This window comes from Pelagibius litoralis, assembly GCF_011683915.1.
GTDB lineage: Bacteria > Pseudomonadota > Alphaproteobacteria > Kiloniellales > Kiloniellaceae > Pelagibius > Pelagibius litoralis.
In genome coordinates this window covers 170,847-227,789 of the sequence record NZ_JAAQPH010000007.1, presented here as the reverse complement: position 1 = coordinate 227,789, position 56,943 = coordinate 170,847, and the positions used below count along the sequence as shown (strand labels likewise).

52 protein-coding genes and 1 riboswitch (2 of these 53 running past the window's edge) are annotated in these 56,943 nt (G+C 63.8%); of the genes, 29 read left to right on the top strand and 23 right to left on the bottom strand.

All coding sequences use genetic code 11. The features are described from left to right. The 10 genes from HBA54_RS11510 to HBA54_RS11465 form a co-directional block, all read left to right on the top strand. Window positions 1-531, top strand: the 3' portion of a protein-coding gene (locus HBA54_RS11510) for a Crp/Fnr family transcriptional regulator (protein ID WP_167224560.1). Its footprint begins 132 nt before the window's first position; the window shows 531 of its 663 coding nt (coding positions 133-663); its start codon lies beyond the left edge, outside the window; it ends in the stop codon at window positions 529-531. Window positions 532-666: 135 nt separating this feature from the next. Then, window positions 667-867: a YgaP family membrane protein gene (locus tag HBA54_RS11505; protein ID WP_167224558.1), complete on the top strand. Its 201-nt coding sequence runs from the start codon at window positions 667-669 to the stop codon at window positions 865-867. Window positions 868-917: 50 nt separating this feature from the next. Beyond that, the gene (locus HBA54_RS11500) at window positions 918-1,781 is read left to right on the top strand and encodes an MBL fold metallo-hydrolase (RefSeq protein ID WP_167224556.1); all 864 of its coding nucleotides are present in this window, start codon (window positions 918-920) and stop codon (window positions 1,779-1,781) included. Window positions 1,782-1,827: 46 nt separating this feature from the next. Continuing rightward, on the top strand, window positions 1,828-3,495 hold the full coding sequence (locus HBA54_RS11495) for a bifunctional protein tyrosine phosphatase family protein/NAD(P)/FAD-dependent oxidoreductase (protein WP_167224554.1): 1,668 nt from the start codon (window positions 1,828-1,830) through the stop codon (window positions 3,493-3,495). 42 nt (window positions 3,496-3,537) lie between these two features. Further along, a complete protein-coding gene (locus tag HBA54_RS11490) occupies window positions 3,538-5,298 on the top strand; it encodes a SulP family inorganic anion transporter (protein WP_167224552.1) in 1,761 nt (586 codons plus the stop codon). Window positions 5,299-5,489: 191 nt separating this feature from the next. Next, window positions 5,490-6,635: an efflux RND transporter periplasmic adaptor subunit gene (locus HBA54_RS11485; RefSeq protein WP_167224550.1), complete on the top strand. Its 1,146-nt coding sequence runs from the start codon at window positions 5,490-5,492 to the stop codon at window positions 6,633-6,635. A 62-nt stretch (window positions 6,636-6,697) separates the two neighbouring features. Beyond that, window positions 6,698-9,874, top strand: a complete 3,177-nt coding sequence (locus HBA54_RS11480) for an efflux RND transporter permease subunit (RefSeq protein ID WP_167224548.1) — start codon at window positions 6,698-6,700, stop codon at window positions 9,872-9,874. A 103-nt stretch (window positions 9,875-9,977) separates the two neighbouring features. Further along, the gene (locus HBA54_RS11475; RefSeq protein ID WP_205944580.1) at window positions 9,978-10,508 is read left to right on the top strand and encodes an ATP-dependent zinc protease family protein; all 531 of its coding nucleotides are present in this window, start codon (window positions 9,978-9,980) and stop codon (window positions 10,506-10,508) included. Window positions 10,509-10,567: 59 nt separating this feature from the next. Then, window positions 10,568-11,473 carry a 30S ribosomal protein S6--L-glutamate ligase gene (rimK, locus tag HBA54_RS11470; protein ID WP_167224546.1) on the top strand — a complete coding sequence of 302 codons (906 nt, stop codon included), beginning with the start codon at window positions 10,568-10,570 and terminating at the stop codon, window positions 11,471-11,473. A 3-nt stretch (window positions 11,474-11,476) separates the two neighbouring features. Continuing rightward, the gene (locus HBA54_RS11465) at window positions 11,477-12,523 is read left to right on the top strand and encodes a succinylglutamate desuccinylase/aspartoacylase family protein (protein ID WP_167224544.1); all 1,047 of its coding nucleotides are present in this window, start codon (window positions 11,477-11,479) and stop codon (window positions 12,521-12,523) included. Window positions 12,524-12,541: 18 nt separating this feature from the next. Here HBA54_RS11465 and HBA54_RS11460 read toward each other — a convergent pair whose 3' ends face one another. The 7 genes from HBA54_RS11460 to HBA54_RS11430 all read right to left on the bottom strand — a co-directional run bounded on the left by HBA54_RS11460 (window position 12,542) and on the right by HBA54_RS11430 (window position 19,668). Next, window positions 12,542-13,483: an alpha/beta hydrolase gene (locus tag HBA54_RS11460; protein WP_205944579.1), complete on the bottom strand. Its 942-nt coding sequence runs from the start codon at window positions 13,481-13,483 to the stop codon at window positions 12,542-12,544. Window positions 13,484-13,735: 252 nt separating this feature from the next. Beyond that, window positions 13,736-15,016, bottom strand: coding sequence for an LVIVD repeat-containing protein (locus HBA54_RS11455; protein ID WP_205944578.1), 1,281 nt, complete (start codon window positions 15,014-15,016; stop codon window positions 13,736-13,738). A 3-nt stretch (window positions 15,017-15,019) separates the two neighbouring features. Beyond that, a complete protein-coding gene (locus HBA54_RS11450; RefSeq protein WP_167224542.1) occupies window positions 15,020-16,546 on the bottom strand; it encodes a tripartite tricarboxylate transporter permease in 1,527 nt (508 codons plus the stop codon). A 1-nt stretch (window position 16,547) separates the two neighbouring features. Beyond that, complete coding sequence (locus HBA54_RS11445) at window positions 16,548-17,054, bottom strand: tripartite tricarboxylate transporter TctB family protein (RefSeq protein ID WP_167224540.1); 507 nt, start codon at window positions 17,052-17,054, stop codon at window positions 16,548-16,550. A gap of 67 nt (window positions 17,055-17,121) precedes the next feature. Beyond that, window positions 17,122-18,150, bottom strand: coding sequence for a Bug family tripartite tricarboxylate transporter substrate binding protein (locus HBA54_RS11440; protein ID WP_167224538.1), 1,029 nt, complete (start codon window positions 18,148-18,150; stop codon window positions 17,122-17,124). A gap of 187 nt (window positions 18,151-18,337) precedes the next feature. Further along, entirely contained in the window at window positions 18,338-19,096 is a 759-nt protein-coding gene (locus HBA54_RS11435; protein ID WP_167224536.1) for a sulfite exporter TauE/SafE family protein, read from the bottom strand. 104 nt (window positions 19,097-19,200) lie between these two features. After that, complete coding sequence (locus tag HBA54_RS11430) at window positions 19,201-19,668, bottom strand: 6,7-dimethyl-8-ribityllumazine synthase (RefSeq protein ID WP_322096025.1); 468 nt, start codon at window positions 19,666-19,668, stop codon at window positions 19,201-19,203. Window positions 19,669-19,760: 92 nt separating this feature from the next. Continuing rightward, window positions 19,761-19,922, bottom strand: a riboswitch (FMN riboswitch). Between the two features lie 157 nt (window positions 19,923-20,079). Between HBA54_RS11430 and HBA54_RS11425 the strand changes: the two genes are divergently transcribed. Beyond that, complete coding sequence (locus HBA54_RS11425; RefSeq protein WP_167224532.1) at window positions 20,080-20,901, top strand: phytanoyl-CoA dioxygenase family protein; 822 nt, start codon at window positions 20,080-20,082, stop codon at window positions 20,899-20,901. 43 nt (window positions 20,902-20,944) lie between these two features. Next, window positions 20,945-21,373 carry a PaaI family thioesterase gene (locus HBA54_RS11420; RefSeq protein WP_167224530.1) on the top strand — a complete coding sequence of 143 codons (429 nt, stop codon included), beginning with the start codon at window positions 20,945-20,947 and terminating at the stop codon, window positions 21,371-21,373. Here the strand turns inward: HBA54_RS11420 and HBA54_RS11415 are convergent. Next, window positions 21,370-21,561, bottom strand: coding sequence for a hypothetical protein (locus HBA54_RS11415; protein WP_167224528.1), 192 nt, complete (start codon window positions 21,559-21,561; stop codon window positions 21,370-21,372). The two genes, HBA54_RS11420 and HBA54_RS11415, sit on opposite strands and share 4 nt — an antisense overlap. 35 nt (window positions 21,562-21,596) lie before the next feature. After that, the gene (locus HBA54_RS29660; RefSeq protein ID WP_167224526.1) at window positions 21,597-22,424 is read right to left on the bottom strand and encodes a LytTR family DNA-binding domain-containing protein; all 828 of its coding nucleotides are present in this window, start codon (window positions 22,422-22,424) and stop codon (window positions 21,597-21,599) included. Window positions 22,425-22,721: 297 nt separating this feature from the next. On the opposite strand from HBA54_RS29660, the gene HBA54_RS11405 reads away from it, so the two are divergent. Next, complete coding sequence (locus HBA54_RS11405; protein ID WP_205944577.1) at window positions 22,722-23,624, top strand: dienelactone hydrolase family protein; 903 nt, start codon at window positions 22,722-22,724, stop codon at window positions 23,622-23,624. 53 nt (window positions 23,625-23,677) lie between these two features. Here the strand turns inward: HBA54_RS11405 and HBA54_RS11400 are convergent, their stop codons facing one another. Further along, complete coding sequence (locus HBA54_RS11400; RefSeq protein WP_167224524.1) at window positions 23,678-25,237, bottom strand: MFS transporter; 1,560 nt, start codon at window positions 25,235-25,237, stop codon at window positions 23,678-23,680. A 273-nt stretch (window positions 25,238-25,510) separates the two neighbouring features. Here HBA54_RS11400 and HBA54_RS11395 point away from each other — a divergent pair, with 273 nt between their 5' ends. The 4 genes from HBA54_RS11395 to HBA54_RS11380 all read left to right on the top strand — a co-directional run bounded on the left by HBA54_RS11395 (window position 25,511) and on the right by HBA54_RS11380 (window position 29,347). Then, window positions 25,511-26,803: a multidrug effflux MFS transporter gene (locus tag HBA54_RS11395; protein ID WP_167224522.1), complete on the top strand. Its 1,293-nt coding sequence runs from the start codon at window positions 25,511-25,513 to the stop codon at window positions 26,801-26,803. Between the two features lie 107 nt (window positions 26,804-26,910). Continuing rightward, window positions 26,911-27,597: an orotate phosphoribosyltransferase gene (locus HBA54_RS11390; protein WP_167224520.1), complete on the top strand. Its 687-nt coding sequence runs from the start codon at window positions 26,911-26,913 to the stop codon at window positions 27,595-27,597. 181 nt (window positions 27,598-27,778) lie between these two features. Continuing rightward, window positions 27,779-28,345: a hypothetical protein gene (locus tag HBA54_RS11385; RefSeq protein WP_167224518.1), complete on the top strand. Its 567-nt coding sequence runs from the start codon at window positions 27,779-27,781 to the stop codon at window positions 28,343-28,345. A gap of 150 nt (window positions 28,346-28,495) precedes the next feature. Then, the gene (locus tag HBA54_RS11380; protein WP_167224516.1) at window positions 28,496-29,347 is read left to right on the top strand and encodes a division plane positioning ATPase MipZ; all 852 of its coding nucleotides are present in this window, start codon (window positions 28,496-28,498) and stop codon (window positions 29,345-29,347) included. A gap of 94 nt (window positions 29,348-29,441) precedes the next feature. Here the strand turns inward: HBA54_RS11380 and HBA54_RS11375 are convergent, their stop codons facing one another. The 3 genes from HBA54_RS11375 to HBA54_RS11365 form a co-directional block, all read right to left on the bottom strand. After that, on the bottom strand, window positions 29,442-31,526 hold the full coding sequence (locus tag HBA54_RS11375) for an SPOR domain-containing protein (protein ID WP_167224514.1): 2,085 nt from the start codon (window positions 31,524-31,526) through the stop codon (window positions 29,442-29,444). Window position 31,527: 1 nt separating this feature from the next. Beyond that, window positions 31,528-32,235: an AAA family ATPase gene (locus HBA54_RS11370; RefSeq protein WP_167224512.1), complete on the bottom strand. Its 708-nt coding sequence runs from the start codon at window positions 32,233-32,235 to the stop codon at window positions 31,528-31,530. A 335-nt stretch (window positions 32,236-32,570) separates the two neighbouring features. Further along, on the bottom strand, window positions 32,571-33,848 hold the full coding sequence (locus tag HBA54_RS11365; protein WP_167224510.1) for a CHASE2 domain-containing protein: 1,278 nt from the start codon (window positions 33,846-33,848) through the stop codon (window positions 32,571-32,573). A gap of 545 nt (window positions 33,849-34,393) precedes the next feature. On the opposite strand from HBA54_RS11365, the gene HBA54_RS11360 reads away from it, so the two are divergent. The 4 genes from HBA54_RS11360 to HBA54_RS11345 all read left to right on the top strand — a co-directional run bounded on the left by HBA54_RS11360 (window position 34,394) and on the right by HBA54_RS11345 (window position 37,147). Next, window positions 34,394-34,651, top strand: a complete 258-nt coding sequence (locus HBA54_RS11360; protein ID WP_167224508.1) for a hypothetical protein — start codon at window positions 34,394-34,396, stop codon at window positions 34,649-34,651. Between the two features lie 222 nt (window positions 34,652-34,873). Further along, window positions 34,874-35,383, top strand: a complete 510-nt coding sequence (locus HBA54_RS11355; protein ID WP_322096024.1) for a sigma-70 family RNA polymerase sigma factor — start codon at window positions 34,874-34,876, stop codon at window positions 35,381-35,383. A 59-nt stretch (window positions 35,384-35,442) separates the two neighbouring features. Continuing rightward, on the top strand, window positions 35,443-36,474 hold the full coding sequence (locus HBA54_RS11350) for an anti-sigma factor family protein (RefSeq protein WP_167224504.1): 1,032 nt from the start codon (window positions 35,443-35,445) through the stop codon (window positions 36,472-36,474). 178 nt (window positions 36,475-36,652) lie between these two features. Further along, window positions 36,653-37,147 carry a c-type cytochrome gene (locus HBA54_RS11345; RefSeq protein WP_167224503.1) on the top strand — a complete coding sequence of 165 codons (495 nt, stop codon included), beginning with the start codon at window positions 36,653-36,655 and terminating at the stop codon, window positions 37,145-37,147. A gap of 28 nt (window positions 37,148-37,175) precedes the next feature. On the opposite strand, the gene HBA54_RS11340 is transcribed toward HBA54_RS11345, so the two are convergent. From HBA54_RS11340 to HBA54_RS11330, 3 genes are all read right to left on the bottom strand, one after another. Beyond that, window positions 37,176-37,862 carry a glutathione S-transferase N-terminal domain-containing protein gene (locus HBA54_RS11340; RefSeq protein WP_240932621.1) on the bottom strand — a complete coding sequence of 229 codons (687 nt, stop codon included), beginning with the start codon at window positions 37,860-37,862 and terminating at the stop codon, window positions 37,176-37,178. A 127-nt stretch (window positions 37,863-37,989) separates the two neighbouring features. Further along, window positions 37,990-38,769, bottom strand: a complete 780-nt coding sequence (locus HBA54_RS11335; RefSeq protein WP_167224498.1) for a MerR family transcriptional regulator — start codon at window positions 38,767-38,769, stop codon at window positions 37,990-37,992. A 99-nt stretch (window positions 38,770-38,868) separates the two neighbouring features. After that, complete coding sequence (locus HBA54_RS11330) at window positions 38,869-40,959, bottom strand: S9 family peptidase (RefSeq protein ID WP_322096023.1); 2,091 nt, start codon at window positions 40,957-40,959, stop codon at window positions 38,869-38,871. 559 nt (window positions 40,960-41,518) lie between these two features. Between HBA54_RS11330 and ccoN the strand changes: the two genes are divergently transcribed. The 8 genes from ccoN to ccoS are packed head-to-tail and all read left to right on the top strand — an operon-like array spanning window position 41,519 to window position 49,327. After that, window positions 41,519-43,015 (top strand): cytochrome-c oxidase, cbb3-type subunit I, encoded by a 1,497-nt coding sequence (gene ccoN, locus HBA54_RS11325; protein ID WP_322096029.1) that lies wholly within the window; start codon window positions 41,519-41,521, stop codon window positions 43,013-43,015. A gap of 10 nt (window positions 43,016-43,025) precedes the next feature. Then, window positions 43,026-43,754 carry a cytochrome-c oxidase, cbb3-type subunit II gene (ccoO, locus tag HBA54_RS11320; protein WP_205944575.1) on the top strand — a complete coding sequence of 243 codons (729 nt, stop codon included), beginning with the start codon at window positions 43,026-43,028 and terminating at the stop codon, window positions 43,752-43,754. Window positions 43,755-43,766: 12 nt separating this feature from the next. Next, window positions 43,767-43,916 (top strand): cbb3-type cytochrome c oxidase subunit 3, encoded by a 150-nt coding sequence (locus HBA54_RS11315; protein ID WP_205944574.1) that lies wholly within the window; start codon window positions 43,767-43,769, stop codon window positions 43,914-43,916. 2 nt (window positions 43,917-43,918) lie between these two features. Next, the gene (gene ccoP, locus HBA54_RS11310) at window positions 43,919-44,794 is read left to right on the top strand and encodes a cytochrome-c oxidase, cbb3-type subunit III (RefSeq protein ID WP_167224488.1); all 876 of its coding nucleotides are present in this window, start codon (window positions 43,919-43,921) and stop codon (window positions 44,792-44,794) included. Window positions 44,795-44,809: 15 nt separating this feature from the next. Beyond that, window positions 44,810-46,306, top strand: a complete 1,497-nt coding sequence (gene ccoG / locus HBA54_RS11305) for a cytochrome c oxidase accessory protein CcoG (RefSeq protein ID WP_167224486.1) — start codon at window positions 44,810-44,812, stop codon at window positions 46,304-46,306. Continuing rightward, the gene (locus HBA54_RS11300; protein ID WP_167224484.1) at window positions 46,303-46,839 is read left to right on the top strand and encodes a FixH family protein; all 537 of its coding nucleotides are present in this window, start codon (window positions 46,303-46,305) and stop codon (window positions 46,837-46,839) included. The genes ccoG and HBA54_RS11300 overlap by 4 nt, the downstream gene beginning before the upstream one ends. Beyond that, complete coding sequence (locus HBA54_RS11295) at window positions 46,827-49,145, top strand: heavy metal translocating P-type ATPase (RefSeq protein WP_167224482.1); 2,319 nt, start codon at window positions 46,827-46,829, stop codon at window positions 49,143-49,145. The genes HBA54_RS11300 and HBA54_RS11295 overlap by 13 nt, the downstream gene beginning before the upstream one ends. Then, entirely contained in the window at window positions 49,142-49,327 is a 186-nt protein-coding gene (gene ccoS / locus HBA54_RS11290; protein WP_167224479.1) for a cbb3-type cytochrome oxidase assembly protein CcoS, read from the top strand. Before HBA54_RS11295 ends, ccoS begins: the two co-directional genes overlap by 4 nt. A gap of 144 nt (window positions 49,328-49,471) precedes the next feature. Here ccoS and HBA54_RS11285 read toward each other — a convergent pair whose 3' ends face one another. From HBA54_RS11285 to cobA, 7 genes are all read right to left on the bottom strand, one after another. Continuing rightward, window positions 49,472-50,251, bottom strand: coding sequence for a DUF2189 domain-containing protein (locus HBA54_RS11285; protein ID WP_167224477.1), 780 nt, complete (start codon window positions 50,249-50,251; stop codon window positions 49,472-49,474). A gap of 140 nt (window positions 50,252-50,391) precedes the next feature. After that, the gene (locus HBA54_RS11280) at window positions 50,392-50,913 is read right to left on the bottom strand and encodes an LEA/WHy family protein (protein ID WP_167224475.1); all 522 of its coding nucleotides are present in this window, start codon (window positions 50,911-50,913) and stop codon (window positions 50,392-50,394) included. Next, entirely contained in the window at window positions 50,910-52,931 is a 2,022-nt protein-coding gene (locus HBA54_RS11275) for an AsmA family protein (protein WP_167224473.1), read from the bottom strand. Before HBA54_RS11275 ends, HBA54_RS11280 begins: the two co-directional genes overlap by 4 nt. 49 nt (window positions 52,932-52,980) lie before the next feature. Continuing rightward, the gene (locus HBA54_RS11270; RefSeq protein ID WP_322096022.1) at window positions 52,981-53,742 is read right to left on the bottom strand and encodes a DUF4197 domain-containing protein; all 762 of its coding nucleotides are present in this window, start codon (window positions 53,740-53,742) and stop codon (window positions 52,981-52,983) included. A gap of 37 nt (window positions 53,743-53,779) precedes the next feature. Beyond that, window positions 53,780-54,613 carry a mechanosensitive ion channel family protein gene (locus tag HBA54_RS11265; protein WP_167224471.1) on the bottom strand — a complete coding sequence of 278 codons (834 nt, stop codon included), beginning with the start codon at window positions 54,611-54,613 and terminating at the stop codon, window positions 53,780-53,782. A gap of 344 nt (window positions 54,614-54,957) precedes the next feature. Next, window positions 54,958-56,340 (bottom strand): cobyrinic acid a,c-diamide synthase CobB, encoded by a 1,383-nt coding sequence (locus HBA54_RS11260; protein ID WP_167224469.1) that lies wholly within the window; start codon window positions 56,338-56,340, stop codon window positions 54,958-54,960. Then, window positions 56,337-56,943, bottom strand: the 3' portion of a protein-coding gene (gene cobA / locus HBA54_RS11255) for a uroporphyrinogen-III C-methyltransferase (protein ID WP_240932619.1). The gene runs 221 nt beyond the window's last position; the window shows 607 of its 828 coding nt (coding positions 222-828); its start codon lies off the right edge, out of view; it ends in the stop codon at window positions 56,337-56,339. Before cobA ends, HBA54_RS11260 begins: the two co-directional genes overlap by 4 nt.

Sequence of the window (56,943 nt, the reverse complement as noted above, 5' to 3'; positions counted from 1 at the left end):
GCGGAAAACTTCCTGCTGCTGCTCGACGGCACGGTCCGGGTGCAGCAGGTCTCCTCCGGGGGGCGCGAGATCGTGCTCTACCGTGTCAGCAGCGGCGAAAGCTGCATCATGACCACCGCCTGCCTGCTGTCGCAGGACACCTACAACGCCGAGGGCGTCACCGAGACCCCGGTCCAGGCGGTCGCGGTACCCAGGGCCACCTTCGATGAGATGATGGCGCGCTCGGCCGAATTTCGCCGCTTCGTCTTCGCCGACTACTCCAGCCGCATCACCGACCTGCTGCACGTGGTCGAGGAGGTGGCCTTCGAGCGTATCGACAAGCGCCTGGCCCAGAAACTGGCCGAACTGGCCGACGGTGAAGGGCGGTTGACCCTCACCCATCAGGAACTGGCGGTCGAGCTGGGGACCGCGCGAGAGGTCATCAGCCGCCACCTGAAGGAGTTTCAGCGCCGCGACTGGCTTACCCTGACCCGCGGCCATATCCAGCTGAGCGACCGCGCCGCCCTGGCGCGTCTTGCGGCGGGCGACTGACCGGCCGCCGGTCCCCGCAGAGCGCCCGGCGGGTATTTCTCCCTATGGGTGACTACGTCACATAAGGGTTTTCACCGACTCGCTAGTCTCCGGGCAAGGCAGCGGATTTCCGCGCCCTTCAACAGGAGACAAACAATGAACCGCAATGTTGGAACCTTCGACCGTATCCTGCGCGTCGTTGTCGGCGCGGCGCTGATCGCGCTGGTTTTCGTTGGCCCGCAGACCCCCTGGGGCTGGCTCGGTGTGATTCCCCTGGGCACTGCCTTCATCGGCTTCTGCCCGGCCTATCGTCTGCTGGGGATCTGCACCAGCGCCGGAAAAAACAAAGAGGCCTGAACAGAGGCCCTGCCCACCCGGAAAGCGGGATGCCCAATGAGAGGAAAACAATGAACCCGGAAATCAAGACCTTCTTCGACGAAGCGACCTTTACCGCCACCCACGTGGTTTGGGACCCGGGGACCGGGAAAGCTGCAATCATCGATTCGGTGAAGGATTACGATCCCAAGTCAGGCCGCACCGGAACCGACTCCGCCGATGCGGTGATCGCCTTCGTGACGGCCGGGAACCTGACCGTCGAGTGGATACTGGAAACCCACGTCCATGCCGATCATCTGACCGCCGCCCCCTATCTGAAGGAAAAGCTCGGCGGCAAAATCGCCATCGGCGCGGAGATCGACAAGGTACAGGGCGTCTTCAAAAAGGTCTTTCACGTCGAGGATGGTTTTGCGACCGACGGACGGCAGTTCGACCGCCTGCTGGAGGACGGCGAGAGCTTCTCCATCGGCGGGCTTGAAGCAAAAGTGATGCACACGCCCGGCCATACGCCGGCCTGCGCGACCTATGTCGTCGGCGATGCGGCCTTCGTCGGCGACACGCTGTTCATGCCGGATTTCGGTACGGCGCGCTGCGACTTCCCCGGCGGTGATGCCCGCCAGCTCTATAAGTCGATCCGCAAAATCCTCGCCCTCCCGCCGCAAACCCGCCTCTTCCTCTGTCACGACTACAAGGCGCCGGGCCGCGATCACTATGCCTGGGAAACCACGGTGGCCGCCGAGCGGGCCGAAAACCTTCACGTCCACGACGGCATCAGCGAAGACGAATTCGTCGCGATGCGCAGCGCCCGTGACCAGGAGCTCGACATGCCGATGCTCATCCTGCCGTCGGTGCAGGTCAACATGCGGGCCGGCGACATGCCGCCGCCGGAAGACAACGGCATCAGCTACCTGAAAATCCCCGTCGACGCGCTGTAGGGCACGTCAAGAAAAACAAACCCCGAAAACGGGGCAGGAGGAAATCATGGAAATAAGGAAAGTCGACGGCAGCTTCGGCGTCTCCGCCCAGATCGTGCCAAGCGACCTCGCAGAGATCGCAGAGGCCGGTTACAGAACCGTGATCTGCAACCGCCCGGACGGCGAAGGCAACGACCAGCCGCTGTTTCACGAGATCGAGGAGGCCGCCCTCGCCCTGGGTCTGCAGGCGCTCTACCTGCCCGTCGAAAGCGGCAAGGTCAGCGACGCGGATGCGGAAACCTTCGCCGAGAAGCTCGATGCCGCGCCCAAGCCGGTTTTCGCCTATTGCCGCAGCGGCACCCGTTCGGTCACCCTCTGGTCGCTCGGCCAGGCCGGCAGAAAGCCACTGGCCGAGATCCTGACGGCCACGAAGAACGCCGGCTACGACATGTCCGGCGTGGTCAGGCGCATCGCAAACCAGGGCCGCACGGCGGGCGACGCCATCGACGGCAGGTTCGATGTCGTGGTGGTCGGTGCCGGTTCGGCCGGCATCGCCGTCGCGTCTTCCCTCTTGGCGCGGGCCGCCGACCTGAACATCGCCATCATCGATCCGGCCGACATTCACTATTATCAGCCGGGCTGGACCCTGGTCGGCGCCGGGGTCTTCGGCGCCGACGATACGGTGCGCACCCTCTCCTCCGTGCTGCCCAAGAACGTCCATTGGATCAAGGCCGCCGTTGCCGCCTTCGAACCGGAGCGCAACGTGGTGCTGCTGGAAGGCTGCCGCGCCATCCAGTACGACCGGCTGATCGTCTGTCCCGGCCTGAAACTGGACTGGCATAAGGTCGAGGGGTTGGTCGACACACTCGGCAAGAACGGTGTCACCTCCAACTACCGTTTCGACCTGGCGCCTTATACCTGGCGACTGGTGAAGGACCTGAAGGCGGGAACCGCCCTCTTCACCCAGCCGCCGATGCCGATCAAGTGTGCCGGGGCGCCGCAGAAGGCCATGTACCTCTCGGCCGATCACTGGCACCGCAGCGGCCTGCTCGATCACATCGATATCGCCTTCTACAACGCTGGCGCCGTGCTCTTCGGGGTCAAGGACTACGTCCCGGCCTTGATGGACTATGTGGAGAAGTACGAGGCCGATTTGAAATTCAACCACAACCTCGTCGCCGTCGACGGGCCGGCCAAGCGGGCCTGGTTCGATCAGACCGATACCGAGGGCAAGACGGTGCGCATAGAGCGCGGCTTCGATATGATCCATGTCTGCCCACCACAGTGCGCGCCGGATTTCATCCGCGTCAGCCCCCTGGCCGACCAGGCCGGCTGGGTCGATGTGGATCAGAACACCCTGCGCCACAAAACCTTCGAGAATATCTGGAGCTTGGGTGACGTTATGAATGCACCCAATGCCAAGACGGCGGCGGCGGCCCGCAAGCAGGCGCCTGTGGTCGCCCAGAACGTGCTGGCCGATATGGGCCACGACGTCGCCATCGGCCACTATGACGGCTACGGCTCCTGCCCGCTGACGGTGGAGCGCGGCAAGATCGTGCTGGCCGAGTTCGGCTACGGCGGCAAGCTGCTGCCGAGCTTCCCGGGCTGGCTCATCAACGGCAAGCGGCCGAGCCGACTGGCCTGGCTGCTGAAGGAGAAGATCCTGCCGCCGGTCTACTGGCAGGCCATGCTGCGCGGGCGGGAATGGCTGGCCAAACCGGAAGTCGTCAACTGAGCACGCCAGCGTGAGCATGCCGGGGCGCAGCGGAACCGAACCATGATCGAACGCCTGTTGCCGGGTATCGCCTGGATGCGCCGCTACGACCGCATCGCCTTGCAGGGCGATGCCCTGGCGGCAGTCATCGTCACCATCATGCTGATCCCGCAGAGCCTCGCCTATGCCCTGCTGGCGGGCCTGCCGCCGGAGGTCGGGCTCTACGCCAGCATGGCCCCGCTCGCCGCTTATGCCCTGTTCGGCAGCTCCTCCACCCTCGCCGTCGGGCCGGTTGCCGTGGTCTCGCTGATGACCGCCGCGGCGGTCGGCGACCTGGCCACCGTGGGAACGCCCGAATACCGGGGCGCCGCCATCGCCCTGGCCCTGCTCTCCGGCGTTTTCCTCGTCGCGATGGGACTGCTGCGCCTCGGCTTCCTGGCCAGCCTGCTCAGCCACCCGGTGATTTCCGGCTTCATCACGGCCTCCGGCATCCTCATCGCCGCCAGCCAGTTGAAGCATATCCTGGGCATCGAGGCCGGCGGCCATACCCTGATCGAACTGATCCGCTCGCTCGCCGCGCAGGTCGATTCGATCAACGGCCCGACACTGGCCATCGGCGCCGGTGCGACGGTCTTCCTGTTCTGGGTTCGCCGCTCATTAAAGCCCTTGCTGATGAAAGCGGGCTTTGGCCCACGGCTGGCCGACAGCACCGCCAAGGCCGGACCGGTGGCGGCGGTTATCGCCACCATCCTGCTGGTCGACCTGCTGGCCCTCGGCGAAGCGGGCGTCAAGGTCGTCGGGGATATCCCCCAAGGCCTCCCGCCGGTCGCTCTGCCGCCGCTCGACCCGGCCCTCTGGCGTGAACTGCTGCCCTCGGCAGTGCTGATATCCGTGGTCGGCTTCGTCGAATCGGTTTCCGTCGCCCAGACCCTGGCCGCAAAGCGCCGCGAGCGTATCGATGCGAACCGGGAACTGGTCGGCCTTGGGAGCGCCAACCTCGCCGCCAGCCTCACCGGCGGTTATCCGGTGACCGGCGGCTTCGCCCGCTCCGTCGTGAACTTCGATGCCGGCGCGCGCACGCCGATGGCCGGCGTCATGACAGCGCTCGGCATCGGACTTGCTGCCTTGCTCCTGACACCGCTGTTCCAACAACTCCCCAAGGCGACTCTCGCGGCCACCATCGTGGTGGCGGTCCTGTCGTTGATCGACATTCCGGCGTTGAAACGCACCTGGCAGTATTCCAAGAGCGACTTCGCCGCCATGGCAGCAACCATCGCCATGGTGTTGGGCGCCGGGGTCGAGGCCGGGATCGTCACCGGTGTCGCGCTCTCCATCGTCCTGTTTCTGGTGCATTCCAGCCGGCCCCATATGGCCGTCGTCGGTCAGGTGCCGGGCAGCCATCATTTCCGCAACGTCAAGCGTCACAAAGTGATCACAAGCCCGACCGTCTTAAGCCTGCGTGTCGACGAAAGCCTTTATTTTGCAAACGCCCGCTGGCTTGAGGACAAGCTCTACGACATGGCCGTCGCCGACAAGGCGATCCGCGACGTCGTGCTGATCTGCTCAGCGGTGAACGACATCGACGCCAGTGCCCTGGAAAGCCTTGAAGCTCTCGTCGAGCGGCTTGGCGCCGCCGGCGTAAGCTTCCATCTTTCGGAAGTGAAGGGCCCGGTCATGGACAAACTGAAGCGCGCATCCTTTGCCGGACATCTGACCGGAAAGGTGTTTCTCAGTCACTACGACGCCCTCGCCGCCCTCGATCCCGATACCACGGCCCGGGCCTCCGGCAGGGCCGCGGCCGAAGGCATAATCGCAACACCATAGCCTGCCAACCCGCAGGAAGCGGGCGATTCCGGCATGGTCGGAATTATTAAATAGTTTCCGCAGGGTTGTATATCGCGCTCACGGCTATATCTATGTCGACAACTGGGTCGGATTCGGGGGCTGTCGCCAACGCGATTTCCCACACTCTGGCATTGCCGTCTTACACCAACAACGAATGGCGAGCCAAAGTCATGCTGCGTATTCTATTTCCCTTGGCGGCCGCAGCTTTGCTGGCGGCCTGCGATCAGTCAGATCAAGCGGCCGAAGCCAGTGCCGTGGCGCCACCGCCGCCGGCGGTGACCATTGCCAAACCCCTGGTCAAGCAGATCGTCGAGGACGATGAGTTCGTCGGCCGCTTCGAGGCTGTCGACGAGGTGCAGGTGAGCGCCCGGGTCGGCGGATACCTTGATGAAATCCACTTTGACGACGGCGCCATCGTTGAGCAGGGACAGTTGCTTTTCACCATCGACCAGCGACCTTTCCAAGCCGCTGTGAAGCGGGCCGAAGCAACCTTGAACATAAGTCTGGCGCGTTTCAACTTCGCCCGCAAGGAATTGGCGCGCGCCGAAGAGTTGGTCGGGCGTGGCAACATTTCGCGCAGCGTTGTCGACGAGCGCCGGCAGGAGTACATCACCGCCCAGGCGGATGTCGCCGGCGCCAGGGCAGAGCTGGAGACGGCGACGCTGGACTTGGAATTTACCGAGATTCGCGCGCCTTTCTCCGGGCGCATCGGACGAGACCTCATTTCAGTCGGCAATCTGGTGCGGGCCAACGACACGATCCTGACCACCGTCGTTTCCCTTGACCCGATCTATTTCTACTTCGACATCAACGAACGCTACTACCTGGCCTATGCGCGCGATGCCCGGGCGCGCGGTGCCGCGCTGCAGGAGGGTGGCGGCCAGTTGCCGGTGACCGTACGCCTCGGCGACAACGTTGAAGCGCCGCGCCAGGGCCAGATGGATTTCTCCGAGAACCGGTTGGACCCGAATTCCGGAACCATGCGTGTACGAGCAATTTTTCCAAACGAGGATCTGGTATTGCAGCCCGGCCTCTTTGGGCGGGTCAACGTACCGGGCTCGCTTCCCTATACCGGCGTTCTGATACCTGACGAAGCGATCTCCTCCGATCAGAACAAGCGCATCGTCTATGTCGTGGACGAAGAGGGCGCGGTGTCGTTGAGAGAAGTGCGCCCCGGGCCGAAGATCGACGGCTATCGGGTGATCCGCGATGGGCTCACCGGCGAGGAGCGCATCGTCATCGAAGGCCTGATGCGGATACGCCCCGGCATTGTCGTGGCGCCCGAATTGTCCGACCTCGCAGAAGTGCGCGAGTAATCCCACAACCAAACTGACCAAGTCACGCCGAATAACCGTCCCGGCCGGCTAAGGATTCAGCCATGAATTTCGCCCATTTCTTCGTCGAGCGTCCGATCTTCGCATCGGTGCTTTCGATCATCTTGGTGATCCTGGGCCTTGTCGCCTATACGCAGTTACCGGTTTCGCAATACCCGGAAATCGCGCCCCCTTCCATCGTTGTGCAGGCCAGTTACCCCGGCGCCGACGCCGAAACGGTGGCCGCCACCGTGGCGACGCCTTTGGAGCAGGAAATCAACGGGGTCGAAGGCATGCTCTACATGTCTTCCTACTCGACCTCCGACGGCAGTATGTCGCTGACTGTCACCTTCGAATTGGGAACCAACCTGGACGACGCGCAGGTTCTCGTGCAGAACCGCGTTTCCATCGCCGAGGCGCGCCTGCCCGAGGAAGTCAGGCGCCTCGGCATCTCCACCAGGAAAAGCTCAGCCGACCTGATGATGGTCGTCCACATGCTGTCGCCGGACGAAACCTACGACCAGCTCTACGTCTCGAACTATGCGCGCTCGCGGGTGCGCGACGTCCTGGTGCGCCTGGACGGTGTCGGCAACCTGACCATATTCGGCGAACGGCAGTTTGCCATCCGGGTCTGGATCGACCCGGAGAAGCTGGCGGCCTACAGCCTGACCCCCGGCGATGTCGTCGATTCCCTGCGCGAACAGAACGTCCAGGTCTCCGGCGGCTCGCTCGGCGCGCCACCCAACGAGTCCGACAATGCCTTTCAGTACACCGTCACGACACAGGGCCGCTTCGACGAAGCCAGGCAGTTCGGCAACGTCATCGTCAGGGCAACGGAAGACGGACGCATCGTGCGGGTGCGTGACATCGCACGGGTGGAACTGGGGGCACAGGACTACGTCACAAATTCCTACCTGAACAACAAACCGGCGGTCGCGCTCGGCATCTTCCAGCGGCCAGGCAGCAACGCCCTGGCGACGTCGGAAGAAATCCTCCAGGTGATGAGGGAGGTGAAGGAAGACTTCCCCGAAGGCCTGGACTATCAGGTCGTCTATAATCCGACCGAGTTCATCTCCGCCTCCATCGATGCGGTCTACACCACCATCTTCGAGGCAGTCCTGCTGGTGGTCATCGTCATCCTCGTCTTCCTGCAGTCCTGGCGGACCGCACTGATTCCGATCCTGGCGATTCCGGTTTCCCTGGTCGGCACTTTCGCGGTCATGCTGGTGCTCGGCTACTCGATCAACATGTTGACGCTCTTCGGGCTGGTGCTTGCGATCGGCATCGTGGTCGATGACGCCATTGTCGTCGTTGAGAACGTGGAGCGGAACATCGCCAACGGGATGAGTCCGCGCGAAGCCTCCCACCGCACGATGGACGAGGTGGCCGGCGCGCTTATCGCCACCTCTCTGGTGTTGATCGCCGTCTTCGTGCCGACGGCTTTCGTGCCCGGGATTTCCGGCCAGTTCTATCAGCAGTTCGCGGTCACGATAGCCGTTTCGACCGCGATCTCGTCCGTAAACTCCCTCACTCTTTCACCGGCACTGGCGGCCATTCTGTTGCAGCGCCATGACAGACCCAAGGGTAAAAACCCGCTGGCGCGCGCCGGTAGCTGGATGGCGGCACGTTTCAATCAGGGCTTCGACCGCCTCGCCGACGGCTATGCCGGGCTGGTCCGCTTGATGGTATCGCGTAACGCCATGTTGGCGGTGGTTATGGTCGTGTTCGGCGGCTTGATCTATGGGGCATATTACATGCTGACAACGGTTCCGCGCGGCTTCATTCCGACGCTGGACCAGGGTTACGCGATCGTTGTCGTCCAGTTGCCGGACGGCTCATCCCTCGCCCGGACCGATGCAGTCATCCGCGACGCCTCGGAGATCGTCAACGGAACGCCCGGCGTGACCGATGCGGTCGCCTTTGCCGGCTTCTCGGGCGCCACCTTTACCAATGCCAGCAACCAGGGCGTCATCTTCGCGCGCTTCGACGAGTTCGCGCCGCGTATCGAACAGAACCTGCCGGCCGGCGCCATCATCGGCCAACTCTATGAGCGACTGCAGTCGCTGCGCGAAGCCTTCGTCATCGCCATACCGCCGCCACCGGTGCGCGGTGTCGGCAATGCCGGCGGCTTCAAGATGCAGTTGCAGGAAACCGAAGGCTCCGACATCAGGCGGGTGCTTGCCTCTGCCTTTCAGATGATGGGCGAGGCGCAGCAGACCCCAGGCGTGGCCGGGGTCTTCACCACCTTCTCCGCCTCCAGTCCCCAGGTTTTCCTGGAAGTGAACCGGGTTCAGGCGCAGATGCTGAACGTCCCCATCGCCAATATCTTCGAGGCGCTTTCAGTCAATCTTGGCTCCACCTATGTGAACGATTTCAATGCTTTCGGGCGGCTGTATCAGGTGCGGGTACAGGCGGATGAGGAATTCCGCCTGGGGACAGACGACATTCTGCGGCTGAAAGTGCGCTCGGCCACCGGGGCGCTGGTGCCGCTTGGTACCCTGGTCGAGGTGCAGGACCAGACCGGACCCGATCTGGTGCAGCGCTACAACATGCTGGTCTCGGTCCCGCTACAGGGTAACGCGGCCCCGGGGGTTTCCACCGGCGAGAGCCTCGACATCATGGAGGCCATGGCCGAACGCACCCTGCCCCGCGGCCTGAGCTTCGAATGGACCGAACTGGCCTATCAGGAAAAAGTCGCCGGTGACGCCGCGATCTACATCTTTGCCCTGGCGGTGATCTTCGCCTTTCTGGTGCTCGCCGCCCAATACGAAAGCTGGGTCCTGCCGCTGGCCATTATTCTCATCGTGCCGACCAGTATCCTCGCCGCCCTTCTTGGCGTCAGTTTCCGGGGCATGGACAACAACATCCTGACCCAGGTGGGATTGATCGTGTTGGTCGGCCTGGCGGCCAAGAACGCCATCCTGATCGTCGAGTTCGCCAAGCAGCTCGAAGAAGAAGGCAAGGAGCTGATCGAGGCGACCGTCGAGGCTGCACGCCTGCGCCTGCGCCCGATCCTGATGACGGCCTTTGCCTTCATCCTGGGCGTGCTGCCCCTGGCCATCGCCCAGGGCCCAGGCGCCGAGATGCGCCAGGCCCTGGGAACCTCGGTGTTTTCCGGCATGCTGGGCGTTACCTTCTTCGGCCTGCTGCTGACCCCGGTCTTCTACGTGTTGCTGCGGCGCATCTTCGGCCGGCGCAGCGCCGAACCCGCCGAAAAGCCGACCGAAGCGCCCGCCGAGTAGCCACCGGGGCATCCCCGGCCGGCGATAGTTTCCTTGATCCGGCCCCCAAGGTCCGTCAGCATCGACGGAAAGCAGTTCTACTGGGGGCCGGCGGTCACGCGCGATGGCAAAAAAGCTGAAAAAGCCGAAGGCGCCGGAGGCTGCGCCCAAAAGGCGGGGGATCAAGACTGAAGTCGCCGGGCTGCTCGAGAAACAAGCCCTCATCGGCTGGCGCGAATGGCTCTCCCTCCCCGGCCTGGGGGTCGCGCGGATCAAGGCGAAGGTCGATACCGGCGCCCGCACCTCCGCCCTTCATGCCATGCACATCACCCCCTTCGACAACGCCGGCGCGCTCTGGGTCGCCTTCGAGGTTGCCCCCCATACGGGCGGCGTCCGCGACCTGGCAAGAATCCAGTGCCGGGCACCGGTGCGCGATCATCGGCCGGTCAAAAGCTCCAGCGGCCACGCGCAGGAACGCTATGTCATTTCCACGCCGGTGGTGCTGGGCGGCCGGCAGTTCGATATCGAGGTTACCCTGACCAATCGGGCAGAGATGGGTTTTGAAATGCTCTTCGGCAGAACCTCGTTGCGTGCCGGGCGCTTTCTGGTACACCCGACACGGTCCTTTCTCTTAAGCCCCAGGCAGAAAGCTTGAGGCGTGCGCAAAGTTAATGACGACCCAAGGCCCCGAAACGCCGAATCCAGGATGCGCCGATGAAGATGCTTATGCTGGCCCGCAACGCCAATCTCTATTCGCACAAGCGCCTGGTCCAGGCTGCAGAGGCCCGAGGCCACGAGCTCGATATTGTGAACACCCTGCGCTGCTACATGAACATCACCTCGCACCGCCCGATGGTGATCTACAACGGCGAAAAACTGGCCGGCTACGACGCGGTGATCCCCCGGATCGGGGCCTCGATTACGTACTACGGCCTGGCGGTGCTGCGCCAGTTCGAGATGATGGGGGTCTTCCCGCTGAACGAATCGGTGGCCATCGGCCGCTCCCGCGACAAGCTGCGGTCCATGCAGTTGCTGGCGCGCGACGGCATCGGCCTGCCGGTGACCGCCTTCGCCCACGATCCCAAGGTGACGGAAGAGGTTATCAAGATCGCCGGCGGCGCACCGGTGGTGATCAAACTGCTGGAAGGCACCCAGGGCATCGGTGTGGTTCTGGCCGACACGCAGATCTCGGCCAAATCGGTGGTCGAGGCCTTTCGCGGCGCCAATGTGAACATCCTGGTCCAGGAATTCATCAAGGAAGCGGGCGGCACCGACATCCGCGCCTTCGTGGTCGGCGGCAAGGTGGTGGCCGCCATGCAGCGCAAGGGCGCCAGCGACGACTTCCGCTCCAACCTGCACCGCGGCGGCGAAGGCAGCCGGATCAAGATCACGGCGGAGGAACGCTCCACCGCCCTGCGCGCCGCCAAGGCCATGGGCCTGAATGTCTGCGGTGTCGACATGCTGCGCTCCAACCATGGCGCGGTGGTGATGGAGGTGAACTCCTCGCCGGGCCTGGAGGGGGTCGAGAACGCCACCGGTGTGGACGTCGCCGACCTGATGATCCAGTTCCTGGAAAAGAACGCCAAGCCGGGCAAGACCAAGACCAAAGGCCGGGGCTAGTCCGTGACGCGACGGGCAGCCTTTCAGATCGGCACCTACAGCGTCGAGGCGGGACAACGCCAGACGGTCGACCTGCCGCTCTCGGTTCTTTCCAACCATACGCCCATGGCGCTGCCGGTCCATGTCGCCCATGGCGCCCGGCCCGGCCCGACACTTTTCGTCTCCGCCGTCATTCACGGCGACGAGATCATCGGGGTGGAAATCATCCGCCGCCTGCTGGCCCTGCCGGTTATGTCGAAGCTGCGCGGCACGCTCCTCGCCATTCCCATCGTCAATGCCTTCGGCTTCATCAGCCATTCGCGCTACCTGCCGGACCGGCGCGATCTCAACCGCTCCTTTCCGGGCTCCGCCAAAGGATCCCTGGCAGGCCAGCTTGCCGATCTCTTCCTTACAGAAATCGTTGCCCGGGCGGATGTCGGGATCGACCTTCACTCCGCCGCGGTTCACCGGGTGAACCTGCCCCAGATCCGGATTTCGCCGGAACAGAAGCGCATGGAGGAGCTGGCAATCGTCTTCGGGGCACCGGTCATTCTCGAAGCTCCCTTGCGCGAAGGATCACTGCGGCAAGCGGCCGTGGACGTCGGCACCGATGTCATGCTGTTCGAGGCGGGCGAGGGCCTGCGCTTCGACGAGTTCGCCGTGCGGGTCGGTGTCACCGGCATCCTGCGGGTGATGAAGCAGCTTGGCATGGTGCCAGCCCGCAGCGTCAGCGACGCCAAGGTGGCACCCACCATCTCACAGTCGAGCTATTGGCTGCGGGCGCCTGACGGCGGTGTGCTGCGCAGCTTCAAGACCATCGGCGACAGCGTGGCCGAGGGCGATCTGGTGGGTATCATTTCCGATCCTTTCGGCGAAATGGAAACCGAGGTCCGCGCCCGCGACGGCGGCCTTCTGATCGGCCGCACCAATCTGCCGGTGGTCAACCAGGGCGACGGCCTGATGCACATCGCCCGCCACAAGCGGCCCGGCAGCCTGGAGGCCACCGTCGGGCAAATGATCGAAGCCGAAATGCAGGCCGATCCCCTCTTCGACGAAGACGAGATCATCTGAGCAGGGGCCGCCCCTTCCCTAGCCTTCCCGATAAACCGACTTGGGTTGATCGAAGAATCCGGCCAGGACGTGATAGGCCAGCATATAGTTCTTCTGCTGGAAACTGGCGTGGGAGATGCCGGCCATCACGGTGAACTGCTTGTCCGGGTTGGGCAGCTTCTCGAAGAACTTCACCAGGTCCTCAAAACCGGCGATGCCGTCGTACTGGCCGCGCATGATGAGCGTCGGCACGGTGATCCTGTCGGGATCGACCAGCGGCAACTTGCTGCACATGTCGATGTAGGTGCCGTTGGGCATGGAGTCGTCCAACGCCGTGATCGCCTCGGCAAAAGCGTCGACCACCTTGTCCTCGGCGCAACCGGGATGATCGCGCGAAAAAATAGACTGTACGAAGGCGTAGTCGATGGGCCGGCGCTTTGACGCCATGAACTGCGGCAATTTCTTGCGGCGCTGTTCCAGGGTGGGGCTGCCCTCCCCGGTCCAGACGAAGGCATCCAGGGCAAGACGCTTCACCCGCTCCGGATGACGTTCGGCAAAGAGCGCCGCGCGCAGGGCGCCGGAGGAAATGCCGTAGACCAGCAGCGGCCCGGCGCCCCGGGTTTTCTCGATATAGGCGCTGGCCGCGGCCAGATCGTCGGCGCCGTTGGCAATGTCGCAGGTGATGTCGCGATCCTTGGTGGAACGGCCGTAACCCTCCATATCCACGCACCAGGTATCGTAACCCTGCAGCGCGAAGTAGTTCATGGCCGAACTGAAGGGTCGCCCCTCGACATGCAGATCGAAAGTCGGCTGCGAGGCCATGGAGGAGCCGTGCACGAAAAGCACCGTGCCTTTCTTGTTGCCGGGTTTGCCGAGATACTTCTCCCAGAGGAACAGCTTCACATCACCCTTGTGGGTCCAATGCTCCTCGCCGATCACATCCTGCTCGTTCGCCGCTTCATCCATCACATCACCTGCCATAGAGCTGCCTTTCTTTTTGTGTTGAGCCGCGCTATCTCGCCGACCCGCTGCGCGGAAAGCTGATCCACCCCTCACCCTCCCGCTGCGCGGGCCCCTCCCTCTCCCGCAAGGGGAGAGGGAAATGTAGCGACCCTATTTTGTTTCCCCCTCTCCCCTGCGTGGGAGAGGGTCGGGGTGAGGGAGCCTTGCGAGCTCGAAGATCGAGTACCAGCCGAAACTGAATAAGGGGCCTGTGCATGATCATGATCCACGCTAGTCGCCCGTCATTTCCAGGATGTCGAAGCCGCGGTTGCGGTCGATCAGATACATCAGGCCGTTATCGTCCACATCGACGTCGTTGGACTGCGGGCTCGGCTCGTCGCCCCGGGGCTCGGGGATGAAGTGCGCCGTCTCCACAGGTGCGAAGGGATCGGAAACGTCGACAACCCGCAGCCCGCCGGAAAACCAGGTGGCATAGACCAGCGGCGTATCGAGTTTCTCGCGGAACTGATGGGCGCCGAAACGGCCCGGCGCCCTGGCCCAGGGCGAATCCAGCTCGCTGACGTCGAAAGCCGAAAGCGCGACGATGTTGTCGTAGTCGGTGACGTCGAAGACCCAGAGAAAGGCATGCAGGCGCCCGCGGCGGTGATCGTGCTCCTCATCCACCGCCACGGCGATGCGGCGCCCGCCGATCCGCTGCGCCAGCGGCAGGACGGTGTGGGTCGGCTCCGGAAAGGGCGGATGATAGTCGTGGCTAGCCAGCGTCCTTGGCTTGGTGATGTCGGAGACGTCGAGCACCCGGAAGCCGGCGTGCCAGACCGAAGCCCAAAGTTCATCGCCGACCCGGAGCGCATGGTGCAGGCGGTTCTTGTAGCCCTTCCAGGTCGGCTTTTCCCCGGCGGCGATGTGCTGACCCGGCATGTGCCAGCGCGACACCTCCGTCGGGCGCTCAGGGTCCTTCAGATCGTAGATCACCAGGATATTGCCGAGATAGCCCTCCATCTCCGTGGAGATATAGGCGTAGTCCGCATCCATGTCGAAGCGATGGCTGCCGAAACCGAAGGTGCGCTGATGAGCGATCTCGCGCGGCCTGGTCTTGTCGGCGATGTCATAGACCTTGAAGCCGCCGTCGTGATAACCGCGCAGCCGCGCCGCGTCCAGCTCGGCAATATCGGCCGCCTCGACACCCAGCGCCGCCGCCAGTTCGCCGTCCTCCGGCATCCGTCCCAGCGTTGCGGCAAGACCGGCGCGGGTCTCCGGCAGGGCCTCGCCCTTGCGCAGAAAATGCCGCCGGTTCTGTTCGACGTTGGTGATCATGAGGTCGCCGACCACCCGCACCTTGTGGGTATGGGAGGCATCGCCGTCCAGCATGATCTGCGCGGCGATGCGCGGATTGCCGGGGTCCGAGACATCGACGATGGTCGTCCCGAAGGGCGGTTTCATGTGGCCGATGTAGGCATAGCCGTCCTGCACCACCACCTGCCCGCCGCCGGGCAGATCGAGATGCCCGATCCGCCGGATGTTGCGCGCGAGAGCGTCGCGAGAGCTGCCCACGGCCTAGCCCTCCCCTTCCGCGAAAACGCCTTTACGGCGGCGCTGGCGATGCTTCATGAAAGGCGGCAGGACCAGCGACAGAGCCAGGGCGAGCCAGAGAACATTGCCCAGCGGCGAGGAAAACAGTGTCAGGAAGTCGCCATCGGATTTCTGGAGGGCGACCAGCATATAGCCCTCCATCAGCGGGCCCAGGATAACGCCGATCAGGATGGCGGCGACATGATAGCCGGTCTTGCGCGCGATATAGCCGAGAATGCCGAAGGCGAAAGCCAGGTACATGTCGAACATGTACTCCCGCGGCACGAAGGAGCCGATCAACGTAAAGCCGATGATCAAGGGCGACATATAGGTGGTCGACACCAGGGTCACCCGCGACATGTAACGCGACATCGGCAGGATCGTCAGCGCCATCAGCAGGTAGGTGACGAACATCGCCATGAAGATCCCGTAGCCCAGCAGCGGCTGCTCGGCGAAGAGACGCGGCCCGACGTTCACGCCCTGATACTGCATGACCACCAGCATGATGGCCGCCGTCGCACCGCCGGGAATGCCCAGCACCAGCAGCGGGATCAGCGTGCCGGCGGTCACCCCGTTGTTGGCCGATTCCGGCGCGATCAGGCCTTCCACGTGGCCGGTCCCATACAGTTCCGGCGTTTTCGACAGCGCGCGCGATTGCTGATAGGCGACAAAGGCGGCGATGGCCGCCCCGGCGCCCGGCGTAACGCCGATGACAAGGCCGATAAGGCTGGTCCAGGCGACGTGCCACCACTTCTTCAAGGTGATCTTGATACCGTCGATGGTCTGCAGCCAGGAGCCGGTTTTAAGACGTTCCCGGCCGTGCCGGGAGAGGATCGATTCTCCCTCGATCACCAGGAAGGCCTCGGAAATCGCAAAAAGGCCGACCAGGGCCGGGATCAGGGGAATACCGTCGTAGAGCTCCAGAATGCCGAAGGTTCCGCGCGGCGTCGCATAGACGTGATCGGTCCCGATGGAACCGATCATCAGGCCCAGAAAACCGGCAATGAGGCCTTTCAGCGTGTCCTTCGCGGCGATGGTGGCGATCAGTGAGATGCCGAACAGCATCACCACCACCATCTCCACGGAGTGCATGTAGAAGCCGACACGCGCCAGGATCGGCATCGAAGCCAGGGCAACGGCGGTGGTCAGCAGTCCGCCGATGGTCGAGGCAGTGAAGGATATGGCAAGGGCCCGCTGCCCCTGGCCCTTCTTCACCATGGGGTAGCCGTCCAGCGGCGTTGCCGCCGCCCCGGCGGTGCCGGGGATGTTCACCAGGATCGCCGGAATGCCGGCCCCCATGCGCGAGGCACAATAGAGGGCGACCATGAAGACCAGGCCGACCTCCACCTCCATGATCAGGGTAAAGGGCAGCAGGACGATGATGGTGTTGGCGGCGGAGAACCCCGGAATGGCGCCGACGATGAGGCCCAGAAAAATCGACGGAACGATGACCCACCACAGCGAAAGGCTGTGCAGGAAGAGATCGACGAAGAACGCGGCGTTGATCTCCATGTCAGGTCAGCGCCTGGACGAGCTGTTCGATCGGGCCCTTGGGGAAGCGCTTCTCGAAAAGCAGAACGAAGACCCCGAAGGCGACAGTGGCCATGACGGCTGCGGCCGAAACGCAGAGGACAGGCCGCCGGCCGCCGCCCAGCAGCAACATCGATGCGGCCAGAAAGACGAAGGTGGTCAGCGTGAAGCCGAGCCAGTGAATAACGACGAGATAGCCAAGACTGATCGCCATGAAGCCGAGGCGCCTGGCAAGAATGTCATAGGGCGCCAAGAGGCCCGAGACGCCGAGGGTCGCCCGCCCGAGCAGCACCTCGCGCAGGGCGAGGCCGAAAAACACCAGCACCAGCAGGATCAGTACCGACCCCACCAGAAAGGCATTCAGCTGCGCCGACCAGGGCGAGTTGATGACGGTACTGATGTAGTAGAGCGTAAATCCCAGCGCCAGGGCCGGGATGATGAGCTCACCGCCGATCTGGCGCTTCCCGCCGCTTTCCTGCGTCGACGCCATGGTCACGTCATCCCAAACCTGTTCGCCGCCCTGCGCGGGCCCTCGGACACACTAAAAAACGACCCGGTCAACCGCCGGTCAGGAAGGGTTTGTACTGGGCACCCAGGCTCAGCATCGCCTGTTTGAACTTGCCGCACTCCTCAACACCGCCGTAGTTGACGTATTCCCAGTGGCCCTTGCCCTTCAACACGGAGGCCTTGTAGTCCGGGTCCTCGAAAACTTTGCGGAAGGTCGATTGCAGCATCTCGAAGCGGTCGGGATGATTGTCGATCGCCGCTTTGTGAATGCCGAAGGCGCGCGACGAGAGCATCGGCGGCAGGTCGGTGCCGAAGTGCTGGTTCATGGTCGGCGCGCTGTCGAGCGCTTCGCCGAGAACGTTCTCGTCATTGAAGACCAACAGGGTGCGCACCGCATCGCCCGCCGCGGCAACGGTGCCGGAGGTCAGGACGCTCAGGTCCACCTCACCGGTAACCGCACCGGCGACCGTCTTCTTGCCGCCGGACAGGGGGATCAGATTGACCTCGATGCCGGTTTTGTCGGCCAGCGCCAACATGCCGATGGAAGCCGGATGGGCAAGGCGGCTGGTGCCGACGTTCAGCTTGCGCTTCTTGCCCTCGGCAACGACGTCTTCGATGGTCTTCAGCTTGCTTTCCGCGCCGACGAAGAGGCAGCCGGGATCGGTATCGACGCGCCCCCAGTAGACGTAATCGTCGATGTTGAAGCTCGGTTCCTTCACCACCCAGTTCAGGACCTCCGGGCCCATGTTGCCGAAGATCAGGCTGTGAGCGTCAGGCTCGAACTTGCCCATGTAGACTTCATAGCCGACACGGCCCGACGCGCCGGGATAGAAACCAGGCTCGAAGTTCGTATCCAGGTGCTTTTTCCAGACGGCGGTGAAGGCGCGCAGGTTGCGGTCGGCGCCACCACCCTCGCGGGTCGGCACGACAATATCGATATTGCGCTCCGGAAAACCGGCGGCAAAGGCGCGCGAAACAACACTGGCGCTGCCACCTAAAACTGCAGCGGCCGCGCCGAACTTCAGTAGAGACCGCCGCGAAACGCGCCGTGTTCCTGAACAGATCTGTGGTGTGATCATGGTTACAAGCCTCCTCCCAGAGTGCGTTTCGGCCGGTTTGTCCGGCCCTGCTTGACGGCGCCATTCAACGGCGTCCGCGCCTTAATTGGTTAAAGCTTCGACCATATTGAAAAATATGTCAAATGAGCGCTGAAAAGCAAAGTCTGCACCCAATTGGTTTGGCAATTGGTTCGCGGACGCCGGCCCGCTAGAACAGACCAAGCAGGGCCAGACCTTCATAGAGCAGGCGCAGGGCCAGCAGCGAGAGCAGCACCGCGATCACCCGGTGGAAGTTTTCATCCGTCATCTTCACCAGCACGTGCTTGCCAATCAGCGTGCCGAGAAAACCGCTGGCGATCATCGCCACGATCAGGCCGGCGTAAGGGCCGTAGCTGAACCCCAGCAGACCGAAGGCAAAGACCTTGATGCCATGTTGGGCGACCATGCAGGCGGCATGGGTCGCTACGTGTTCCAGGCGGCCGAGCTTCATCGTCTTAATCGTTGCCGAAACGAAGGGACCGGTCGCGCCGAAGAACATGGTGAGGAAGCTTGAAAAGACGCCGCTGAGAACCACCCTGAAACGGCCCGGCGGTGAGACGGCCGATCCCCAGACCGACCAGAGAATGAAGCAGCCCAGGCCGATGTTGAGGGCCGCCGGGGGCAGCTGTACGGCGGTGAGACCGCCGGCCGCGGCGCCGACCAGACTGCCCAGAGAAAACAGCAGAATGACCCGCCACTGCACGTTGCGCAGCATGATGGCGGTACGGCCCGCGTTGGAGCCGATCTGCACCAGGCCGTGCACCGGAATCAAAGCATGGACCGGCATCAGCACCGCCATCACGGCGATCAACACGACGCCGCCGCCAATGCCGGCGGCGGCGGTCAGAAAGGACGTCGCCGCAGAAATGGCGATCAGGAACAATGCCGCCGCCGTACCGACCTCGGCGGGCGCAATCCATTCGATCATGCGGTCTCCGGCCTATTGTGAAAGAGCAGAGGGCGGCGCTTGGCCGGCCCCCTGTCAAAACCACTTGTACCAGAGACCCGGCCCGGTTCCCAAATACCCAAGCTTCAGGCCGCCTGCCTGAGCGCCTGCCGCGCCGCCAGCATGGAAACACAGGCCTCCGCCGCCTCGTGCCCCTTCACGCGGAAATGCTCGTGGAAGAAACGGCGGTGTTCTTCGCTTTCATGGAAGTTGTGCGGCGTCAGTACGGCTGAGAACACCGGCAGATCGGTTTCCATCTGCACCTGCATCAAGGCAGCGACCACGGTTTCGGCCACGAACTCGTGGCGGTAGATACCGCCGTTGATGACGAAGGCCGCGCCGACGATGGCCTGGAAGGTACCGCTGCGCGCGAGATCGCGCGCCAACAAAGGAATTTCGAAAGCCCCCGGCACTTCGAAAGCCTGTGTGCGCATGCGGCCATCGGTCAGCCGGGCCAGTTCCTCGTCAAAGGCGACATGGCATTGATCGACGATATCGGCATGCCAGCGCGCCTTTACGAGGGCCACCAGGTTATTGCCTTGGTTTTCGGTCATGCTCTGATTCATGGTTTTCTCCCTACTCCGTCAGAGACCAGAACCAGGGCGTAAGGAAACAGCCGCGCCCGGCTGTCCGCCGGGAACCGCTGCTTCATTCTCTTCCATCCGGACTGTTACCGTCGGCTTCGGAATCACACCGAATCTGCTGACCTCCAAAGGCCCGGACCGGACCTCAAGAGCGCTCGCGGGCTCTGGCCCCTCATGAGGCCCTTACCGCCGGTGGGGACTTCCACCCCGCCCCGAGAACGCGCCCCGCCAACGGCGGGGCCGGTTATCCTCTAGCCTACCCCGGCGATAATGTCGATGGGCTGTCTGCCGGGAAGGCCGCCACCGCGATAAAAGGGGGCTGGCGCCCAAATCCACTTCCGCCCTATGCTTTGCGACACGCCCAAAAACAGGACCCGGCGCATGGACGAGAAAACGCAGAACGCCGTCGTTGAAGAGCTTTTGAACGGCAAGGGCTATGCGGTCCTGCCGCAGGTCTTCTCGCCCGAGGAGATCAGGCAGGCCCGCGACCTGATCATGCGGTTCTCCGACCGGGATACCCCGAAAGCGACCCACTTCCAGGGTGCCAACGCCGAGAAGCTGCACCTGCAGCGCCGGGTCTGGAATCTGCTGAACAAGGGCCGGATCTTCGTCGACATGGTCCAGCGCGAGCCGATTGTTTCGATCATGAAGCGCTTCCTGGGGTCGGAGTTCATCCTCGGCTCCATCGCCGCCAACCGCCTGCTGCCCGGCGGCCCCGGCCAGGAGCTGCACATCGATTATCCCTATTGGGATATGTACAAACGCGAGAGCTTCCCGGCGGGCATAAACCCGAGCTTCCCGCTGAATGCCCAGGTCTCGATCCTGCTCGACGACTTCACCGAGGAAAACGGCGCCACGGCCATCGTCGCCGGCAGCCAGAAGCTCGGCCGCTATCCTTCGGACGCGGACCGCGCGACGGCAAAACCGGATCGCCTGATCGGCAAGGCCGGCGATGCCGCCCTCTTCTTCGGCATGGCCTGGCATGCCGCCATGCCCAACGAAAGCACAGCAGACCGCACGGCGATTTTGATCCAGTATCTGCCGAAGTTCGTGAAACCGATGGAAGATCAGGTCCGCGGCCTCGACCCCGCGGTGCTGGCCGAGGCCTCGCCCCTGCTGCGCCAGCTGGTGGGACTGGACTACCCCTATCCCCAGATCCTTGACGAGGCCGAGGCGGGCAACGCCGAAGGCCGGGTGTCTTGAGCCGGCGCTGGACAGGGCGGACCGCCCACGGCAGTCTTGCGCCATGCATGACACCACCGCAAATCAAGACGATGCCGATCCCTTACGCGCGCGGGGCGGCTTTGCAGACCTGGTCGGCTATGAACTGGTCCTTTGGGAACCGGACCTGGCCAAGGTCGTCCTGACCGTCGAACCGCAGCACCTGAACCGCAGCGGTGTCCTGCACGGCGGCATGCTGACCACGCTGATCGACACCGCCTGCGGTTACTGCGGCTGCTTTGCGGCACCAGGCGAAACGCCGCGGCGGGCCTTTACCCTCTCGCTGACCTGCAGCTTCATCGGCACCGCAAAGGCCGGTCAGCGGCTGGTGGCGACAGGGCGGCGCAGCGGTGGCGGCAAGAGCATCTTCTTTGCCGACTGCAGCGTTCTGGACGACGCAGGCCGGCTGATCGGCAACGGCCAGGGCAGCTTCAAATACATTGTCCGGCGCTAAAGCCAGGTCAGCAGGGCGACGAACAACAGGTAAAAGACCAGGACCAGGGCACGGCCGCGCAGCTGTTCCTCCCCCTCGCGCAGCATCATCCGCTGTCCTTCGGTGAAGGTGCCGGCGCGCTGGCGCAGGCGCAGCCAGTGCCGGGCCAGCCAGTGTTCCGCTTCAAAGTCGATGCCGCCGCCGGCCATCAGAAAAGACTTCCACTGATTGACATCGCCACGCCCTAGGCCACGGGCTTCAGGCGGGATGAAAAACGGTCCTGTACCAGTTCGGCGTGTTTTGCGCTCACCGGAACCTCTTCACCGTTTCTTAGAACGATCCTCAGACTGCGCCCGCCCTGCCTCAGCGCCGTCACGCCGCGCTCCGCGACCCAGAACGAGCGGTGGACCTGCAGGCCCGGCAGGGCCCGAAGCTCCTGCACCGCATCGCCGAACCGATAGAGCGTGCAGGCCGATCCCTCGGTGGTGACGATCCGCACGTAGTGTTCCTGCGCCTGGATCGCCAGAATCTCGCCGCCGAGCGACTGGTCCAGACGGCGCAGAAAGGCCGGTGCCGGAACAGCTTCCGTTTCCCTGGCGGCAGGGGCGCCCTGCGCCGGCGCGCCGTCTTCGTCACGGTCCTCTTGGGACTTATCGGGCATGACCGCCCAGGGTTGCTCGATCAACAGGCGCGGCAGGACGATCAAGGCGGCCAGGATCAGCTGGTTATCGAGATGATAAAGGGATTCCAGGGCAAACCGCCCGACCATGCCGCCGGGGTCGGTTCCCGACAGGGCATTCAGCCCCATTTCGGGCAGTCCGAGGATCAAGTCGACCATGGTCACCGCCAGGGTGAAAAGCGGCAGGGTGATCAGCGCCGCGGGAAGCGCCAGCCACCACCAGGCCAGACGGTTTCCCAGCGGGCTCAACTCCAGCAGCAGAAGGCAGCCGGCAAAGAAAACATAGGCCATCAAAAGACGGACGACCCAATAGCCATAGCCGAAGAGCAGCGAAAACTCGGCAAAGGCCGCACGCTGATGACTCCCCAGCAGAAGCCCCGCAAGAAGCGTCACGAAGAGGCCCCAAAGGGGCCAGGACAGGGAAGCAGCGCGCCTTGGCATGGTCGGTCAGACCGCAATTTCACGATGCATGAATATGTAGCCCAAGATAACCCGCTGTCCAGCTTGTCTTTTTCCCTCTTCTTTGTGCGCTGGCGGAAGATTTCACAAGCTCAAGAAAAATTGCTCCGGCGAGGCTATCTCTCGCTCCCTCCCGCGCCTAGATTTCTCGCCAACACAACGGGCGATCGCCTGGCCGCGCCCGCCAACCAGCCAATCTGCCCATCAGTCATCAGGGGAGCGCAGAGCGCCATGTCCGACACCACCGAATCCCGCCCCAAAGCGCAGCCGGAAGTCACCCAGGAGATGATCGATCTCTATGACGAGTACACCCATCTGACCCTGGACCGGCGCCGCTTCTTCGATCATCTGACCAAAGTGGCCGGCGGTACGGCGGCGGCCTACACGCTGCTGCCGCTGCTGGAATCGAACTATGCCCAGGCGGCGATCCTGCCCGAAGATGATGGCCGCGTCGTGGCGGAGACCATCACCTTTGCGGGCGCCGACGGCGATCTCTCCGGCTATCTGGCGCGGCCGGCGGCGGCCCCCGGCAAGCTGCCCGCCGTTCTGGTGATCCACGAGAACCGCGGCCTCAACCCCCACATCCAGGATGTGACCCGGCGCATTGCCCTGGAAGGCTTCGTCGCCCTGGGTGTCGACTTCCTTTCCCCCGCCGGCGGCACACCGGACGACCAGGACAAGGCGCGCGAGATGATCCGCGCCCTCGATCCGGCAGCCACGGTGAACAACGGCGTCGCCGCCGTCAGCTTCCTGGCCGGTCATGAGGCCAGCACCGGCAAGGTCGGCTCCATCGGCTTCTGCTGGGGCGGCGCGATGAGTAATCAGATGGCCGTGAATGCCCCGGACATCGCCGCCAGTGTCGCCTACTACGGGCGCCAGCCGAGCGCGGAGCAGGCCACCACCATAAAAGTCCCGCTGCTGCTGCACTACGCCGGCAACGACGAACGCATAAATGCAGGCATCCCCGATTTCAAAGCCGCCTTGGACAGCATCAAAGCCGATTATCAGATCTACATCTATGGCGGGGTGAACCACGCCTTCAACAACGACACCAACGCCGCCCGCTACAACAAGGCCGCAGCGGAACAGGCCTGGCAGCGCACCATCTTCTTCCTCAAGACGCACCTGAGCTAGTTTGGCAAATGCGCCGCCGGCCTCCGCGTCCGGGGCTGGCCGGTGGCGCGCTCTCAGGCCTTCCCCCTTTGCACGACACGGCGGGGCATCAGGAAGAAGCCGCAGAGCGCAGAGAGAACCGCCAGCGCCGCCCCGATCAGGGCGATCGCATGGAAGGCCTGCAGCATGGCATTGCGGAAGGCAGCTTCGAGGTCTGCAGCGGCAAGTTCCGGCAGGGTGACGGCGGCGATGTCGCCACCATAGCGCAGGCCGGACAAGGCCGCGGCTTCCGGCCCTGTCAGCAGCTCCGCAAGGCTGCGTTCGAAAACTAGGGCCGCCAGCGCCCCCAGCCCGGCCACGGCCAGGAGACCGGAGAGGCGCGAGACCGCATTGTTGACGCCGGAGGCAAGGCCCGACTGCCCCTCAGACAGGGCATTCATCACCACGGTCGACAGCGGCGCCACGGTCACCGCCATGCCGAGACCGAGCACCAGCATCGCCGGCACCACCGCCTGCCAGAAAGACGCCCCGGGCTCCACCGGAATGAACAGCAGGAACCCGGCGGCGGCGATGAGCGGGCCGAGGGTCAGCGGCAGACGCGCGCCGAAACGGTCGAGCAGGCCGCCGGCCCAGCGCGACAGGAAGGCCATCACCAGGGTGAAGGGCAGGAACGCCGCGCCGGCCAGGGTTGCCGAGTGGCCATGCACCTCGATCATCGTGATCGGCAGAAAAAACAGGACGCCGGAGAGCGCGAAATAGAGGAACAGCGTGAGCAGATTGGCCCCGCTGAAGGCCGCGGAACGAAACAGATCAAGCGGCAGCATGGGGCTGGTGCTGCGCGCCTCCACCCAGAGAAAAACGAAGAGGCCGATCAGCCCGCCGAGAGCCGTCAGCAGCAGCGGCTGGGACAGAATCCGGTCCTCACCAAGGCTGGTGAGGCTGTAGGTCAGCGCGGCCAGCGCCAGCACCGCCAATACCGCGCCCGGCCAATCCATACGCCTGCCCCCGCTCGCATCGCGCGATTCCGGCACCCGCCAGAGCGAGAGCGCCAGGGTGAGCGCGGCAATCGGCAGGTTGATCAGAAAAACCAGACGCCAGGAGCCGAGATCGACCAGCCACCCGCCCAGGACCGGGCCCAGGGCGGCGGCTATGGCCGAGAACCCGGCCCAGGTGCCGATCGCCCGGCCGCGCTCGGACTCCGGAAAAGCGGCGGAGATGATGGCCAGACTGTTGGGCACCAGAAACGCTGCGCCAAAACCCTGCAAGGCACGGGCGGCTATCAGCTGCTCCGCGCTCTCGGCCAGACCGCACCAGAGGGAGGCCAGGGCGAAGATCGCCACCCCGGCATTGAAGATGCGCCGCCGGCCGTAGAGGTCGCCGGCAGCCCCACCGATCAGCAAAAGCGCCGCCAGCAGAAGCGCATAGGCGTTCACGACCCACTGCATCAGGCTGAGCGAACCGCCGAAATGGCTGCCGATAACCGGCAGGGCGACGGTCACCACGGTGCCGTCGACGAAAGCCAGGCTGGAGCCCAGGATCGTCACCATCAGCACAATGGGGCGGGCTTCCCGGCGACAGGGCTCCGGACGGGGACCGGTAAGGATTACGGCGTTGTCGCAAGGGGCAATCTTCATTCCGCTTCCTGACTTTGGCGCTTGGCCTTGGGGGCTTGCTTAGGGCCCGGCATCATCCGGTTTCCGCCGGGCAGAGCTGCCATGCAGACTGCCCGCTGGTCTTATGCGGCGACATATACCATCTTAAGGTGGCAAAACATCACCACGACAGGTTGTCACGCGGGTTTGACCAAAACCTGTGTGGCTTCTGCGGTATCCACAAGCAACCTCCGGCTCTGCCCTTCGCGCGCAAAGGCGGCGAAGCTGTGATTGGTTTTCTTGGTTGGGGAGTTCATGAGCGAAACGGTCAGAGACGGCAACGGCCCACAGCAACTGGGCGGACAGGGCGTGGCGCCCCGCGCGTCGGGCGGTGTGGCGCGGCGCCGGCCGCCGCTTGCCGTTCTCATCGCAGTGACGGCCCTCGGCCCCATGGCCCTGAACATCTTCATCCCCTCCATGCCCGGCCTGCAGGCGGTCTTCGCCACCGACTACGGAACGATCCAGCTCACCCTCACCCTCTATCTCTTCGGTGTCGCGGTCTCGCAGCTTTTCCTGGGGCCGTTGTCGGACCGTTTCGGGCGCCGCCCGGTGCTGCTTCTGGGCATGCTTCTGTTCCTGTTCGGCACCCTGCTCTGCGCCTTTGCCGGCAGCATCGCCGCGCTGATCGTCGGCCGCGTGATCCAGGCGGTCGGCGGCTGCGCCGGCCTGGTGCTGGGCCGCGCCATCGTACGCGATACCCATAGCCGTGAAGAATCCGCCAGTATGATCGGCTACATCACCATGGCCATGGTGATCGCCCCGATGGTGGCGCCGCTGCTGGGGGGTATCACCGACGATCTTTTCGGCTGGCAGGCCTCCTTCTTCCTGGTCTTCGCCGTCGGCGCCGCGGTTCTGCTGCTGGCCTGGCACCTTCTTTTCGAAACCCATTTCGACCGCCAGGCCATCGCCGGGCCGCTCAGCATGATCAGCGGCTTCGGATCCCTGCTGAAAGATGCCGCCTTCACCGGCTATGCGATCAACATCTCCTTCACCACCGCAGTCTTCTTCGCCTTCCTGGCCGGGGCACCCTTTATCATGCTTGAGGTCATGGATCGTACGGCGACCGAGTACGGCCTCTACTTCATGCTGAACGCTATCAGCTATATGCTGGGGAACTTCCTCTCAGGGCGGCTATCGACCCAGATCGGGGCGGAACGCATGATCTTCGCGGGCAGCGCCATCGCGCTGCTGGGCGTAGCGCTTCTGACCGGCCTGGCTTTGTCGGGCGAGATGACACCGATCATGCTGTTCGGCCCGGTGATGCTGGTCGGCCTGGCCAACGGTCTCAGCCTGCCCAACGCGACCGCAAGCGCCATTTCGGTGCGGCCGGATCTGGCCGGCACCGCATCCGGACTGACCGGCTTTCTGCAGATGACGGTCGGTGGCCTGGCAACCTTGCTGGTTGGCCATTTCCAGGGAGAATCATCGATCATGCCCATGGTGATGGTGATGAGCGGCGCGGCGGTTATCGCCTTCCTCGGTCATTTTCTGGCCCGCGCCGCGCTGGCCCTGCGGGCTGGCACATCTCTTTCGCCCGGCGCCGATTGACCAGCGTCACGCCTCGGCAGTGGCCCGCAGCCCCCCGGACCACAGTCTTTGTCCGAATCGAAAAGAAACGATAAACAAGGCGGGACGCAAAGAAGGGAGAACAGGGCATGGTTCCAGGGTCCACGAACGATCAACAGGCAATGGCCGAGGTTACCGCCCGTATCCTGCTGGAGATCGAGGCCGTTCTCTTTCGGCCGAACGATCCCTTCACCCTGACATCGGCCCGCGCCAGCCCGGTCTATGTGGACTGCCGGAGAATCATCTCCTTTCCGCGGGCCCGCGCGCAGTTGATGGACTTTGCCTGCGCGCTGATCCAGCGCCAGATCGGCTACGAATCGATCGACTGCATCGCCGGCGGAGAGACGGCGGGTATCCCCTTTGCTGCCTGGATTGCCGAACGGCTCGGCCTGCCAATGCTTTACGTACGCAAGAAGCCTAAGGGCTTCGGACGCAATGCTCAGATTGAGGGCCACTTGCCGGAGGGCAGCCGCGTTCTGCTGGTCGAAGACCTGGCCACCGATGGTGGGTCGAAGCTCAATTTCGTCGATGCCATCCGCCAAGCCGACGCCAAGATCGCCCATACCTTCGTGATCTTTCACTACGGTATCTTCCCTGAGGGCGTTGCCGCGTTGGAAGAGCGCGGCGTCACCCTCCACGCCCTCGCAACCTGGTGGGATGCGCTCGGCGTCGCCGAGCAGGCCGGCTATCTGGCCGGCGACGAAGTCGAAGAGGTCCGACGCTTCCTGCAGGACCCGGAAACCTGGACTCCGAACCAGCAGGCCGCCAAGGGCTGAGCCCTATCGCTATACCAAAACGTGCATCTTGGATCGCGCGGCACTCTGCCGATGCCGGGAAATGCCTTTCAGGCGCGAAATTAACCATAAGAAAATCTATTTTTTGAGATTCCGAGGTAGGGGCGCTTCTCTTCCCCAGCAAAATCGGTACACTCCTCTGCGAGGCCTGGGGACGCTGTACATGGATCGGCAAAAGCCAGAAAACGACATCATCGGACGCGTGGTGACGGACTTGGAAAAAGCGTCTGAAGGCAGCCAGGAGTTGGACTGTATGATCAGTTACGCGCTGGAGTTGGCGCGTGGCGAATTTGATCAGGTCATGATGGAGCTGCTGGTCAAAGAGGGCTTTTCCTGGGGCATCATCTCCGAGATCTGGGGCGGCAAAGTGCCCCCTTATACCCAGTCGCTGGACTGCGGCATTGCCGGCGAGAACATTGCCTTTGCAATGCGGTCCGACAAGCGTCAGCAATGGGCCGCCGTGCACAAGGGACCGGACGGCAAGGAACACCTCGCCTGGGCCAAAACCGAGGTTCTGGCGCGGCGGCTGGCCGCGCTTAAGGGCAGTGTCGCCTTGAGTGTCGGCAGTCGCGACACGGGCGCCGAAACGCCGGTTGAAGACAGCGAAGCCCTTGAGGACGAAGCGGACTCAGAGCACCTGAGGATGGTATCCGCAGGCAATCACACAACCACCGGCCATGCCGCCGCGGGTGCAGCGCGGGAGGCTGAGAGCTGGACCGTTCTGTTCTGATCGGCCCCGGTCTGATCGCCCCTGTTCTGATCAAGGAGCAGGCCATCCGATGCGGATCGGCCGCCGGAAGCCGTCAAATCAGTCTGCCGGGCCTTGTTGTTTTGTCGCAACAAGATGAACTGGCCTTCGCGCCGTGGTAGCCTCTTGATCATGGAGGGGGGAATCATCGAGCAAGGTCGGAATGCAGGCGCAAGGCAGCCCGAACCCGGCCCTTATGTCGTTGTGGTCGGCAGCGAAAAGGGTGGAACCGGCAAGTCGACAACAGCCATTCACCTGAGTGTGGCCCTGATGAAGATGGGCTTCACGGTCGGTACCCTTGACCTCGACGCGCGCCAGGGATCGCTGACCGCCTTCGTCAAGAACCGGGCGGCCTTTGCCGAGCGTAGCGGACAGGTTTTGGAGCTGCCGCACCACCACGTCGTAGAGCGGTCGAACGCCACCGTCAGTGAACAAGCCAAGGCCGAGGAAGCGCAGAACCTGCAGAACGCTCTTGATGACCTCAGCGACTGCGACTTCGTGATCATCGATACGCCGGGCAGCGACTCGTCGCTTTGCCGCCTGGGCCACAGCCATGCGGATACCCTGGTAACCCCCCTGAACGACAGCCTTCTGGACGTCGAGGTTCTGGCCCGCATAAATCCCGAACGCCGGGAGGTGGAAGCCCCCAGCGTCTACAGCCAATTGGTTTGGGAGCAAAACAACCAGCGTGTGGTCGCCGGCCAGGCCCCCATCGACTGGGTCGTTCTGCGCAACCGCCTCGCCCACATCGAAGCCCGGAACATGCGCGAGATCAGCAACCTGCTTTCGGTTCTGTCCAAGCGCATCGGTTTTCGCGTGGCGCCCGGAGTCAGCGAAAGGGTGGTCTTTCGCGAGCTGTTCCTCAGCGGACTGACCGCCCTTGATCTTCCCGCAGATCCCGGCAGCAGCAGCCATGCTTCGGCGCGCCGGGAAATCAACGACCTGCTGGACGCCATCGGCCTGTTCGAGACAAGCCCGGCCTGACGCAGATCCGCGTTACAGATAATTGTCGGAAGCAATCCCCCGGGGAGATCGGGCGCGCCGTCCAATCTGCGCTGAGACTGTTCTGTAGGGGGCTTCAGTCGGGGTTCTCAGCCTGCTGTGTCGGTGTGACGACCACAACAGACGGCTTGCGCGCGGGCGGTTCAGCGGCCAGTGGTGCCACCCCCTCGTCGGTCCGCACCACCACCAGGCAGCCCTGCCCGCGCAGCTCCATCTGGCGGCACAGCTCCCGCGCATGACCCAGATCCTCGATGGGTCCTGAGCGCAGGCGATAGAAAACCCCGGCACCGTCGATACGTGCCTCCTGAACCCGCAAGCCGAGACTGCCGAGAAGCTCCGGATAAACGCTGATCAACCGCTCCAGTTCACGTTCGGCGGCCAGGCTCTCACGCACAGAGGCAAACTGAACTTCATAGCGCCCGCCCGGCGTGACCCGGACATCAGCCATCGCGGCGCCAAGCCCTCCCGGCTTCAGGCGCGGCAACGGCATAGCCTCCGCTATCTGATCCGCTGCCGGGCTGCGCTCGCCCAACGGCGGCGCTGCTTCGCTGCGGGGCGCCAGCAGTACTTCACCTTCCGGATGGCCCTCGTCTGCACGGTTGCCTCCGGCAGCATCAACCGACGGCAGATCCTTAGCGGGGATCGCGACCTTGCCGCGCTCGGCCTTGCGAACCAGGCTAAAATCGTTCGCCCCGGGAATCAAAGCAGCGCCCGGCAGGATTACCCACTCGCCGTTGATGTCGGCCTGCACCGCGCCGATCGGCTGGCCGTTGTTCAGCAGGATCCACTCGCTTAAAGGATCGGCACGGCCGGCAATAATCGACTGGCCATTGGGCTCAATGCGAATGACGTCGAAGGAGGGCTCCAAATCCGCAGCCGCTGCAGAAACCACTTCACCATCAGCCGTTTCGAGCGGCTGATCATCGATCGCCCCGCCGGCATTCTCCACCGGGTCGCCAACTGCAGCAGGACTGACGGCTTGGTTGGCCACCACGGCCCCGCCCTCGCTGGCAGATTCGCTCCGGCCGTTGGTCACCTCGGCCACAGCGGCCACGCTTGCCGGCCCCGCCACGGTGTCGGCTTCGTCGCCCGGCGAAACAGTCCCCTGCGGCCAGAAGGTATAGCCCGCGAAACCAAGGCCGACACCCAACGCCACCACCGCCGCCATCCGCCACAAGGGCGCCCGCTGCCGGCGGAGTTGCCAAGCCGCAGGGGTTGAAGGGCTGGTTGCCGGCGACGTTGCCGTTTCGCGATACTTCAGATCCGCCAAATCATCGACCGCGCGGTTCAGCTCCAGCGGCGACGCCGCTTCAATGCTGTCCCCCGTCGACGCCGCTGGCGTCGCCACCTCTACCGTCAGGTCCGCTTCGGGAGTCGGGGCGACATGCCCGTTACTCATTTCCGCCGCATTCCCTTCCGCCGCAGCCGGCGCATCCTCCGCATTCTGTTCCGCGCTCCCGTTCTCGTCGACCTGCGCGTCTTCCTGAGCTTCCGGCATCGCAATGCCGTTCTCCGGCCCGTCCTGAACCGCTTCGGCAACCTCAATCGGCTCGGGACTGCCGGTCACAGCAGGCGGCGCTTCGGCGATCACCGGGTCGGCGCCGGTCTCCCGCACCACATCAGCTATCTCATCGGGGGCTATCTCATCGGGGGCTATCTCATCGGGGGCTATCTCATCGAGCGTCTCGCCAGGCGTCTCGTCGACACCATGGCTGGACCGCTTCGTCTCTGCGATATCCTCGTCGAAAGCAGCGGGCAGATGCGTCATCAGACTCGCCGCGGGGTTCAACGTGGCGGGCTCGGTCGCCGCCGGCTCCTGCGCCAAACTGTCCGGGTTCTGTTCCGCGGCCCCGTCGGGGCTCTCAGACACTGCCGCATCCGCGTCATCCAGAGCCCCGTCTTCCGAAGCCTGTACATCGAAAAAGGCCAGCAACGGCAATTCCTGCTCGATTTCAGGCAGGTTTGCCTTCTTGCGCCGGGACGCACCCTGGCCGCGCTCCTTCGAGCGGCCCGGTCGCAACGGCCCCGCATGGCCGTCCACGGCGCCATCTAGGGGGCCATCCGCCCCTTCGAGTTCGGCAATCACCAAGCCGGCCGGTGATGCAGCGCCTTTCCGCGCGAAGAGCGCGCTCGTCAACGAAGCCGCCTTGGCTTGTGTCATCTCAGGCTCTGCCCTCAACCTTGATTTGGTTTCCCTGGGCCGCCTTGGCCACCCTGGCCGGAATCATGGGTATGCGCCGCGGCCGGCGCGCGCCAGAGAGCCTGGTATGGAGGTATTCCCACAGAGCTGCGATTTCCTTCGCCGAGCGCGATTCCCCCGGAAGCTCCATAACGGTTCGGCCATCGATCATGGAAGCGGCGAAATCGACACGCTGATGGATGATCGAGGGTGCCAGCGGGCCATGCTGCGACAACAGGGAAACGGCCTCGCCAGTGATCTTCGCCCGGGCGGCTGCGCCGTTCACCACAAAGATGAGCGGTTTTCCAAGATGCTCCACAAGCTCCATCGTCGCGCCGATCGAGCGAAGGTCGTGTGGGCTGGGCCGGGTCGGGATGACGACGAGATCCGCAACGCGGATGACGTCTGCGATCGATCCGGTCAAGGCCGGCGGCGTATCGATCACCAACAGCTCCATGCCGTGGGCCGCCAGTTCCCTGATATCCGAGGCAAGGCGCGGAACGGCGGTCTGGATGAAAAACGGGTTCGGCGCAGCCCTCTCGTTCCACCAGTCAGCCAGGCTGCCTTGTGGATCTACATCGATCAAACCGACCGGGCCACAACCGCTTAGTTCTGCCTGAACTGCCAGGTGGCCGGCGATCGTCGTTTTCCCCGAACCACCCTTCTGCGACGCAACAACAATAACCTTCACACCGCCTGCTCCCCCGAAATTGACAAGAGCCGAGACTAGCTGGCGCTTTACGGCCCGACACCGCGCCAACAGCTCCGATCACATCTGATGCGGGAAGATTATGCCCCCGCACCTACCAGCGAAAGTTAATATTTGATTAATGTATACTATATGTTGCGGTTGATTGGAAGTTCCGCATATAGCCGAAGAAGCGAAAAAACAACGCTACGCTGCAGACGAACAAATCAGCGGCCGCGCGCCCGTAACCGACATCCCCGACGGCCGCGGCATCAACCAGGCTGTTGGCCGAGAGTTATCCCCAGCCGGAAGACGACCGCAAGGAAAGCAGGGGCTGTTCAGGCGGTGCCTTGGCGCCGCCGCCGATGGGCAAAGCAATAGCCCCAGGCCAGCAGAAAACTGACCAGAACCGCCGCCAGGGGCTGCGCCAGGGGCATCAGCCATGCCTCGCGGGCCAGCACCATGGCGGCCAGATAGATCCAGCCAGCGAAGAAAGCCAGGCACGCCGGCATGGTCAGAAGAAAACGAATACGCAGGCCGGCAATCGCCGCCGCAAGCGCAAGCAGGCCGGCGATGACGATGCCAAAGGGGGCGACCAGATTGTTGACGGCCCGGCTTTGCAGCAGATTGTTCACCGCAAGCGCGGTGATAACGGCGTCCGGTGTGCCGCTGGAAACAGGCAGTACGTCCAGGCTGCGCATCGGCGACAGGCGGCAGCGGCTCGCCCGGCGATCGCGGTCGGTTACATCGAGAAAACGCGCGGAGGTCAGGTGCCGCGCGCTGGCGGGCTCCAGATTCCCGATCACGACAACCTTGCCTTCAAAGTGCTGCCGGAAGAATTCCTGATCACCTTCCTCCGCACAGGCGTAAAGATCGGCCAGGGAATAGACCGGCACGGCACCGTCACCACCCTGCGGGTTCAGAATCATCGCATTTGAAGGCGATCCCGGCACGGCGTAGCCACCCAGGACCACATCCTGCCCCGCCACCATGGCAGGGCGTTCGCCCAGCACCCGCGCTGCAAGTTCGAGAACCAGGGAGGGCTCCAGGCCCGCGGCACCGTTCGACGCAAGCCTCTCTTCATAGAGTGCAACGCGGCGGACAACGCCGTCGGGATCAGGCTGCAACTCGGCGCGCCGGACATGGCGATAACCGCCCAACGGCACCAGATGGCCGGGAAAAGGGGAAAGACGATCCGGTCCCGGGGCCCTGCGACCAAGAACGACCTGCCCGGATTCCGCCGCCACGCCCAGAACCGCCAGATAATCGGCATCATAGCCAGGAACAGCCGCATCGGCCGAGGTCGTAAAGGCCTGCTGTTGAGCAATGACCGCAACGCCGGAATCCAGCATGGCCGTCATTACCTTGGCCAGTTGCGGGGTCCAGAGTGCCTCCGGCAGGCGGTCAAAGGGCGGGCGCAGTGCGGTCTCGCGATCCAGGCCGATCACAACAGCCTGAGCGCTCTGCCGGCTGACCTGCTGCGCATAGATCTGATGGCGCAAGGCCAGCAGACCATCAAAGGCCGGCCGCTCCATGGCGACGAGAAATGGCTGCGCCGCCACAAATGTCGCCACGGCTGCAATACACAGCACTGCAAGACCGTCAAACCAACGCATAGCCGACCGGAACTCCTTGTTGGGAAACGCCGCGTTGGGAAACGCCGCCGGGCCAGCCTGATGACCGGCTGCGAAGAGTCGCCCCTGCGTTCAGGCGCCCCCATAGCTCTAGATGCCCCATCGAAGCTTACCGGGGCGTTAACAAGACACGCACAGCAGTCGCCAATTCCTTGCACAAGCGATCGGGAATAAACCGCCGGACTGGGCGGTCTCTATAGACGTCACTGCATGGAGGTAATCACAAACCGCAGCGTTCTTCAAATTGGCCTTCGGCGCCCCGTCATTTGCGCCTGATGGGCATCAAAGCAGGAGAAGATCCCGCCGGTGAAGGCGCAAGAGACCAGGATATCAATGGATTAAGTGATTTCGGCGCTGAAACAGCGACTGTCACGAGAATTACGGGCGGTGCCCTTCCCTCACAGCCCGTAAGGCGGCCGGTGCAGCTCTCTCCCCAAGGCGCCGGCCGCCGCCTCTTCAGGGAACGAAGCAAAACGAAGCACCGTGAAGCAGCACTACCATCGTTACGAAATCCGGAGGATTGATCGATGAAAAAGACAACACTTTTGGCCACACTTACCGCAGCAGGCCTTGCCTTCGCAGTGGCAGCCTGTGACCAACAGCAAGCCGACAGCAGCGGCGACAGTTCAACCGCCCCGCTGCAGCAGCAAGGCGCCGTGCCGGCCGAGCCGGCAACGGAAGGCGTTGAGACCAACACCGCCCCGGCCGATGCGGCGCCATCCGACTCGATGGAGACCATGCCGCAGAGCGATGTGCCGGCGCCATCAAGCGATACGACGCAGTAACCCATGTTTCTTGCGGGCCAAGACGCCAATACCGCGACCCTGACCCGCGGGCGCGACAACACCCGGCGGCAACCGGCCGCCGGGCTCGCGCGCGCCACAATTCGCCCCAAATCGGTCCCGTTAAAGTTCCAGGACAGCCAGGCGAGCGCTGCCTACCTTCTTCTCAATCGATACGAGAACCCCCGACTCAGGAAGAGTGCAATACCCAGGGAGGTAGAAGGCGTGGCGACAGCAGAACCATCAGTCTTGGAATATTTGCCCGGTCTCCGGCGCTATGCGCGGGCCTTGGCGGGCGATCCGTCCGAAGCCGACGATCTGGTCCAGGAGTGCCTCAGCAGGGCCCTGGCCCGACGTCAGAAGTGCTCGGACATCCGCAATCTCAGAGCCTATCTTTTCACGATCCTGCACAACGCCCATATTGATCGTCTGAACGAAAGACAGCGTTGGAACTACAACATCTCGGACGAGTTCCTGGAAAACCGCCTGTCACGGCCGGCTTCGCAACCCGACAGGCTGGCGCTGCGCGATCTGGCGGAAGCGTTGGAGAAGCTGCCGGAGGAGCAGCGTCAGACGGTGTTGCTGGTCGGCTATGAAGGGCTGAGTTACAAAGAGGCCGCAGCGACGCTGGACGTGCCCATCGGCACCATCATGTCGCGCCTGTCGCGCGGGCGTGAAGCTTTGCGGCGGCTGACCAGCGGCGCACCGATGGCCGATCTACGGAAGGTAAAATGACGCCTAACGGGCAAGACCCTCCCGGGCGAGACACCGGGAACCCAGGCAACGACAACCTCGTGTCGGAAGACGAGCTGCAGGCCTATGTCGATGGCCAGCTGCCGACGAGCAGGCGCGTGGGCATCGAAGGTTATCTGGCCGCGCATCCGGCCGAATCCGAGCGCCTGGCGAACTATCGCAATCAGAACATCGGGCTGCATGCCCTTTTCGACTCCAGAGGCGGCGACGACGATCTGGCCGATGTGCCGCCGGAGATCGCCAGACTGGCCGCGCAGCTGGACAGGCAAAACAGCCGCTCCCGCCTGTCGTCTGGCCAGCTCCCGCGCCTTGCGGCCGGCTTTGCCCTACTGCTCACCGCCGGCGGTGCCGGTTGGATCGCCCATGACCAGTTGAACCGTCAGGGCGACCCCCTGGTCGCCTTTACCCGCCAGGCCGCCGAAGCCCATGCCGTCGTGGCAGACCGCCGGGCGACCAGCCTGGCAGAGGCGAGCGGTCAGCAGGTCAGCGCCTGGCTGTCCGAGCATTCCAAAGGCACGCCTTTGAGCCTGCCTGATCTCGAAAGCGTCGGCTTCCGGCTGATTGCAGACAGCGTCATCCCCGCCGCGATCGGCAAGCGCGCCGCCCAGTTGATCTATCAGGACGAGGAAGGCCAGCGCATCACCCTCTATATGCGCGCCGGACAGGATGCGGAGCAGACCACCTTCACTTTTCGGCGCGAAGGCCAGGTCTCCCAGTTCTTCTGGCAGAACGGGCGCTTTGCCTACAGCCTCATCGGTATGATGGAACAGGAACGCCTGTTGGAGATCGCCGAGGTGGTCAGCGATGAACTGCAGACCGACGGCCAGCGCACCGAAGACGGCGGAATTCTTTCCGACGACCGCGCAAACGAACTGCCGAGTACGCTTATGCAGCCGGAGACCATCGACAAGATCGATGCGCTCGGCGATGCCGCCGACGAAGCCGGCAAAGCAGGGGCCCCGGCGATCATTGCCCCGCCCAGCGAAGCGGTTCCCGAGCGGCCGAAACTCCTGCCGCTGGAGCTGCTTCCCGTGCCTTTGTCGGAGCCCGAGAACATCCCCAAAGACACCTGAAGCGGCTCGGAGCGGGCCGCCTTACGAATCCCGGTTTCGCCGCCTGGTGCAAAGGGTTCAGGAAATAATAACCAATTGACGGCAACTTTGTTCACGGACCGCAGTATCGATGGTAGGGTCGCTGCGATTCGAGAACGAATGTCTGGGTAGGCATATCAATCGTCTGAAAGGATGCCTAATGCTGCCCGTCTCCCTTCGCCTTGCCGTCAGCCTCTGCTTTATAGCCGCCGCCCTGCTTGCCGCAGCCCCTCTGCCCGCCATGGCCGAAGATGCCAAAATGTCGGAAGACCGAAAGCTGGTCGTGCCGCTCGCCGATGCGGAGCAGGGCTTGGAAATTTTCGTTGGCAAGGGATGCGTGGTCTGCCACTCGGTCAACGGCATCGGCGGCAAAGCAGCACCGGCGCTGGATGTCGCCGGTAACCAGCCTTACTTCGACGTCTTCGACTTCGCTGCCCGCATGTGGCGCGGTGCACCGACCATGATCGTGCTGCAGGAAATGGAGCTGGGATACCAGATCGATCTGACGGGTGAAGACCTGGCCCATCTCGCCGCCTTTGCCGCAGACCTCGAGGTTCAGCGCCGCTTTGCCGAGACCGATATCCCGGAGGTGATTCGCGACTGGATGGTCGACGAGGTCTATCAGGAACTGGACCCGGATTACATGACACGCTGACGGCGAAGGCCGGGGCCTGAAACGGGCTTCAGGCCGGAAAAGCGCGCGGCGCCTCTGCACCCAGACCTTCGAAGAGGGCCAGGAGTTTGCCGAACCACAGGGCGACAGGATCATCGGGCCGCAGCAGTTCGCCGCGTGACGAACAACGCGCCCACTGGAAGGCGCCGAACACCATGTAATCGGCGCAGTTAGGCGCCAACCCGCCCAGAAAGCCGGTGACCTTCAGACTGGAACGCAGAGGTGCCAGGCAGACATCCAGGGCCTTCAGGTTGTCGTCGCGTGCCCGGCAGTAGTCTTCCAGAGTCATACCCAGCGCAGCCTCGCGGCTTTCCCTGAAATAGGTGCCGTCCACCGGGTCGAGGGCGTCCACGATATCGGCGACGATGAGGCGGACCAGCGCCGGGTGCAGATGCAACTCCGCCCAGCGCTTGATAAAAAAGCCCGCCGCGCGGGCCGCTTCGCTGTCGAAGAGAGCCGGGCGGTCGCCATAGGTTTCGTCCAGATAGAGGGCGATGTTCCAGGAATCGGTGACCGTGTTCTCACCGTCCAACAGAACCGGCACCCGCTCCTGTCCGGAAAAGGCGATGCTGTCCTTCTCCGTGAAGCGCCAGGGAATGGTTTCGACGGCCAGCCCCTTATGCGCCAAGGCCATTTTGGCACGCCAGCAGTAGGGGCTGAAGCGCACCGCCGAATCGGCCCCCGCAAGATCGTACATCCTAAGACTCATCGCCTGCCCCACCCAAAATCATCGCTTGCTTCAACCATGATCGCAGGTAACGGCGGACAGAAAAAGGGGCGAGGCTGCGGCCCCGCCCCTCCGCTTCAAGAATGCCGCCGGGGACTTAGGCCTCGCCTGCCTGGCGTGCCACGTAAGCCTTCATCGCCGCGGTAAGGTAGTCGGTGAATCCTTCGGCCAGCGTCTCGTAGCGCTTCCTGAAGTCCGGATGCGAGAGATACATCTCGGCAAGCCCCGCATAGGCCTCCGGCGGGCAATCCCGGCCCCACATCAAAGCGACCCAGCTTCGATGCCGGGAAAGCAGCGGGTCGAGGGTCGCTGAGTCCGCCGGAATGCCGTGTTGCAGGCCCTGCGACAAACCCTTTTCGACCGCCGCAAGCTCGGCCATCGCCGCAGCCTGTTCTTCCACCGACATCGCGGCAAAGCTCTTCTTGCTGTCCGCAATGTGCCCAGCCATGTCGCCGTCACAGTTCGCGATCAGCCATTCTTCGTATTCAGCCTGCTTTTCGGGCGAGAAGCCCTTGTACAAATCTTCGACTTTCATTGCGCTATCTCCTGTCAATTGGACGATCGTGCGGTCGATCGTCCGGATGAGTTGGCGATAGCGTTCCGCTTCCCGGATCATCTCCTCGCGATGCGCCTCCAGCGCCGCAACATGATCAAACCCGGGTTGGTCGAGAAGATCGGCAATTTCCGCAAGCGGCAGACCGAACTCCCGATAGAACAGAATCTGCTGCAGGCGCAGCAATTCCGTTTCTCCATAGTAGCGATAGCGATTCTCGCCGATCAGCGCAGGCGTCAGAAGGCCGATGTCGTGATAGTGGTGCAGCGTACGGACAGACACGCCCGCCAGCTCTGCCACCTCTTTCACCGTATAAGTCTTCATCGCCTGAACCTCCGCGAGGACAGCAGATAGGCCCTGACGTAACGTGAGGGTCAAGGGGGTTTCGAAAACCCTCCAACGGCAAAAAAGTGGTGTCGACCGTCAGCGGCCGGGGCGCTGACCTGACTCGGCGCCGCAGAGCATCAACGCGAAGCTGTAGGCCAGGGCGACCTCGATCAATTTGTCGAAGCGGCCGGCCGCGCCGCCGTGGCCGGCCGACATGTTGGTCTTCAAAAACAACGGATTGTTGCCTGTCTTGAGGGCCCGCAGCTTGGCCACCCACTTGGCCGGCTCCCAATAGGTCACCCGCGGATCCGTCAGGCCGGCGGTCACCAGGATCGCCGGATAGTCCTTCGCCGCGACATTGTCGTAAGGCGAATAGGCGGCGATGGTGTCATAGGCCTGCCGGTCCTCGATGGGGTTGCCCCACTCCGGCCACTCCGGCGGGGTCAGCGGCAGTTCCTTGTCGCACATGGTGGTCAGCACATCGACGAAGGGCACCTCGGCGATGACGCCGCCGAAGAGATCGGGGGCCATGTTGACGGCGGCACCGACGAGCAGCCCGCCGGCGGAGCCGCCATGGGCGACGATGCGGCCCTTGCGGGTCAGGCCGCGGGCCACCAGGGCCTCGCCGGCCGAGACGAAGTCGCGGAAACTGTTTGCCTTGTTCGCCAGCTTGCCGTCGAGATACCAGCCGTAACCCTTGTCGGTGCCGCCGCGCACATGGGCGATGGCGTAGATGAAACCGCGGTCGATCAGGCTGAAGCGGTTGGCCGAAAAGCCGGCCGGGGTCGCATGCCCGTAGGCGCCGTAGCCGTAGAGCAGGACCGGCGCCGAGCCGTCGACGGGGGTCGTGCTGTGCCGCACCAGGGAGATCGGGATTTCCGCGTCGTCATGACCGGTTGCGAAGACACGCTCGCTCACATAGTCCCCGGGATTATGTCCGCTTGGAATTTCCTGCTCCTTCAACAGCACCCGCTCACGCTTATCCATGCTGTAGTCGTAGGTCCGCATCGGCGTGGTGAGAGAGCTGTAAACGAACCTCAGCATGTTGGTGTCGTAGAGGTAGCCCGGCAACAGTCCCAGGGAATAAGCCTGCTCATCGAAAGCAACAGCATGTTCCGCGTTGTCGGCCAAGGTCGTGATGACGGCCCGGGGAACGCCATCCTCACGCTCCAGACGCACCAGGTAGTCCTTGAAGGTAAGCAGGCTCAGGATCAGGCAGCCCGGCCGATGGGGCACAAGATCTTTCCATGCCGAGCGCGCCGGATTGTCGAGCGGAGCCTCGACGATCTTGAAATCGATCGCATCATCCGCGTTGGTCAGGATCACAAAGCGTTCGCCCTGGTCGCTGACCTCGTACTCGACGCCGCTGTCGCGCGCCGCAATCAGCCGCGGCGCCTCTTCAGGCCGGTCGGCGGAAATGACACGCACTTCGGAAGTCGTATGATCGTGGGCCGAGATGACGATAAAGCGCCGGCTCTCGCTCACATCGAGGCCGATGAAGAACCCAGGGTCGGGCTCCGCATAGACCAGCACATCTTCAGCGGGATCGCTGCCAAGGCGGTGTCGGAACACTTTCGACGGGCGGTGTTCGGCATCCAGCGTCACGTAAAACAGAGTCTTGCCGTCGTTCGCCCAGGCAATCGAGCCCTGGGCGCCGGCAAGGATGTCGCTCAGTTTTGTACCGCTCTGCAGGTCCTTGAAGCTGACCACATACTGTTCGGAGCCGTTGCGGTCCGCCGCGTAGGCCAGGAAACGATGGTCCGGGCTGTGTTCGCAGGCGATCACCCGGAAAAACGACTCGCCCTCGGCTTCACGATTGCCGTCCAGCAGTATCTCTTCGGTTTCCTTCCCCAGAACCTTGCGGCAGAAGACCGGGTGCTGGCCGCCGACTTCATAGCGATGGTAGTAGGCATAGCCACCGTCGGGGCTGGGGACCGAGCTGTCGTCCTCCTTCAGGCGCGCTTTCATTTCGGCAAAGAGAGCCGCCTGCTGAGACTCCGTCGCCGCCATGCCGGCCTTGGTGTAGGCGTTCTCGGCCTCCAGATAGGCCCGGATCTCCTCGCCGAGAACACCGGGATCCGTCATCACCTCCCGCCAGTTGTCGGCCCGCAGCCAGGCGTAGGGGTCTTCCCGGGTAACGCCGTGAAACGTGAAGGTTTTCGGATGGACGGCTGCTGTCGGCGCCACAGTTCGCCGGCTTTCGGAAGTATCTGGAGACACGAACAACCTTCTCTCTATTAGCGCTTCATAATATTGACGGCAAATGAGCCTGCCCGGCACCCGGGCGGCGGCGATCCAAAATGCCGCGCGGCCTTCTGCCGCATGGCGTCCGGGGCACGCCGGAGCCTAAGATTCACCTCAATTATCGAGTCTCGCCACGCGATCCGTCGAAGCCCTATGTGGCTTTGACCTGGATCAATGGCAAGGCCGCTGTAGACTGCCATGACAAGGCTGTGGTGGGTAGCCGCATTGAGCGGCCTGATAAATTCGAGGCGCCGGGAGGGCGTTCGAGCCAAAGGCCGCTTTACCGCAGCGACGCCAACATAGTTCGAACTCAAGAAGACTGGGGCAATCCATGAATAACGCGAGCGAGGTATCGGGCACCTCACCCATGACCTATGGCCTGGGTCTGGTGCTGGGTCTGGGCGGGCTGATGGGCCTCTTCCTGGTAGCCAACGCACAGGACGGGGTCATGGCCGGACACGGCTATCTCTTTGTCGCCTTCTGCACACTCGGCATTTTCTGGATGGTCAAACGCCACTTCGACGAGGCAGGCACCCCCGCCATCCTGGAAAACGGGGTCAACTACAACGACGCCGTCATCCGGGCCGGCTGTATCGCCTCGCTCTTCTGGGGCATCGTCGGCTTCCTGGCCGGGTTGGTTATCGCCCTGCAGCTCGCCTTCCCCGTTCTCAACCTGGATCTGCCCTGGACGACTTTCGGGCGTCTGCGGCCGGTCCATACCTCCGCTGTCATCTTCGCCTTCGGCGGCAACGTCCTGATCGCCACCTCCTTCCACGTCGTGCAGCGCACCTGCCGCGCGCGGCTGGCCGGCGACTGGGCGCCCTGGGTGGTTTTCTGGGGTTATCAGCTGTTCATCGTGATGGCTGCCAGCGGTTATATTTTCGGCGTCACGCAGTCCAAGGAGTATGCGGAACCGGAGTGGTACGTCGACCTCTGGCTGACCATCATCTGGGTTGTCTACCTGCTCGTCTTCCTCGGCACCCTGGCGAAGCGGCGCGAACCGCACATCTACGTCGCCAACTGGTTCTACCTCGCCTTCATCGTGACCATCGCGATGCTGCATATCGTGAACAACCTGGCCCTGCCGGTATCGCTCACCGGGGCCAAGAGCTATTCGCTCTTCGCCGGGGTTCAGGACGCCCTGACCCAGTGGTGGTACGGCCATAACGCCGTCGGCTTCTTCCTCACCGCCGGCTTCCTCGGCATCATGTACTACTTCGTGCCGAAGCAGGCGAACCGGCCGGTCTATTCCTACCGGCTGTCGATCGTGCATTTCTGGTCGCTGATCTTCCTCTACATCTGGGCCGGGCCGCACCACCTGCACTACACCGCCCTGCCCGACTGGGCACAGACCCTGGGCATGACCTTCTCAATCATGCTGTGGATGCCTTCCTGGGGCGGCATGATCAACGGCCTGATGACGCTGTCCGGCGCCTGGGACAAGCTGCGCACCGACCCTGTCCTGCGCATGCTGGCGGTCTCCGTCGCCTTCTACGGCATGAGCACCTTCGAGGGGCCGGTCATGTCGATCAAGGCGGTGAACTCGCTCAGCCACTACACCGACTGGACCGTCGGTCACGTGCACTCCGGTGCGCTCGGCTGGGTCGGCTTCGTCAGCTTCGGGGCAATCTACTACCTCGTGCCCAAGCTCTGGCAGCGCAGCAGGCTCTACTCGCTGGGCCTGGTCAGCCTGCACTTCTGGGTCGCGACCATCGGTATCGTGCTCTACATCACCGCCATGTGGATCTCCGGCATCCTCCAGGGCCTGATGTGGCGGGCCTATGACAGCCTCGGCTTCCTTGAGTACTCCTTCGTCGAGACGGTGGAGGCGATGCATCCCTTCTACGTCATCCGGGCCCTGGGCGGCGCTCTCTTCCTGCTGGGTGCCCTGATCATGGTCTACAACTGCTGGCGGACAATGCGCGGCGACCTGAAGGATGAGAAGTCCGCGCTCATACCAACCCAATCCCGGCCCGCCACGGCCGCGACCGCAGGCTAGGGAGGCGAACATGGCATTCAAACACGCCGTTATCGAAAAGAACTCGATGCTCCTCACGGTCCTGACCCTGCTGGTGGTCTCCGTCGGCGGCCTGATCGAGATCGCTCCGCTGTTCTATCTGGAAAGCACCATCGAGAAGGTTAAGGGCATGCGTCCCTACAGCCCGCTGGAGTTGGCCGGCCGCAACATCTACATCCGCGAGGGTTGCTACAACTGTCACAGCCAGATGATCCGGCCGCTGCGCGACGAGGAGGAACGCTACGGCCACTACTCCCTGGCGGCGGAGAGCATGTACGACCACCCCTTCCAGTGGGGCTCCAAACGCACCGGGCCTGATCTTGCCCGGGTCGGCGGCCGCTATTCGAACGATTGGCACGTCGCCCATATGATCAACCCGCGCTCGGTGGTGCCGGAATCGATCATGCCGGGCTATCCCTTCCTGGCGGAGACCCCACTGCGGGTCGTCGACGTTGGCGCACATCTGCGCGCCAACCGCGGCGTCGGGGTACCCTACAGCGACGAGATGGTCGAGATGGCAGAACAGGATCTGGCCGCCCAGGCGGACCCCGATTCCGACGGCGCAGATGCCGTCCTCGAACGCTACCCCGGCGCCATCGTCGCGAACTTCGACGGCAATGCCGCCGAGTTGACCGAGCTGGATGCCGTCATCGCCTACCTGCAGATGCTGGGCACACTGGTCGACTTCGAGGCTTACGAGCCTGAAGCGAACTACCGCTAGGAGGCGATGGATATGTCTTACGAGAACGTTGCAGAATTCGCCGCCACCTATGGGCTGCTCTATCTGATGGTCCTTTTCGCGGGCGTGCTGCTCTACGCCTTCTGGCCCCGCAACAAGAAAAAATTCGAGGAAGCGGCACGGCGGCCGCTGGAGGAGGACTGACCGTGGCTGACAACAAAGAAGTCGATCACGTCTCGGGTGTCGAGACCACCGGGCACGAGTGGGACGGCATCAGGGAACTGAACAATCCCCTGCCCCGTTGGTGGCTCTGGACCTTCTACGCCTGTTGCATCTGGGCCGTGGCCTACTGGGTCGTGATGCCGGCCTGGCCGCTGATCAGCAGCCACACGACCGGCATGATCGGATATTCCTCGCGCGCTCAACTGGCCAAGACGGTCGAACAGGCGCGGGAGGCCCAAAGCGCCTACCTGACCCGCATCGATGCGGCTTCCCTGGAGGAGATCGCGGGCGACCAGGAACTGCTGGACTTCGCCCTGGCCGGCGGCGGCTCCGCCTTTGCCGTCAACTGTTCGCAGTGCCACGGCCGCGGCGCGGCCGGCTATGTCGGTTATCCGAACCTCAACGACGACGACTGGATCTGGGGCGGCGATCTCGCCGCCATCGACCAGACCATTCATTTCGGCATCCGCTCCGACCACGACGAGACCCGCCTCAACGAAATGCCGGCTTACGGGCGCGATGAGATCCTGACGCGTGAAGAGATCGACGATGTTGCGGAATACGTGCTCTCCCTTTCGGCCAGCGGCAGCGCCGCCGCCGCCGCCGCCGCGGCACGGGGGCAGGAGATCTTTGCGGAGCAATGCAGTGCCTGTCACATGGAAGACGGCAAGGGCGACTATGAACTGGGGGCGCCGAATCTGACGGACGCCATCTGGCTGTACGGCGGCGAAAAGACCGCGGTGGTGGAAAGCATCACCAACAGCCGCGCCGGCATGATGCCGGCCTGGACAGGGCGTCTGGACGAAACGACGATCAAGCAACTGGCAATCTATGTTCACTCGCTCGGGGGCGGTGAGTGAACCTAAGGAGAGACAATGGTCGAACAGGCGGTCGCCGAGGCCCCCGACACAGGAGTGAAGTCCGGGCATCATGGGGGCGTAGAACGCTCCGACGCTGAGGCGGTCAACAAGAAGGAAACGCGCTCCCTTTACCAGAAGCGGATAAAAATCTATCCGAAGATGGTCAAGGGCGCCTTCCGGCGGTGGAAGTGGGTCATCATGGCGCTGACCCTCGGCGTCTACTATCTGACGCCGTGGATTCGTTGGGATCGTGGCGCCAACGCCCCGGATCAGGCGGTGCTGATCGACTTTCCGGGCCGGCGCTTCTACTTCTTCTTCATCGAGATCTGGCCGCAGGAGGTCTACTACCTCACCGGACTGCTGATTCTCGCGGCCATCGGGCTGTTCCTGATCACCAGCCTGGCCGGGCGTGTCTGGTGCGGCTACACCTGCCCGCAAACCGTCTGGACCGACCTTTTCATTGCCGTGGAAAAGATCTTCCAGGGCGACCGCGCTGCGCGCATCCGCCTGGACAAAGCCCCCTGGGGCGCAACGAAGATCTTTCGCAAGGCCGGCACCCAGGTCGCCTGGGTTATCATCGCCATCTGTACCGGCGGCGCCTGGGTGTTCTATTTCGCCGACGCGCCGGCCTTGATGGGTGACCTGCTGGCCTTCCAGGCCCCGCCGGTATCCTACATCACCATCGGCGTGCTGGCCTTCACCACCTACCTGCTGGGCGGTTTCGCGCGCGAACAGGTCTGCACCTATATGTGCCCCTGGCCGCGCATCCAGGGCGGTCTGCTGGACGAAGAATCGCTGGTCATCACCTACAACGAGGACCGCGGCGAGCCGCGTGGCGCGCGTAAGAAGGATACCCATCCCGACAATCTGGGTGACTGCGTGGCCTGCAACCAGTGCGTCGCGGTCTGCCCCATGGGCATCGACATCCGCGACGGCCAGCAGCTGGAGTGCATCACCTGCGGGCTCTGCATCGATGCCTGCAACACGGTGATGGACAAGGTAGGGCTGCCGCGCAACCTGATCGAATACTCCACCCTGGCCAATGTCGAACGGGTCAGGGCGGGCGAAAAGCCGCGCCTGCGGCTGATCCGCCCGCGCACCCTGGTCTACAGCGGCCTCATTGTTCTGGTTGGCGTTATCATGCTGTTCAGCCTGATCACCCGGGCCGATCTGGATCTCAGCATCCTGCGCGACCGTAACCCGCTGTTCGTTACCCTCTCCGACGGCTCGATCCGCAACGGCTACACCGTCAAGATCATCAACAAGCAGCACCGCGAGAGAACCTTCCGCCTGGAAATCGAGGGGCTGCCGGGGGCGGCCCTGGCCGTCGTCGGATCGGGCGTCACGGCAGAAGCTCTGGTGGTTGGTCCGGACAACCTGGCCAGCTATCGTGTCTTTGCGACCGTGCCGCAGGCAGCGCTGCAGGACAGCGCCACCGACGTCCGCTTCCGCATCGTCGATCGCGAGGGCGGCGAGACAACCAACAATTCGGTGTTCAGGGGGCCGCAATGAGCGCGGACATAGGAATGGAAGCCAAGGGAATGGAGAGCAGCGTCATGGTGATCCGCGGCAAGCACGTTCTGATGGCGATGCTCGCCTTCTTCGGGGTGATCATTCTGGTGAACCTGATCTTCGTCTACTTCGCCCTCAACACCTGGACCGGGCTCACCACGGACAACGCCTATAAGGAAGGACTTCAATACAACGAGACCCTTTCGGCGCGCGACGCCCAGCGCGTGCTCGGCTGGCAGGCCAGCATTTCCGTGAGCGCCGCGCCCGACGGCGCGGACCGCCTGAGCGTGATCCTGCAGGATAGGGACGGCCGCCTGCTGTCCGACCTCTCGGTCAGCGGGACGCTGAAGCGCCCCACCCACGAAGGCTTCGATGAGAGCCTGAGCCTTACGGAGCAGGCACCGGGGCAGTACGCCGCGGAGCTCACCCTGCCGCTGCGCGGCAACTGGGACCTCACGCTTTCCGCCAGCCGTGCGGATGCACCGCCGGAGGCCATCCCCTTTGAGATGAAGACGCGGCTATGGCTGAAGTAGCGCCCGATATCGCGGAGCCAACGGCGAGCCCGTCCGGCAGCACGGGCACAACCCCGCTCTGCTGCCCCGCCGGCATGGTGGCGGAGCTGGTGCAGGAAAGCGAAACCGCGCTCAAAACCGACGACTTCGCCGATCAGCTTCAGCACAATGACGACGGCAGCGAGTCCCTGATCCTGGTGGTTCAGAACCTGCACTGCCCAAGCTGTATCCGCAGTATCGAATCGGCGGTCGAAAACAAGCCCGGCCTCCTGAAGGCGCGGGTCAATCTCAGTACCCGGCGCCTGAAACTGAACTGGGACCCGGCAGAGACAAACGCCGAGCCGCTGCTGGCCGCCGTGGCGGCGCGCGGCTATCGCCTGGTACCGCTGGACCCGGCGCAGCTGGAAAGCGCCGAAGCCGAGGAAGGGCGGGCCCTGCTGCGCGCCATGGCGGTGGCCGGTTTCGCCGCCAGCAACGTGATGCTGCTGTCGGTCGCGGTCTGGTCCGGCCTCGCCGCCGACATGGGCCCGGCCACGCGCACCCTGATGCACTGGGTCTCCGCCCTGATCGCCCTGCCGGCAGTGGCCTACGCCGGGCGCCCCTTCTTCCGTTCCGCCCTGGCGGCGGTCCGTGGCGGCCACACCAACATGGATGTGCCGATTTCCCTGGCGGTGCTGCTGGCCGCGGGCATGAGCCTGTCGGAGACCCTGCGTGGTGGCGAACAGGTCTTTTTCGACGCCTCCGTCATGCTGCTGTTCTTCCTGCTGATCGGCCGCTTCCTCGATCTGCGCCTGCGCGGGCGTGCCCGCTCGGCGGCGGAAAACCTGACCGCCCTGAAAGCCACTGCGGCCACGGTGGTGGCGCCGGACGGCAGCCTGCACAGCCTGCCCATCGCGCGTCTGGAACCGGGGATGACGGTTGCCGTCGCAGCCGGCGAGCGCATACCCGTGGACGGCAAGGTCCTGCTCGGCCGCTCGGAGGTCGACACCGCCCTGCTGACCGGCGAGAGCCTGCCCCGCCCGGTGGGCGAGGGATCGGAAGTCTTCGCCGGCACCGTCAACGGCGGCGGACCGTTGCGCATCACCGTCACCAAGCTCGCCGAGGCGAGCCTTCTGGCGGAGATCGTCCGCCTGATGGAAAATGCCGAGCAGGGCCGCGACCGCTACGTCCGCCTTGCCGACCGGGTGGCCCGGCACTACGCCCCGGCGGTCCATCTGCTGGCCGCCGCCACCTTCACCGGATGGATGGTGCTTTCCGACCTGCCCTGGCAGAGCTCTCTGATGATCGCCATTGCTGTGCTCATCATCACCTGCCCCTGTGCCCTGGGCCTGGCGGTTCCGGCCGTACAGGTCGCTGCGGTGGGGCGGCTTTTGAAGCAGGGTATTCTGGTGAAGTCCGCCGACGCCCTGGAACGCCTGGCCGCCGTCGATACCTTCGTCTTCGACAAGACCGGCACCCTGACCCTCGGCCGCCCAAGCCTGCAAAACGGCAGCGATATCGAACCCCAGGTTCTGGCGCTGGCCGCCGCGATGGCCCGCCACAGCCGCCACCCCCTGGCCCGCGCGCTCTGCCAAACCGCGCCAAGGACCGCAGACCGGGATCTGGTCGTGCAGGAGCACGCCGGTGACGGCCTCTCCACAGAACTGGACGGCAGGACGCTGCGGCTCGGCCGGCGCGGCTGGTGCGGCATCGCCGATGACGCGGCCGAGGGCGCCCAGGACGGCGCCATGGAACTTTGGCTGGCTGGCGGCGACTTTGCCCCGCAACGCTTCGTCTTCCGCGATGCACCACGCCCCGATACGGCAGACGTGATCAAACGGCTGCAGCGGCGCGGTATCGCCGTGGAGCTGCTTTCCGGCGACCGCAGCCCCGTGGCGGCGCAGCTTGCCAAGGATCTCGGTATCGACGTCTGGCATGGCGACTGCCGCCCGGCAGATAAGATCGCCCGGCTGGAAGCCCTGGCGGCAGAGGGTCGCAAAACGGCGATGATCGGCGACGGTCTGAACGATGCCCCGGCCCTGGCCGCCGCCTTTGCCTCACTCTCGCCCGCCGATGCCGCCGATATCAGCCAGATCGCCGCCGACATCGTTTTCCAGGGCGACCACCTTGCCCCCCTGGTCGAGGCCTTGGACACGGCGCGCAGCGCCAAGCGGCTGGTGCTGCAGAACTTCGCCCTGGCGATGCTCTACAACCTGATCGCCGTACCCATTGCGGTAGCCGGCTTCGTGACGCCCCTGATCGCGGCGGTGGCCATGTCGTCCTCGTCGATCATCGTCACCGCAAACGCCATGCGCCTGAACCTGAAAAGCCAGGGAAAAGACGCATGAGCGCCCTGGTCTATCTGATCCCGGTTGCCCTGTTCCTCGGGCTGCTCGGCCTCGCGGGCTTTCTCTGGGCCCTCAAAAGCGGCCAGTTCGAAGACCTGGACGGCGCCGCCCACCGCGTGCTCATGGATGATGATGAGGAATCGGCGTCTGAGCGGAAATCAGATAAGCCGGAGAAGCCATAGAGCAGACCCCGGTCGAGTGGAATCGGCCTCATAGAATTCACCCGGGGTGATCCATCGATCGGGGTCTGCTCTAACTTTTTGATGGCGATCGGATTTACATGTTTTGGCGCAACCACAAAGTGGTTCCGCCAAACATGATCCGATCTAGCGCCCGATGGTGTCGCGGTAGGCGTGCCAGGTGGCATGGCCGACCAGCGGGAAGGTGATGATCAGCCCCAGGAACAGGGTCACCAGGCCGCAGGCGGTGAGCAGGGCGATCAGCCAGGCCCAAAGCAGCATCGGCTTGGGATTGCGCCTGACCGACTGGATCGAGGTGATGACGGCGGTCATGAAGTCGACGTCGCGCTCCATCAGCAAGGGCACGGAAATCACGCTGACCGCAAAGACCAGAGCAGCCAGCAGCGCACCGGCGGCAGAGCCGACCATCAACAGCATCAGGCCGTTCATGGTGAACAGAAGGGTCGGCACGATCTCCGCCAGCGGCGGGAAATGGGTGGTGCCGAGAAAGAGGGCGAACAGCAGGGTGGCCAGACGCATCCAGATCAGCAGGACAATCATCAGGGTGACCCCCAGAAAGGCCAGCCGCATGGGCGAACGCGTCGCCACGAAAAGCGCAACGCCGAGAGAGACCGGCTCGCCGGTTTCCAGCCTGCGGCTGGTCTCGTAAAGGCCGACCGCCAGCATCGGCCCGACCAGCATGAAACCCGCCGTCAGGGGCAGCAGCAGATAAGCGAGGTCCGCCAGCAGAACCCCGGCCGTGATGGCAAAGGAGACCAGGCAGAAGATCGCCCCATAGACCAGGCTTACCCCCGGCGCCTGCCAGAGATCCCGCCAGCCGGCGGAAAGCCAGGACCAGGGCCGCTCCAGCTCCAGGCGGCGGACCGTCGGATAGCTGATTTGCGGGTCGTTGTGGGTAACCGTCATAGCGCGCCTTCTCCCGGCATAGGGTCTTTGTTTGGGAGTCGAGGGCGCCCCCACCATGGCCCAGGAATTCCTGGGCCCTAGTTTAGCCTGCCGTTCCAAAGATCGGAAGCCTGCAGTCGAAACCGGCAGATAGCGACTAGCTAGCGCTGTTCGGCGCGGATCTGCTGCTCACGCGACAGCCGGAAGGTGCCGATCGATTCATAGGGCGCCTGGCGCCGGGCCAGGCTGTCCAGATAGGCAATGCCATGCACCCGGTAGGTCAGATCGCCGCGCTCGGCCAACAGCAACATCTGCTGCACCAGATCGACAAAGGTGGTCGAGGCAATGACGGAAAGCCCAGCCTCGCCAAGGCGCGGCACCGTCACGGTCTCGTTGGAAAAGCCCCTGGCGAAGTTCGCCCCGTTGACGTCGAGATCGAAGGTCAGGCCATCCAACGGCAGGGCGAAGTCGTTGGGATTGCCGATCCTGATGTCGATCTGGAAACGCTGCTCGAAAACGCCGCTGTCGAGCAGGCGCAGATCGGTGATCCGTACCTGCGGCGGGATCGGCGCGGTCGAAGCGCAGCCCGCAAGGAAGACAAGCAGGAGCGGAACGACGGCCAATGTCGCGCCGCGCAGCCGCACGGTTGCCTGCTTGCCAAGCCTTGCGATCCCGCCGATCAATTGCCGAAGAGACCCTTCTTCAGATCAAGCGGTGATGTCGAGCCGCCCTCTCCTTCGGACTTGGGCGCCAGCTTGTCGAGCAGGTCCTTGGCGCCGCCCTCAGGCACCTTCTCCAACAAGGCACCGGGGTCCTTGATCTGGTCCTTTAAGGCGCCCTCCAAGTCCGGTTTGTAGGAGATATCGTTCCAGGGTCCGGTCACCTTGATAGGCACGGCGATACCGGACAGGTCGGACTGGCCGCCCTGTCCTTCCAGCGAGCTCACCAGCTTCGGCTTCACCTGATAGTCGATGGTCTTGGGCGGCAGGGGAATGGTCCCCTCACCGGTCATGCGGACAAGCGGCGCAACAAGAGAGAGGTCCTTGTTGGAGACAATGCCCTTGTCGATCTGGAAGGTGCCCGACAGTTCGGCAAAGTCGGTCTGTTCGGCGTCGCTGAAGGACTGCTCGATGGCCGCAGCGGAGATGTTGCGCATCATGGCCGCCAGATTGATCCCCTTCACGGCACCGTCCTTGAAGACCACAGCGCCATTACCCTTCAAACTGGAAACCAGTTCTTTTTGGGAGCCGCCGGCAGCCGTTACCGACAGCTGGGTTTCCGTCGTCCCCAGGATGCGGTCGAAGTCCGCCAGATCGCTGAGGAAAGGTCCAGCCTGGAAATTGGCGAGGTCGAAATCGGCAGCCACCACCGGCTTGCCGCTGGCGCCGTCGACCACGATCTTACCCTTGCCAGCCCCGTCATAGAGCTGCATTTCCGCGAGATCCGCCGTCAGCTTGCTGTCCTGCAGAAGAACCGCGAGGCTGCTCTTGCCGATCTTCACTTCCTTGAACTGGATACCCCCGGCGTTGAAGGCCAGGTCGGCATCGAGGGCGCCCAGGGCGCTGACGTCAATCGGTTCGTCGCTCCAGCCGCCCTGGCCGGCGTCGCCGCCCGATCCGGCAGCACCGTCGGAACCGCCCGCGCTTGGCGTACCGTCCTCGCTCTCGGGCGGCAGATAGGGATTGAGGTTCAGTTGATCGACATTCAGCTCGGCTTTGATCATCGGCTTGGCGCCCCGCGCATCGACGGAAAACAGGCCGTCGGCGGCGATCTCGTCGATCGAGAGCTTGGCGTCGGTGAGCGCGACTTTCGCCCCCATCATTTCCAGCACGCCTTCAAGGTTGAAGGGGCCAAGGCCTTCGCCGGGGAAGTCCAGGGGATTGCCGGTCCAGGCCGCCAGGTTGCGGATCGAGGGAATGGCCAGGGCAAGCTGCCCCTGCAGGCCCAGATCATCGGCATTGCGCGCCGCACCGTCGAAGGAAAAGGTAACCGGCGCCGCTTCGACTTTCATGGCCAGATTGCTGGCCTCGCCGGACATCAGGTTCTGCGGGCTCTCCGCGTCAACCGTAAGGGCAATGGTTTCGCCCTTCCAGACCGCCGAGCCTTCGGCGGCAAAGGGTTCCGACAGGCTGGGCAGCGAAAGCTCCATGTTGATCTCGCTGACGGTCTCTTCCTGGCCGCCCTTGCGGTCGATGTAGGAAAGGGTGCCGTCCACCAGACGCACCTCGCCGAGGCTGATTTCGCTCACCGCCGAACCGCTATCGCCGCTACCCGCGGCCGATCCGCCACCATCGGCGGCCGGCGCCGCGCTGCCGGTCTGGATATCCCAGTTGGCCTTGCCCTCGGCATCGACCTCAAGGTTGATCACCGGCCGCTCCAGGATGAAGCGATCGACCACCACCTCGCCGCTGATCAGCGGCAGAATCTGCAGCGCAACATCGAGGCGTTCGATGGTGGCCATCTCCGGCGTCGTCGCGCCCGGCGCATTCGAGAATCCGACATCCTCGACGGAAATCGCGATGGCGGGAAACAGGGACAGCGAGATCGGGCCGTCGATGCGCAGATCGCGCCCGGTCGCCTCTTTTGCCCGCGCCTGGATCTCACCCTTATAGCTTTCCAGCGGCACAAGCTGGGGAACGATGATCACGGCCGCAATCAGCAGGACCACAATCACGCCAAGGCCAATAAAAAGCTTCTTCATGCTACTTAAACCCTCCAAACAAAGCGCCGCTCACTGTCGGCAGGCGCCGTTATTCCCCAAATACCTTTTGCAGAATTTCCGTCGTACGCTTGGCCGGATCACTGCGAATCGCCGCTTCTTCACGGGCGACATAGGTGAAAAGACCGTCGAGTGCCTGCTCCAAGGCATAGTCGGTCAGATCCGCCTTGGCATCGGGCACCAAGGGCAGCGCACGATACTCCCCCATCATATTGTCGTAGGCGGCAATGGCGCCGACCTCTGCAAGACTGTTGTCCACGACCGGGCGCATGGCGTCGGAAAGCGGCGGCGTCATCTTGTCCTGGAAGTAACGGGTCGCCGCATCTTCCGGGCCGTTCAAGATGCCCTCCGCATCTTCCACCGACATCTCTGAAATCGCGTCCCAGAAAATCTGCTTGGCCTGAGGCGTCGCTTCTTCCGCCGCGCGGTTGAGCCGCAGCTCCAGATCATCCGCCAGATCGGACATGCCGACGGTCTGAAGTGCTTTCTGCACCTTCTGCAGGGAGTCGGGCAAGGGAATATGAATGTCGGGATCCGCGTTGAAGCCGTCGGTCTGGCCGAGTAGACCGACCACGCGCTCGGTGCCGACTTTCAGGGCCTCACGAAGGCCGTCGCCGATCTCCGCCGAACTGAGGCTTGTCGATGAAAGCCCGCCGGCGGTCTCACCATCGCCCGATTTCAACAGGTCCTTTGCCTTGTCGAAAAGACTGCCCTGGGCAAGCGCCGGGTCGGGCGAAAATGAGGCGCCCAAAGAAAGGGCAAAAAAGGCCAGCGTGAGGGCGAGAGCCCGCACCCCGGCCTTTGCTGGATCGCGCCTGTCGCGCGTCTTGTTACTCCGCCGCCGCGCTGCCGGCCGTATGGACCATGCGTTGCGGGTAGGGAATTGAGATATTTTCACTATCCATCCGATTCTTCAGGTTCTTGGTCATGTCGAACTTGAGACCCCAGTAGTCGGCCGCATTGCACCAGAGCCGAACCGTGAAGTTCACCGAGCTGTCGCCCAGGTCGGTCACGGCAGCCATCGGCGCCGGGTCGGCCAGAACCCTGGAGTCCTTCTTGCTCTCATCCACACAGGCGGCAAGGGCGCGGTCGATGTCGTCCTCGTAGGCGATGCCGATCACCAGATCGACGCGGCGCGTCGCATGGAAGCTGTAGTTCTTGATCGCCGATCCCCAAAGCTGCGAATTGGGGGCAATGATCTGAACGTTGTCGGGCGTCGCCAGCTCAGTGATGAAGAGGGTGATGCTCTTCACCGTGCCGGCCAAGCCGCCGCCTTCGATGTAGTCGCCGATCTTGAAGGGCCGGAAGAGCAGCAGCATAACACCGGCGGCGACATTGCTGAGCGTTCCCTGCAGCGCCAGACCGATGGCCAGGCCGGCGGCACCCAGTACGGCGATAAAGCTGGTGGTCTCAATGCCGAACTGCGCCAGAACGGCAACAATGGTGAAAATGACCACCGCATAGTAGGCAAGGCTGGCAAAGAAGGCCCTGAGGGTCTCATCGACCTTCTCGATCTTGCTCAACGCCTTGCTGACCGTCGCCTTCACCCAGCCGGCAATCATGAAGCCGACAATCAGAATGACGATGGCGCCGACGACGCTCAGCCCGTAAGAGGTGACCAGTCCGACCACCATGCCCCAAATACCCGCTACTGAATCTTCCATCTAACGCTCCCCGGATTTCCTGCTGTGGTAGACGGCCCGGCCAGCGTCTCAGGCCGAACCCCACAGATTCTTGTTTCAATCTTTAGCGGCCTTGGACGATCGGCACTGAAACGCCTCAGACAAACCGAGGGTTTCACCCACCGGTCAACAACGCCGCCCCCCTTGGTAATCTAATCAAATAGTAAAGTAAAATCGAATGATTCGCTTATGAGTCGCCCCTTATAGGCATGCCAGGCGATCATATGAAAGTCGCGAGACTACAGCGTCTTTCGCAAGGGCAATCCAAAGTCAATTCTGTGACGAATACAACCTTAGGCGTTATTCTTCGCAACCACACGCAGTTTCTATTGCCGACCTTCCCGGTCGATGAGATGCAAAAACGATCCCATGACACAACCCTGGCGTTGTCCCGCCGCCCCGTTGGTCTGCCCGGAGGCGGGCGCAACCTGAAAGAGCGGATCGCCGCCGGCTGCCTGCGCCATCGCGTAGTGAAACTCATGGGCGCGGTAGGCCGTTCCCGCCCGCCCCAAAGGTCCGTCCGCCCGAATCTCCGCGCGGCGGTAGCCCAGGCTTCGCCGGGCATTCATAAGCGAGCTTTCCAAGGGCAGCAGGCCGAGCATTTCATGGGTCTGGCCGGCTGAATCCTCCAGTCCGCTGCCGAGGACCATGTAACCGCCGCACTCGCCGTATACCACCGCATTGCGGGCCACGGCCGCCTGCATGCCTGCGCGGAAGCCTCGGTTGGCCGCCAGGGCCACGGCATGCAGTTCCGGATAGCCGCCCGGCAGGTAGACCGCGTCGGCCGCCGGGTCGGGGCCTTCGTCAGCGAGCGGCGAAAAAAAGGAAACCTCGGCGCCGGCGTCCCGCCAAGCCGCCAGAACCAGTGGGTAACAGAACGCAAAGGCGACATCGCGCGCCACCGCAATGCGTTGGCCCAAAGGCGCCAGTGGGCAAGCCAGGGTCGACGGCGCGGCATCTGAGGCAGCCACTGTGAAGGGACGGGCGGCTGCGAGCAGCGCGGGCACGTCGATCTGCCCACCGAGAGCAGAGGCCGCCGTTTCGAGAAACCGCTCCAGGGCCGGGTCCTCCCCTGCCTGGACAAGGCCCAGATGTCGTGACGGCCTTTCCAGTTCCGGCATCCGGCGCAGGGCGCCGAGGACCGGAACACCGGCCTCATGACAGGCGGCGCGCAGCAGGCACTCATGACGCTCCGACGCGACCGAATTCAGGATCACCCCGCCGAGTGCGACCTTCTCATGAAACGCCGCGAAGCCACGCACCAAAGCAGCCACCGAGGCCGCCATGCCTTTGCAATCCACCACCAGGATCACGGGCCAGGCGGTCATCGCCGCGAGAGAGGCGGTGGAGCCGGCGGCCAGGCCGTGGCCGTCGGTCACGGCGGCGCCGTCGAACAGGCCCATGACCCCCTCGCCAACGATCAGTTCCGCATCCCTGCCGGCCTGGCCGAGGGCGGCCGCCAGGGTCTGCTCCCGCATTGCCCAGGAATCGAGATTGAGGCAGGCACGCCCGGAAGCGGCCGCATGAAAGCCGGGATCGATGTAGTCCGGGCCGACCTTTATGGCGGAAACCCTATGCCCAAGCCGGCGCAGATAGCGCAGCAGGGCAAGGGTGACCGTGGTCTTGCCGCTGCCCGATGCGGGGGCGGCGATCAGCAGCCCGGCCGGGCCGGGCCCAGCCGGGCCGCCCCCAGCCGCGCTGCCGGTCATCCCGTTTCGCGCCGGTGGCGCAGCCCCAGGGGATCGTCATCCAGTTCGCGGCCTTCGGCAGCGCCCTGCCAGTCGAGACCGGCGCGCAGGCGCACCACCTCGCCGATCACCACGATACAGGGCGGTTCGATCCCCGCCGCCGTGACCTCTTCGGCACAGCGCGCCAGACAAGTCTCCAGAATGGTCTGCGCCGGCAGCGTCGCCTGGCTGACCACCGCCACCGGTTCCGACGGGGAACGCCCGTGTTCGATCAAGGCGCCGGCAATGGCCGCGATGTGCTTCAATGCCATGTAGAGCACGATGACCGGCGACCCCTTGGCGAGCGCGGCCCAGTCAATGCCGTCGGGCACCTCACCGCCGACCCCGTGGCCGGTCAGGAAGGTCACGGCGGAGTTGGTATCGCGGTGGGTCACCGGGATGCCGGCGTAGGCAAGGCCGCCGATCCCCGCGGAAATACCCGGCACAATGCGGAAGGGCACGCCCGCCGCAACCAGGGAAAGGGCTTCCTCTCCGCCGCGGCCGAAAACAAAGGGGTCGCCGCCCTTCAGGCGCAGCACCCGCTTGCCCTCCTTGGCCAGGCGCACCAGACGCTGGGAGATATCG

What these genes read in the sequence shown, in the direction of transcription:
- HBA54_RS11505 (WP_167224558.1), top strand. Translation starts at nt 667, where the DNA reads ATGAACCGCAATGTTGGAACCTTCGACCGTATCCTGCGCGTCGTTGTC.
- HBA54_RS11500 (WP_167224556.1), top strand. Translation starts at nt 918, where the DNA reads ATGAACCCGGAAATCAAGACCTTCTTCGACGAAGCGACCTTTACCGCC.
- HBA54_RS11495 (WP_167224554.1), top strand. Translation starts at nt 1,828, where the DNA reads ATGGAAATAAGGAAAGTCGACGGCAGCTTCGGCGTCTCCGCCCAGATC.
- HBA54_RS11490 (WP_167224552.1), top strand. Translation starts at nt 3,538, where the DNA reads ATGATCGAACGCCTGTTGCCGGGTATCGCCTGGATGCGCCGCTACGAC.
- HBA54_RS11485 (WP_167224550.1), top strand. Translation starts at nt 5,490, where the DNA reads ATGCTGCGTATTCTATTTCCCTTGGCGGCCGCAGCTTTGCTGGCGGCC.
- HBA54_RS11480 (WP_167224548.1), top strand. Translation starts at nt 6,698, where the DNA reads ATGAATTTCGCCCATTTCTTCGTCGAGCGTCCGATCTTCGCATCGGTG.
- HBA54_RS11475 (WP_205944580.1), top strand. Translation starts at nt 9,978, where the DNA reads ATGGCAAAAAAGCTGAAAAAGCCGAAGGCGCCGGAGGCTGCGCCCAAA.
- rimK (WP_167224546.1), top strand. Translation starts at nt 10,568, where the DNA reads ATGAAGATGCTTATGCTGGCCCGCAACGCCAATCTCTATTCGCACAAG.
- HBA54_RS11460 (WP_205944579.1), bottom strand. Translation starts at nt 13,483, where the DNA reads ATGGCAGGTGATGTGATGGATGAAGCGGCGAACGAGCAGGATGTGATC.
- HBA54_RS11450 (WP_167224542.1), bottom strand. Translation starts at nt 16,546, where the DNA reads ATGGAGATCAACGCCGCGTTCTTCGTCGATCTCTTCCTGCACAGCCTT.
- HBA54_RS11445 (WP_167224540.1), bottom strand. Translation starts at nt 17,054, where the DNA reads ATGGCGTCGACGCAGGAAAGCGGCGGGAAGCGCCAGATCGGCGGTGAG.
- HBA54_RS11440 (WP_167224538.1), bottom strand. Translation starts at nt 18,150, where the DNA reads ATGATCACACCACAGATCTGTTCAGGAACACGGCGCGTTTCGCGGCGG.
- HBA54_RS11435 (WP_167224536.1), bottom strand. Translation starts at nt 19,096, where the DNA reads ATGATCGAATGGATTGCGCCCGCCGAGGTCGGTACGGCGGCGGCATTG.
- HBA54_RS11430 (WP_322096025.1), bottom strand. Translation starts at nt 19,668, where the DNA reads ATGACCGAAAACCAAGGCAATAACCTGGTGGCCCTCGTAAAGGCGCGC.
- HBA54_RS11425 (WP_167224532.1), top strand. Translation starts at nt 20,080, where the DNA reads ATGGACGAGAAAACGCAGAACGCCGTCGTTGAAGAGCTTTTGAACGGC.
- HBA54_RS11420 (WP_167224530.1), top strand. Translation starts at nt 20,945, where the DNA reads ATGCATGACACCACCGCAAATCAAGACGATGCCGATCCCTTACGCGCG.
- HBA54_RS11415 (WP_167224528.1), bottom strand. Translation starts at nt 21,561, where the DNA reads ATGGCCGGCGGCGGCATCGACTTTGAAGCGGAACACTGGCTGGCCCGG.
- HBA54_RS11405 (WP_205944577.1), top strand. Translation starts at nt 22,722, where the DNA reads ATGTCCGACACCACCGAATCCCGCCCCAAAGCGCAGCCGGAAGTCACC.
- HBA54_RS11400 (WP_167224524.1), bottom strand. Translation starts at nt 25,237, where the DNA reads ATGAAGATTGCCCCTTGCGACAACGCCGTAATCCTTACCGGTCCCCGT.
- HBA54_RS11395 (WP_167224522.1), top strand. Translation starts at nt 25,511, where the DNA reads ATGAGCGAAACGGTCAGAGACGGCAACGGCCCACAGCAACTGGGCGGA.
- HBA54_RS11390 (WP_167224520.1), top strand. Translation starts at nt 26,911, where the DNA reads ATGGTTCCAGGGTCCACGAACGATCAACAGGCAATGGCCGAGGTTACC.
- HBA54_RS11385 (WP_167224518.1), top strand. Translation starts at nt 27,779, where the DNA reads ATGGATCGGCAAAAGCCAGAAAACGACATCATCGGACGCGTGGTGACG.
- HBA54_RS11380 (WP_167224516.1), top strand. Translation starts at nt 28,496, where the DNA reads ATGGAGGGGGGAATCATCGAGCAAGGTCGGAATGCAGGCGCAAGGCAG.
- HBA54_RS11375 (WP_167224514.1), bottom strand. Translation starts at nt 31,526, where the DNA reads ATGACACAAGCCAAGGCGGCTTCGTTGACGAGCGCGCTCTTCGCGCGG.
- HBA54_RS11365 (WP_167224510.1), bottom strand. Translation starts at nt 33,848, where the DNA reads ATGCGTTGGTTTGACGGTCTTGCAGTGCTGTGTATTGCAGCCGTGGCG.
- HBA54_RS11360 (WP_167224508.1), top strand. Translation starts at nt 34,394, where the DNA reads ATGAAAAAGACAACACTTTTGGCCACACTTACCGCAGCAGGCCTTGCC.
- HBA54_RS11345 (WP_167224503.1), top strand. Translation starts at nt 36,653, where the DNA reads ATGCTGCCCGTCTCCCTTCGCCTTGCCGTCAGCCTCTGCTTTATAGCC.
- HBA54_RS11340 (WP_240932621.1), bottom strand. Translation starts at nt 37,862, where the DNA reads ATGTACGATCTTGCGGGGGCCGATTCGGCGGTGCGCTTCAGCCCCTAC.
- HBA54_RS11335 (WP_167224498.1), bottom strand. Translation starts at nt 38,769, where the DNA reads ATGAAGACTTATACGGTGAAAGAGGTGGCAGAGCTGGCGGGCGTGTCT.
- ccoN (WP_322096029.1), top strand. Translation starts at nt 41,519, where the DNA reads ATGGTCAAACGCCACTTCGACGAGGCAGGCACCCCCGCCATCCTGGAA.
- ccoO (WP_205944575.1), top strand. Translation starts at nt 43,026, where the DNA reads ATGGCATTCAAACACGCCGTTATCGAAAAGAACTCGATGCTCCTCACG.
- HBA54_RS11315 (WP_205944574.1), top strand. Translation starts at nt 43,767, where the DNA reads ATGTCTTACGAGAACGTTGCAGAATTCGCCGCCACCTATGGGCTGCTC.
- ccoG (WP_167224486.1), top strand. Translation starts at nt 44,810, where the DNA reads ATGGTCGAACAGGCGGTCGCCGAGGCCCCCGACACAGGAGTGAAGTCC.
- HBA54_RS11300 (WP_167224484.1), top strand. Translation starts at nt 46,303, where the DNA reads ATGAGCGCGGACATAGGAATGGAAGCCAAGGGAATGGAGAGCAGCGTC.
- HBA54_RS11295 (WP_167224482.1), top strand. Translation starts at nt 46,827, where the DNA reads ATGGCTGAAGTAGCGCCCGATATCGCGGAGCCAACGGCGAGCCCGTCC.
- ccoS (WP_167224479.1), top strand. Translation starts at nt 49,142, where the DNA reads ATGAGCGCCCTGGTCTATCTGATCCCGGTTGCCCTGTTCCTCGGGCTG.
- HBA54_RS11285 (WP_167224477.1), bottom strand. Translation starts at nt 50,251, where the DNA reads ATGACGGTTACCCACAACGACCCGCAAATCAGCTATCCGACGGTCCGC.
- HBA54_RS11275 (WP_167224473.1), bottom strand. Translation starts at nt 52,931, where the DNA reads ATGAAGAAGCTTTTTATTGGCCTTGGCGTGATTGTGGTCCTGCTGATT.
- HBA54_RS11265 (WP_167224471.1), bottom strand. Translation starts at nt 54,613, where the DNA reads ATGGAAGATTCAGTAGCGGGTATTTGGGGCATGGTGGTCGGACTGGTC.
- HBA54_RS11260 (WP_167224469.1), bottom strand. Translation starts at nt 56,340, where the DNA reads ATGACCGGCAGCGCGGCTGGGGGCGGCCCGGCTGGGCCCGGCCCGGCC.